55 protein-coding genes (1 of these 55 only partly in view) are annotated in these 54,945 nt (G+C 72.5%); 27 read left to right on the forward strand and 28 right to left on the reverse strand.

Going from position 1 to position 54,945, the window contains the following annotated elements; genetic code table 11:
• A partial coding sequence (locus tag IE99_RS31135; RefSeq protein WP_157610244.1) for an acyl-CoA dehydrogenase family protein occupies positions 1-99 on the forward strand: 99 nt, incomplete at its 5' end.
• A gap of 15 nt (positions 100-114) precedes the next feature.
• Here the strand turns inward: IE99_RS31135 and IE99_RS0112655 are convergent.
• Positions 115-906, reverse strand: coding sequence for a thioesterase family protein (locus IE99_RS0112655; protein ID WP_030168734.1), 792 nt, complete (start codon positions 904-906; stop codon positions 115-117).
• Between the two features lie 47 nt (positions 907-953).
• Complete coding sequence (locus tag IE99_RS0112660; RefSeq protein ID WP_245623179.1) at positions 954-2,693, reverse strand: LCP family protein; 1,740 nt, start codon at positions 2,691-2,693, stop codon at positions 954-956.
• A gap of 266 nt (positions 2,694-2,959) precedes the next feature.
• On the opposite strand from IE99_RS0112660, the gene IE99_RS0112665 reads away from it, so the two are divergent.
• Positions 2,960-4,018, forward strand: coding sequence for a glycosyltransferase family 2 protein (locus tag IE99_RS0112665; RefSeq protein WP_030168741.1), 1,059 nt, complete (start codon positions 2,960-2,962; stop codon positions 4,016-4,018).
• A 94-nt stretch (positions 4,019-4,112) separates the two neighbouring features.
• The gene (locus IE99_RS0112670; RefSeq protein ID WP_030168744.1) at positions 4,113-4,727 is read left to right on the forward strand and encodes a hypothetical protein; all 615 of its coding nucleotides are present in this window, start codon (positions 4,113-4,115) and stop codon (positions 4,725-4,727) included.
• Here the strand turns inward: IE99_RS0112670 and IE99_RS0112675 are convergent.
• Positions 4,724-5,479 (reverse strand): glycerophosphodiester phosphodiesterase, encoded by a 756-nt coding sequence (locus IE99_RS0112675; RefSeq protein ID WP_030168747.1) that lies wholly within the window; start codon positions 5,477-5,479, stop codon positions 4,724-4,726. The two genes, IE99_RS0112670 and IE99_RS0112675, sit on opposite strands and share 4 nt — an antisense overlap.
• Positions 5,476-6,177, reverse strand: coding sequence for a 2-C-methyl-D-erythritol 4-phosphate cytidylyltransferase (ispD, locus tag IE99_RS0112680; protein ID WP_030168750.1), 702 nt, complete (start codon positions 6,175-6,177; stop codon positions 5,476-5,478). The genes IE99_RS0112675 and ispD overlap by 4 nt, the downstream gene beginning before the upstream one ends.
• A gap of 306 nt (positions 6,178-6,483) precedes the next feature.
• On the opposite strand from ispD, the gene IE99_RS0112685 reads away from it, so the two are divergent.
• From IE99_RS0112685 to IE99_RS0112700, 4 genes are read left to right on the forward strand one after another with little or no spacing between them, the layout of a single operon-like run.
• Positions 6,484-7,215 (forward strand): phosphocholine cytidylyltransferase family protein, encoded by a 732-nt coding sequence (locus IE99_RS0112685; RefSeq protein WP_030168753.1) that lies wholly within the window; start codon positions 6,484-6,486, stop codon positions 7,213-7,215.
• 59 nt (positions 7,216-7,274) lie between these two features.
• Positions 7,275-8,345 (forward strand): iron-containing alcohol dehydrogenase family protein, encoded by a 1,071-nt coding sequence (locus IE99_RS0112690; RefSeq protein ID WP_030168755.1) that lies wholly within the window; start codon positions 7,275-7,277, stop codon positions 8,343-8,345.
• Positions 8,323-9,183, forward strand: a complete 861-nt coding sequence (locus IE99_RS0112695; protein WP_084219466.1) for a CDP-alcohol phosphatidyltransferase family protein — start codon at positions 8,323-8,325, stop codon at positions 9,181-9,183. The genes IE99_RS0112690 and IE99_RS0112695 overlap by 23 nt, the downstream gene beginning before the upstream one ends.
• Positions 9,184-9,206: 23 nt before the next feature.
• On the forward strand, positions 9,207-10,061 hold the full coding sequence (locus tag IE99_RS0112700; protein WP_051712480.1) for a glycosyltransferase family 2 protein: 855 nt from the start codon (positions 9,207-9,209) through the stop codon (positions 10,059-10,061).
• 59 nt (positions 10,062-10,120) lie between these two features.
• Here the strand turns inward: IE99_RS0112700 and IE99_RS0112705 are convergent, their stop codons facing one another.
• The 9 genes from IE99_RS0112705 to IE99_RS0112745 form a co-directional block, all read right to left on the reverse strand.
• The gene (locus IE99_RS0112705) at positions 10,121-10,759 is read right to left on the reverse strand and encodes a TetR/AcrR family transcriptional regulator (RefSeq protein WP_030168761.1); all 639 of its coding nucleotides are present in this window, start codon (positions 10,757-10,759) and stop codon (positions 10,121-10,123) included.
• A 372-nt stretch (positions 10,760-11,131) separates the two neighbouring features.
• Complete coding sequence (locus IE99_RS0112710; RefSeq protein ID WP_030168763.1) at positions 11,132-13,621, reverse strand: HelD family protein; 2,490 nt, start codon at positions 13,619-13,621, stop codon at positions 11,132-11,134.
• An 81-nt stretch (positions 13,622-13,702) separates the two neighbouring features.
• Positions 13,703-14,380: an SDR family NAD(P)-dependent oxidoreductase gene (locus IE99_RS0112715; RefSeq protein ID WP_051712444.1), complete on the reverse strand. Its 678-nt coding sequence runs from the start codon at positions 14,378-14,380 to the stop codon at positions 13,703-13,705.
• Entirely contained in the window at positions 14,377-15,114 is a 738-nt protein-coding gene (locus IE99_RS0112720) for an acetoacetate decarboxylase family protein (protein WP_245623180.1), read from the reverse strand. The genes IE99_RS0112715 and IE99_RS0112720 overlap by 4 nt, the downstream gene beginning before the upstream one ends.
• A gap of 21 nt (positions 15,115-15,135) precedes the next feature.
• Positions 15,136-15,618 (reverse strand): SRPBCC family protein, encoded by a 483-nt coding sequence (locus IE99_RS0112725; protein WP_030168769.1) that lies wholly within the window; start codon positions 15,616-15,618, stop codon positions 15,136-15,138.
• 7 nt (positions 15,619-15,625) lie between these two features.
• Positions 15,626-16,216: an HD domain-containing protein gene (locus IE99_RS0112730; protein WP_030168772.1), complete on the reverse strand. Its 591-nt coding sequence runs from the start codon at positions 16,214-16,216 to the stop codon at positions 15,626-15,628.
• 5 nt (positions 16,217-16,221) lie between these two features.
• Positions 16,222-17,355: a glycosyltransferase family 4 protein gene (locus tag IE99_RS0112735; protein ID WP_030168774.1), complete on the reverse strand. Its 1,134-nt coding sequence runs from the start codon at positions 17,353-17,355 to the stop codon at positions 16,222-16,224.
• Positions 17,356-17,458: 103 nt separating this feature from the next.
• Positions 17,459-18,721 carry a nucleotide sugar dehydrogenase gene (locus IE99_RS0112740; protein ID WP_030168777.1) on the reverse strand — a complete coding sequence of 421 codons (1,263 nt, stop codon included), beginning with the start codon at positions 18,719-18,721 and terminating at the stop codon, positions 17,459-17,461.
• Between the two features lie 36 nt (positions 18,722-18,757).
• Entirely contained in the window at positions 18,758-20,191 is a 1,434-nt protein-coding gene (locus IE99_RS0112745) for a glycosyltransferase family 4 protein (RefSeq protein WP_157610246.1), read from the reverse strand.
• Positions 20,192-20,214: 23 nt separating this feature from the next.
• Here IE99_RS0112745 and wecB point away from each other — a divergent pair, with 23 nt between their 5' ends.
• The 10 genes from wecB to IE99_RS0112790 all read left to right on the forward strand — a co-directional run bounded on the left by wecB (position 20,215) and on the right by IE99_RS0112790 (position 29,279).
• Entirely contained in the window at positions 20,215-21,330 is a 1,116-nt protein-coding gene (gene wecB / locus IE99_RS0112750; protein WP_030168783.1) for a non-hydrolyzing UDP-N-acetylglucosamine 2-epimerase, read from the forward strand.
• A complete protein-coding gene (locus IE99_RS0112755; protein ID WP_051712445.1) occupies positions 21,327-22,010 on the forward strand; it encodes a hypothetical protein in 684 nt (227 codons plus the stop codon). Before wecB ends, IE99_RS0112755 begins: the two co-directional genes overlap by 4 nt.
• Before the next feature lie 86 nt (positions 22,011-22,096).
• On the forward strand, positions 22,097-24,214 hold the full coding sequence (locus IE99_RS0112760) for a glycosyltransferase family protein (RefSeq protein ID WP_245623191.1): 2,118 nt from the start codon (positions 22,097-22,099) through the stop codon (positions 24,212-24,214).
• A 116-nt stretch (positions 24,215-24,330) separates the two neighbouring features.
• Positions 24,331-24,417 carry a putative leader peptide gene (locus IE99_RS33640; protein ID WP_425423825.1) on the forward strand — a complete coding sequence of 29 codons (87 nt, stop codon included), beginning with the start codon at positions 24,331-24,333 and terminating at the stop codon, positions 24,415-24,417.
• 101 nt (positions 24,418-24,518) lie between these two features.
• Positions 24,519-25,349, forward strand: a complete 831-nt coding sequence (locus IE99_RS0112765) for an ABC transporter permease (protein ID WP_030168794.1) — start codon at positions 24,519-24,521, stop codon at positions 25,347-25,349.
• On the forward strand, positions 25,322-26,059 hold the full coding sequence (locus IE99_RS0112770; RefSeq protein WP_030168798.1) for an ABC transporter ATP-binding protein: 738 nt from the start codon (positions 25,322-25,324) through the stop codon (positions 26,057-26,059). The genes IE99_RS0112765 and IE99_RS0112770 overlap by 28 nt, the downstream gene beginning before the upstream one ends.
• Entirely contained in the window at positions 26,056-27,054 is a 999-nt protein-coding gene (locus tag IE99_RS0112775) for an ABC transporter substrate-binding protein (protein WP_030168801.1), read from the forward strand. Before IE99_RS0112770 ends, IE99_RS0112775 begins: the two co-directional genes overlap by 4 nt.
• Before the next feature lie 10 nt (positions 27,055-27,064).
• Positions 27,065-28,210 carry an LLM class flavin-dependent oxidoreductase gene (locus IE99_RS0112780; RefSeq protein WP_030168803.1) on the forward strand — a complete coding sequence of 382 codons (1,146 nt, stop codon included), beginning with the start codon at positions 27,065-27,067 and terminating at the stop codon, positions 28,208-28,210.
• Positions 28,207-28,752: an NADPH-dependent FMN reductase gene (locus IE99_RS0112785; RefSeq protein ID WP_030168806.1), complete on the forward strand. Its 546-nt coding sequence runs from the start codon at positions 28,207-28,209 to the stop codon at positions 28,750-28,752. The genes IE99_RS0112780 and IE99_RS0112785 overlap by 4 nt, the downstream gene beginning before the upstream one ends.
• Complete coding sequence (locus IE99_RS0112790; RefSeq protein WP_030168809.1) at positions 28,749-29,279, forward strand: flavin reductase family protein; 531 nt, start codon at positions 28,749-28,751, stop codon at positions 29,277-29,279. Before IE99_RS0112785 ends, IE99_RS0112790 begins: the two co-directional genes overlap by 4 nt.
• 22 nt (positions 29,280-29,301) lie before the next feature.
• On the opposite strand, the gene IE99_RS0112795 is transcribed toward IE99_RS0112790, so the two are convergent.
• Both IE99_RS0112795 and IE99_RS0112800 read right to left on the reverse strand, forming a co-directional pair.
• Positions 29,302-29,787, reverse strand: coding sequence for a type II toxin-antitoxin system VapC family toxin (locus IE99_RS0112795; RefSeq protein WP_030168812.1), 486 nt, complete (start codon positions 29,785-29,787; stop codon positions 29,302-29,304).
• A complete protein-coding gene (locus tag IE99_RS0112800) occupies positions 29,777-30,046 on the reverse strand; it encodes a type II toxin-antitoxin system prevent-host-death family antitoxin (RefSeq protein ID WP_030168815.1) in 270 nt (89 codons plus the stop codon). The genes IE99_RS0112795 and IE99_RS0112800 overlap by 11 nt, the downstream gene beginning before the upstream one ends.
• A 179-nt stretch (positions 30,047-30,225) precedes the next feature.
• Here IE99_RS0112800 and IE99_RS0112805 point away from each other — a divergent pair, with 179 nt between their 5' ends.
• The 5 genes from IE99_RS0112805 (at position 30,226) to IE99_RS0112825 (ending at position 34,630) form a co-directional block, all read left to right on the forward strand.
• Positions 30,226-30,834, forward strand: a complete 609-nt coding sequence (locus tag IE99_RS0112805; RefSeq protein WP_245623181.1) for a cysteine dioxygenase — start codon at positions 30,226-30,228, stop codon at positions 30,832-30,834.
• Positions 30,834-31,253, forward strand: coding sequence for a rhodanese-like domain-containing protein (locus IE99_RS0112810; RefSeq protein ID WP_030168820.1), 420 nt, complete (start codon positions 30,834-30,836; stop codon positions 31,251-31,253). The genes IE99_RS0112805 and IE99_RS0112810 overlap by 1 nt, the downstream gene beginning before the upstream one ends.
• Positions 31,254-31,289: 36 nt before the next feature.
• The gene (locus tag IE99_RS0112815; protein ID WP_030168824.1) at positions 31,290-32,501 is read left to right on the forward strand and encodes a sulfite oxidase; all 1,212 of its coding nucleotides are present in this window, start codon (positions 31,290-31,292) and stop codon (positions 32,499-32,501) included.
• A 75-nt stretch (positions 32,502-32,576) separates the two neighbouring features.
• Positions 32,577-33,977 carry an FG-GAP and VCBS repeat-containing protein gene (locus IE99_RS0112820; RefSeq protein WP_169744417.1) on the forward strand — a complete coding sequence of 467 codons (1,401 nt, stop codon included), beginning with the start codon at positions 32,577-32,579 and terminating at the stop codon, positions 33,975-33,977.
• Positions 33,978-34,141: 164 nt separating this feature from the next.
• Positions 34,142-34,630, forward strand: a complete 489-nt coding sequence (locus tag IE99_RS0112825; RefSeq protein ID WP_030168829.1) for an SRPBCC family protein — start codon at positions 34,142-34,144, stop codon at positions 34,628-34,630.
• Positions 34,631-34,721: 91 nt separating this feature from the next.
• Here the strand turns inward: IE99_RS0112825 and IE99_RS0112830 are convergent, their stop codons facing one another.
• The 5 genes from IE99_RS0112830 to IE99_RS0112850 form a co-directional block, all read right to left on the reverse strand.
• Positions 34,722-35,042, reverse strand: coding sequence for a helix-turn-helix transcriptional regulator (locus IE99_RS0112830; protein WP_030168832.1), 321 nt, complete (start codon positions 35,040-35,042; stop codon positions 34,722-34,724).
• On the reverse strand, positions 35,039-35,407 hold the full coding sequence (locus IE99_RS0112835; RefSeq protein ID WP_030168835.1) for a type II toxin-antitoxin system RelE/ParE family toxin: 369 nt from the start codon (positions 35,405-35,407) through the stop codon (positions 35,039-35,041). The genes IE99_RS0112830 and IE99_RS0112835 overlap by 4 nt, the downstream gene beginning before the upstream one ends.
• Positions 35,408-35,497: 90 nt before the next feature.
• Positions 35,498-36,643, reverse strand: a complete 1,146-nt coding sequence (locus IE99_RS0112840) for an RNA polymerase sigma factor (protein ID WP_030168838.1) — start codon at positions 36,641-36,643, stop codon at positions 35,498-35,500.
• Between the two features lie 8 nt (positions 36,644-36,651).
• Positions 36,652-37,059: a YciI family protein gene (locus IE99_RS0112845; RefSeq protein ID WP_030168841.1), complete on the reverse strand. Its 408-nt coding sequence runs from the start codon at positions 37,057-37,059 to the stop codon at positions 36,652-36,654.
• Positions 37,060-37,204: 145 nt separating this feature from the next.
• Positions 37,205-37,999 carry an ArsR/SmtB family transcription factor gene (locus tag IE99_RS0112850; protein WP_030168843.1) on the reverse strand — a complete coding sequence of 265 codons (795 nt, stop codon included), beginning with the start codon at positions 37,997-37,999 and terminating at the stop codon, positions 37,205-37,207.
• A 104-nt stretch (positions 38,000-38,103) separates the two neighbouring features.
• On the opposite strand from IE99_RS0112850, the gene IE99_RS0112855 reads away from it, so the two are divergent.
• A complete protein-coding gene (locus tag IE99_RS0112855) occupies positions 38,104-38,457 on the forward strand; it encodes a VOC family protein (protein ID WP_030168846.1) in 354 nt (117 codons plus the stop codon).
• Between the two features lie 96 nt (positions 38,458-38,553).
• Here IE99_RS0112855 and IE99_RS0112860 read toward each other — a convergent pair whose 3' ends face one another.
• Positions 38,554-38,745 carry a DUF397 domain-containing protein gene (locus IE99_RS0112860; protein WP_030168847.1) on the reverse strand — a complete coding sequence of 64 codons (192 nt, stop codon included), beginning with the start codon at positions 38,743-38,745 and terminating at the stop codon, positions 38,554-38,556.
• Positions 38,742-39,623, reverse strand: a complete 882-nt coding sequence (locus tag IE99_RS0112865; RefSeq protein WP_157610249.1) for a Scr1 family TA system antitoxin-like transcriptional regulator — start codon at positions 39,621-39,623, stop codon at positions 38,742-38,744. The genes IE99_RS0112860 and IE99_RS0112865 overlap by 4 nt, the downstream gene beginning before the upstream one ends.
• 120 nt (positions 39,624-39,743) lie before the next feature.
• Between IE99_RS0112865 and IE99_RS0112870 the strand changes: the two genes are divergently transcribed.
• Both IE99_RS0112870 and IE99_RS0112875 read left to right on the forward strand, forming a co-directional pair.
• Positions 39,744-40,115, forward strand: a complete 372-nt coding sequence (locus IE99_RS0112870) for an ATP-binding protein (protein WP_169744419.1) — start codon at positions 39,744-39,746, stop codon at positions 40,113-40,115.
• A gap of 162 nt (positions 40,116-40,277) precedes the next feature.
• A complete protein-coding gene (locus tag IE99_RS0112875) occupies positions 40,278-41,912 on the forward strand; it encodes an eL24 family ribosomal protein (RefSeq protein ID WP_051712448.1) in 1,635 nt (544 codons plus the stop codon).
• Here the strand turns inward: IE99_RS0112875 and IE99_RS30240 are convergent.
• A complete protein-coding gene (locus tag IE99_RS30240) occupies positions 41,909-43,828 on the reverse strand; it encodes a glycosyltransferase family A protein (RefSeq protein ID WP_051712449.1) in 1,920 nt (639 codons plus the stop codon). The genes IE99_RS0112875 and IE99_RS30240 overlap by 4 nt on opposite strands.
• A 270-nt stretch (positions 43,829-44,098) precedes the next feature.
• Between IE99_RS30240 and IE99_RS30245 the strand changes: the two genes are divergently transcribed.
• Positions 44,099-46,006, forward strand: a complete 1,908-nt coding sequence (locus IE99_RS30245) for a glycosyltransferase family 2 protein (protein ID WP_051712450.1) — start codon at positions 44,099-44,101, stop codon at positions 46,004-46,006.
• 54 nt (positions 46,007-46,060) lie between these two features.
• Here the strand turns inward: IE99_RS30245 and IE99_RS0112890 are convergent, their stop codons facing one another.
• The 5 genes from IE99_RS0112890 to IE99_RS0112910 form a co-directional block, all read right to left on the reverse strand.
• Complete coding sequence (locus IE99_RS0112890) at positions 46,061-47,071, reverse strand: CDP-alcohol phosphatidyltransferase family protein (protein ID WP_030168859.1); 1,011 nt, start codon at positions 47,069-47,071, stop codon at positions 46,061-46,063.
• Between the two features lie 255 nt (positions 47,072-47,326).
• Positions 47,327-50,881, reverse strand: a complete 3,555-nt coding sequence (locus IE99_RS33405) for a bifunctional glycosyltransferase/CDP-glycerol:glycerophosphate glycerophosphotransferase (RefSeq protein ID WP_030168864.1) — start codon at positions 50,879-50,881, stop codon at positions 47,327-47,329.
• 60 nt (positions 50,882-50,941) lie between these two features.
• A complete protein-coding gene (locus IE99_RS0112900; RefSeq protein ID WP_051712451.1) occupies positions 50,942-52,162 on the reverse strand; it encodes an acyltransferase family protein in 1,221 nt (406 codons plus the stop codon).
• On the reverse strand, positions 52,159-53,577 hold the full coding sequence (locus tag IE99_RS0112905) for an LCP family protein (RefSeq protein ID WP_030168870.1): 1,419 nt from the start codon (positions 53,575-53,577) through the stop codon (positions 52,159-52,161). Before IE99_RS0112905 ends, IE99_RS0112900 begins: the two co-directional genes overlap by 4 nt.
• A 79-nt stretch (positions 53,578-53,656) precedes the next feature.
• The gene (locus IE99_RS0112910; RefSeq protein WP_030168873.1) at positions 53,657-54,463 is read right to left on the reverse strand and encodes a TIGR03089 family protein; all 807 of its coding nucleotides are present in this window, start codon (positions 54,461-54,463) and stop codon (positions 53,657-53,659) included.
• A gap of 88 nt (positions 54,464-54,551) precedes the next feature.
• Between IE99_RS0112910 and IE99_RS0112915 the strand changes: the two genes are divergently transcribed.
• Positions 54,552-54,945, forward strand: partial view of a hypothetical protein gene (locus IE99_RS0112915; protein WP_030168876.1) — the beginning only. Its footprint extends 1,661 nt past the window's final position; only the first 394 of its 2,055 coding nucleotides appear in the window; its start codon is at positions 54,552-54,554; the stop codon falls past the right edge of the window.

The following is a 54,945-nucleotide window of genomic DNA, read 5'->3' on the forward strand; positions in this document are numbered from 1 at the left end:
CCGGTGGAGCGGATGATGCGCGACGCCAAGATCACCCAGATCTACGAGGGCACCAACCAGATCCAGCGGATGGTCATCGCCCGCCAGCTCCTCAAGTAGATCCCGCCGGCCGGGTCACGCGGACGGCTGCTCGTCCACGAACATCGTCTGCGTGACCAGGCCGAACGGGCCGGACGCGTCCGCGAGCCGGCCCTCGCACAGGCCGCTGCCGCCCCCGCTGACGTGCACCGCGCCGCTCAGGCACAGCCACCCGCCGGCCGGGTCGCGGTGCAGCGACACCGTCAGGTCGGTGTTCACGATCTGCCATTTCGCCAGGTCGAGCTGGCTGCCGATCCCGGACGCGCTGTCGGACAGGACGAGCGCCCGCACGAGCGGCGAGTCCTCCTCCCCGGCGACGAGCGGGACGCGGGAGCGCGCCCAGACCGTGCCCGGCCCCGGACCGAGGAACGTGCCCTCCGCCAGGCGCCACTCCATCGCCGACAGGTAGCCGTCCATGTGCGCGCCGTCCCACGCGCCGAAGTCGGTCGGCGACTCGGGGAACGCCGGCGGGGCCGGGGCGTGGACGACCGTCGGGACGTGCCCGGGGGCACGGAGCGTCCGCCACGCGGTGGCCCGGACGACCGGCCTGCCCTCGTGGGACAGCTCCGCCTCCAGCAGCGCGACCCGCTTGCCGGGCCGGACGGTCCGGACGTCGACGCGCAGCTCGGCCACCGGGACCGGGCCGAGGATCTCCAGCGTGACCCGCGCGACCCGCGTCCCGAGGACCGGGTCGTGCCGCTCAAAGGCACGCCCGATCAGGCCCGCGACGGGGCCGGCGTGCTGGAACGCGGGCGACCACGGGCCGCCGGTCGCGGGCGTGGCGGCGAACGCGCCGCCGCCCAGGGACTCGTAGAACGCTCCGGCCATCACGCGACCCCTCCCTCGCTTTCTAGAATTGTATTCTAGAGCGGAGGTCAGCCGCACAATTTCTGCGTGGCGGTGCCGGTCTCCAGTCCGGGGCTCGCGGACGGGCTCGCCGCGGGCTCCGCGACCTTCACCTTCTTCGTCCCGTCCCAGTTGGCGCCCACCATCACCTGCACCCGGGACCCGAGGGAGGAGACCTTCTTCAGCTTCGCGCCCGGGATCGCGGCGGCCAGCGTCTTCGCCGAGTCCTCCCGACCGGGACCGTACTGGATCTGGGTCGTGCGCAGCCCCGTGCGCGCCACGCCCGGCACGACGGTCGCCTTGAACCCGACGTCCTCCAGCTCCTTGCCCGCGCGCGTCGCGAGGCCCGGCGTGCCGATCGCGTTCAGCACCCGGACCTCGATGTCGTCCGGCGCGACGACCAGCTCGTTCGCGGGCTTCTGGGTCGTCGGGGACGCGGACGGCTTCGGCGGCTCCTTCGCGAGCGGCTCGTCCTTGCGGATCCGGGAGAACAGCTCGCGCGCGGGCGCCCCGTCCCACAGCACGGTGGACTGCGCGGTCGGGGCGTTCCACAGCATCGCGTGGTGGTCGGGGTTCGCCAGCGGCACCTTCGCGAACGTCAGGTCGTCCGTCGACAGGTCCTTCATCTGCTCGGTCAGCTTCGGCAGGTTCTTGGCGAGCTCCGGGTCGACGCGCAGCGACTTCAGCGCCGCGCTCAGGAACTTCGTCGACTTCACCGGGTCGCTGAGCGTCCTGCTCGACAGCGCCTGCTTCATCATCGACGCCATGAACTGCTGCTGCCGGTCGATGCGGCCGAGGTCGCTGCCGCCCGTCAGCGAGTAGCGGGCGCGCGCGAAGCCGAGCGCCTTCAGGCCGTCCACGTGGGACTTGCCGGCGGGCAGCTTCAGCCCGCTCTTCTCGTCGTCGATGGGCTGCTCGGTGCACACGTCCACGCCGCCGAGCGCGTCCACCATGTTGACGAAGCCGTAGAAGTTGACCTCGATGTAGTGGTCGATCGACACCCCGGTCGCCCGCTTGACGGTGTCGACGGTGAGGGTCGGGCCTCCGAACTGGTACGCCCACGTCAGCTTGCCCGGACGCGACGGCACCCGCTGCCCCTTCGGCCCCTCCGACCCGTTCGACTCGTGCGACGGGATCGTCACGTACGAGTCGCGCGGCAGGTTCACGATCGACACGCGGTCGTGGTCCCGCGAGACGTGCATCAGCAGCATCGTGTCCGACCGCTCGCCCGGCTCGTGCCCGAGCTTCGCCGCCTTCTGCTGCGCCTTCGTCAGCCCCTCCCGGCGGTCGACGCCCGCCACCAGGATCGTCATCGCGCCCTTCGGGCCGTCGTTGCCGCCGAGCCCGCCGACCTCCACCCGGTCGAGCGCGTCCATCACGTAGTTCTGGAACGCCCACGCGCCGCCCGACGTCAGCAGCGTGACCACCGACATCGCGCCCGTCAGCATCAGGAACCGGCGCTGCCGCCGCGCGCTCATCGCCGCCCGCGGGCTCAGCTCGCCCCGGCCCGGACGGCGCGGCCCGCGCGGCGTCTCCACCGACACCCGGGGCGCCGGCATGCCGTCCACCGTGACGCCCTCGATGTCGCCCCCGGGGTCGGCGCCGTCGGCGTGCCGGCCGCGTCCGCGCCCCGGCGGGACGCCGCCCGCCGGACGCGGCCGGAAGTAGCGTTCGAGCGGGTCGGCGTCGCCGCGATCCGAGTCGTGCCCGTCTGCCATGCCGCCCGCCGCCTCCCCGATGACCTCAGCGCGTTCTGAAGCGAGTGCCACCCACTCTAAAGTGGAGGGGGCCCGTCCGTTCGCTACCTGGACCCGTGTCCCGGCAGTAACCGAGTCCCTGCTGGAATCCCGTGTTCCCGCAGAAGACCGCGTACTTGCAGCGGACGGGTGTTCTTGCAGTAACGTGGCGCCGGTCTCGACCACACCCCGACAGCCCCGACGTCGAAACTGGGTGGCGTGGGCTGCGTCCGGACATGAAAGAGGAGGAAGGTGGGCCTTCCTCCGGCCGCCCGGCCGGAGAGCGCCCGCGAGCCCACATGAATCCGTCTCCCCACACCCACCACGGGTCCCGTCAGGCACCGAGCGGCACCGAGCGCACCTGGCCGTGCGTGTCGGTGGTGATGCCCGTCCTCAACGAGGAGCGGCACCTGGCCGACGCGGTCCGCCGCATCCTGAGCCAGGACTACCCCGGTGAGCTGGAACTCGTCCTCGCCATCGGGCCGTCCCGCGACCGCACCGAGGAGATCGCGCGCGGCCTGGCCGCCGAGGACCCCCGCGTCGTCGTCGTCGCGAACCCCACCGGACGGACCCCGCAGGGCCTCAACATCGCGATCAAGGCCTCGCAGTACTCGATCATCGTGCGGGTCGACGGGCACTCCCTGCTGCCCGCCGACTACGTCCGCGCCGCGGTCGAGACGATGGAGGAGACCGGGGCCGACAACGTCGGCGGCATCATGGCCGCGGAGGGCGTCACCGCGTTCGAGCAGGCCGTGGCGCGCGCCATGACGTCCAAGCTCGGCGTCGGCAACGCGCGCTTCCACACCGGCGGCGAGGCCGGCGAGGTCGAGACCGTCTACCTGGGCACGTTCCGGCGCAGCGCCCTCGACCGGGTCGGCGGCTACGACGAGACGTTCACCCGCGCCCAGGACTGGGAGATGAACCACCGGATCCGGCAGACCGGCGGCCGGGTGTTCTTCACCCCCCGGATGCGGGTCACCTACCGGCCCCGCCCGAACCTGCGGGCGCTCGCCAAGCAGTACTTCCACACCGGGCGCTGGCGCCGCGTCGTCGGCCGCGAGCACCAGGGCACCCTCAACCTGCGCTACCTCGCCCCGCCGATCGCGGTGGTCGCGATGACCGCCGGGGCCGTCGCGGGCGCGTTCGGGTTCTGGCCCGGCTGGCTGCTGCCCGGCGGCTACGCCGCGGCGATGGTCGCGGGCGCCGCCGTCGAGGGCCGGGGCCTGCCGCTGGGCGCGTGGGTGCGGCTCCCGCTCGTCTTCGCGACGATGCACATCACCTGGGGCGTCGGCTTCCTGACGAGCCCGCCCGGCCTCGGCCAGCCCACCCCGCCGAAGCCCGGTGACGCCGTCACCTGACCGGCCGCGGGCCGGATCGGCGAACCTTTCGCCGATCCGGTGCGTCTGAGGGTGGTCGGCGGGATCTCCTCCGCTTCCCGCCCTGGAGGTCGTCATGCCCAATTCGATACGGCACGTCATCGGCCTCGTCGCCGGTGTCGTGCTGACACCGGTGATCGCCGCCTGCCTCATGTACGGGTCGTCCGAGATCGGCCGGTCGCTCCGGACGTTCGGGGGAGAGGGGGCCGGAACGCCGGCCCTCGTCCTCATCGCCGGGGCGGTCCTGATCGGCCTGGTGGCGGGCACCCGCGTCTCCCCGCTGGCGTCCCTCGTCCCCGGAGCCGTGTTCGGCGGGATCGGCCTCGTGTGGGCGTTCGCGCCGCGCTGGGCGTACGAGCACCTCGACCACGACCTGCACTCGCGGCTGGACACCGGATACCTGAACCTGGTCGCCACAGGGGCGTTCCTCGCGCTGGGCGTGGTGCTGGTCGCCGCTTCGATCGCGCCGTCCCGGTGGCGGGCGCGGCCGCGGGCGGCCGCTGCGCCGGCGTTCGGCGGTCCGCCGCCGGCCCCCATGGGCCCGCCCCCCGGCCAGAACCCGGGGTGGCATCCTCCCGCCCCGCCGCCCTCCGCCCCGCCGCAGCCGTCCGCGCCGCAGCCCGTCCGGCACGACGCCGATGACGACGAGCCGGGCGAGTGGACGCGCAGGTACGGCGGCGGGAACTCCTAGCCGCGGACGGCCGCCAGCACGCCGGGGACGTCGTTGACCACCATCGCGTCGGCCCCGGCCGCCTTGCAGATCGGCGCGGTCTCGGTGTCCGGGCACCAGACCATGAACTCCAGGCCCGCCTTGTGCGCCGTGTCGACGCACCGCTCCAGGGGCCGCAGGCGGGTGTCGGGCTGCTCGAACCCGCACGACGCGGTGTGCACGCCGATCGCCTGGAATCCGAGGCCCGCCGCCGCCGGGACGCCGTGCCACAGCGGGAAACGCAGCCAGGTCAGCAGGCCGAGCGGCACGTCCGGCAGTTCCTCCTGAAGGAACACCAGCAGCGACGGGTCGAACGAGGTGACCAGCAGCGGGCGGCGCCGCGCCTCCCGCTTCAGCAGGGGCAGCAGCAGCGCGCCCGTGCGGCGGGACGGGGCGTCCGTCGCGTCCTCCAGGATCGTCTTGACGTCCACGTCGACCGCGACGTCCGCGGGCAGCTCCGCGAAGACCTCGGCCAGCCGGGGCAGGCCGCTCGCCTCGGCGGTCCGGTCGATGAGGAACGCGCCGTCCGGGGTGGTGGGGTCGTGCCGCAGGACGAGCTCGTCGTCGGCGGTGCGGGTCACGTCGATCTCGACCCAGCCCAGGCCCGCCTCGACGGCCGCGAGGAGGGAGGGGAGGGTGTTCTCGGCGACCGTGTCGCCGGTGCCGGGAACGGGGAGGTCGCCCGCGCCGAGACCGCGGTGACCGATGATCGCGGGGGTGTCGTCGAAGATCACTGGGGGTCCCGTCCGGCGAGGTGCTCGGCGATCGCGATGTCGAGGGGCCGGGTCACCTTGAGGTTGCGCTCGTCGCCCGCCACCACGCGGACCGGGACGTCCGGCAGGTAGCGGTGGACGATGCCGCAGTCGTCGGTGGCGCTCAGGGCGGGGTCCGCCAGGGCCAGCTCGTACGCCTTGCGGAGCGTGCCGAGCCGGAAGCCCTGCGGGGTCTGGAAGCGGACCATCGTCTCGCGCGGCGGCATCGACACGACGACGCCGTCCTCGACCGCGACCATCGTGTCGGACGCGGGGACGCCGACCGCGACCGCCTCCCCGGCGGCCAGCGCGCCGAGCACCCGGTCGATGATCGCGGCGTCCACGAACGGGCGGGCCGCGTCGTGGAACAGGACGCGGACGTCGTCCGGCTCGCCCTCCAGCCGGCGGAGCGCGGCGACCGTCGACATGGTGCGGGTGTCGCCGCCCTCGATGACCCCGGCGACCTTCCGGAAGGGCGCCGTGATCGCCGCGGCCTCGCGCAGATGCCCGGCCGCCATCACGACCACGACCTCCGCGATCCCGGGGTGGGCGTCGAACGCGGCGATCGCGTGCGCGAGGATCGGCCGCCCGGCCACCTCGATCAGCTGCTTCGGCCGCCCGGCGCCGATCCTGGCGCCGACACCGCCCGCCAGCACCACCGCGATCGTCCGCGTCGCCATCTCCGCCCCTTTCCCGCCGCATCGCCCTCGCACCCGGCCACCGGGTCACTAGGCTGCTCAACGTACCGGACGTCTCGGGCGCCGGATCGAGTATGGTTACCTCGCCGTACCGGGGCTCGCGAGGAGCGGCGGCACCGTCCGCCAAGCCCCCCGCTGCGACACCGTGTACCGCACCGGCCAGGGGCAACTGGCCGTGGGAACGGGTCCTCGCCGCACGCCTGCGGCGTCTCGTCCGTCCCCGGCGACGGCGTTCGCGCGGGCGGACGCGGAGCGGCGTGATGGTCGACCTGGAGAGAAGAGCGAAACATGATCGGCATGGTGCTGGCCGCGGGCGCGGGCCGGAGGCTGCGGCCCTACACCGACACCCTCCCCAAGGCCCTCGTCCCCGTGGACGGTGACACCACCATCCTCGACATCGCCCTCGGCAACCTCGCCGAGGTCGGGCTGACGGACGTGGTCATCGTCGTCGGCTACCGGGCGTCCGCCGTCGAGGAGCGCAAGGCGGCGCTGGAGGAGCGGTACGGCGTGTCCATCACGCTCGTCCACAACGACAAGGCCGAGGAGTGGAACAACTGCTACTCCATGTGGCTGGCGCGTGAGCACTTCTCCAAGGGCGTCCTCATGGTCAACGGCGACACCGTCCACCCGGTGAGCGTCGAGAAGACCCTATTGGCGAACCGCGGACCGGACATCCTCCTGGCCGTGGACGATGTGAAAACACTGGCCGACGAGGAGATGAAGGTCATCCTCGACGGCGAGGGCCACCTGAAGACCATCACCAAGCTGATGGACCCGGCCACCGCGAACGGCGAGTACATCGGCGCGACGCTGATCGAGCCCGCCGCCGCCGACGCGCTCGCCGACGCGCTCAAGGCCGTCTGGGAGCGCGACCCCGACCTGTACTACGAGGACGGCTACCAGGAGCTCGTCGCCCGGGGCGGCCGCATCGCGGTCGCGCCGATCGGCGATGTCCAGTGGGTCGAGGTCGACAACCACGACGACCTCGAGAAGGCCCGCCGGATCGCCAAGGGCTACTGACCGGGCGCTCGACCCCCACCGACGACCCGACCGAGGAGACCATGCCCCTGCTCACGCGGATGCTGAACGCGCCGCTGTCCATCGACGTGCGGCGCGGCGCGGTCGCCGCGCTGGGAGAGCTCCTGGCGGACCGCCGGATCGTCACCGAGGGCCGGGTGGCCATCGCGGTCGGCCGCGGCCAGGGCGACCAGATAGCCGAGCAGGTCCGGCCGTCCCTCCAGGCATGCGAGGTGTTCCAGGTCGAGGGCGGCACGGTCGACGCGGCGGTCGCGCTCGGCGCGCGGCTGCGCGGCGGCTCGTTCGAGGCCGTCGTCGGGATCGGCGGCGGCCGGACGATCGACGCCACCAAGTACGCGGCGACCCTGTCGGGCATCCCGATGGTGTCGGTCGCGACGAACCTGTCCCACGACGGGATCTGCTCGCCGGTCGCGTCCCTCGTCCATGACAAGGGCAAGGGCTCGTTCGGCGTCGTGATGCCGCTCGCGATGGTCGTCGACCTCGACTACGTGCACGCCGCGCCGCCCGAGCTCGTCCGCGCCGGGATCGGCGACGTGGTGAGCAACTTCTCCGCCGTGGACGACTGGCTCCTGGCGTCGGAGGAGTGCGGCGAGCGGATCGACCGGATGGCGCTGACCGTCGCCCGCACCGCCGCCGAGGCGCTGCTGCACCAGCCCGCCTCGATCGAGTCGGACCGGTTCCTCACCGTCCTCGCCGAAGGGCTCGTCCTGTCCGGGATGGCGATGGCGTTCGCCGGCGACTCTCGCCCGGCGAGCGGCGGCGACCACGAGATCCTGCACGCGATCGACCAGCTGTTCCCCGGCACCGCGAACCACGGCGAGCTCGCCGGGCTCGGCGCCGCGTTCTGCTACCACCTGCGCGCCACCCGGCTCCGCGGCGCCGAGATGGAGGCGGCGCAGGAGCGGCTCGGAGAGATCCTCGGCTGCCTCGGCCGGCACGGTCTGCCGCGGATGCCCGGAGATGTCGGCCTGAGCGTCGAGCAGTTCGCGGAGGCCGTCCAGTACGCCCCGCGGACCCGGCCCGGCCGCTATACGATCCTTGAACACCTGGGCCTCGACAAGGGTGAGACGCTCAAGGCGGTGGAAGAGTATGTCCAGGCCCACGGAGACTGACCCGATCGGGCAGCGCGCCGCGGCCGACGACCGGCCGTCGCGCAAGCACGCGAGGATCGCCGACATCCGGCGGCACGGCCAGCCGCCCGGCCTGAAGGACCGGCGCAACGAGGAGCACTGGGCGGGCCGCCTCTACATGCGGTCGCTGTCCCCGTACGCCGCGTGGGTCTCCCTCCGGCTCGGGTTCAGCCCGAACCAGCTGACGTACCTGATGATGCTGTCGGGCATCGCCGCCGGCGTCGCGGTGTCGCTGCCGTTCGGCGGCACCGGCCACCTGTGGACGGCCCTCGGCGGCGCCGTCCTCATCCAGATCTACCTCCTGCTCGACTGCGTGGACGGCGAGGTCGCCCGCTACCTGCGGCAGACGTCCGTCGCGGGCGTGTTCCTCGACCGGATCGGCCACTACCTCTCCGAGGTGTCGCTGCTCATCGGCCTCGGCTTCGCCGCCCAGGGCGGCTGGACGACCGGCGGCTACGTCGAACTCGGCATGATCGCCGCGCTCGGCGCCGCGCTCATCAAGGCGGAGACCGACAACGTCGTGGTGGCCCGCGCCAAGTCCGGGCTGCCCGCCGACCCGTCCGGCGGCGACCGGGCGCTGCGCCCTCGCTCCACCCGGATCGCGCTCGCCCGGCAGGCCGCGTCCATGCTGCGGTTCCACCGGATCATCGGCGCGGTCGAGCTGTCCCTGCTGATCGTCGTGGCCGCCGCGATCGACGTGGTGGCCGGCGCCGAGACCCCGGTCGCGACCCGGGTGCTCGCCGTCGCCGTCGCCGCCGTCGCCCTCCTGCAGACCCTGCTGCACCTGGTCAGCATCCTGGCCTCCCGGAGACTCAAGTGAAGCTTTCCGTCGTCGTCCTCACGATGGGCAACCGGCCGGAGGAGCTGGCCCGCGCGATCCGCAGCGCCCTCGAACAGGAGCACGTGGACGTCGAGGTCGTCCTCGTCGGCAACGGCGCCGACCCCGTCGGCGACCGGGCCGGGCTCCCCCCGTTCGACGACGAGCGGGTGAAGACGATCCGCCTGCCGTCGAACGTCGGCATCCCCGCCGGGCGGAACCGGGGCGTCGAGGCGTCCTGCGGCGACGTCGTCCTGTTCCTCGACGACGACGGCTGGTACCGCTCCAACCGGCTCGGCACCTACCTGCGCGACCGGTTCGCGGCGGACCCGACCCTCGGCGTCGTGTCCTTCCGCGTCCGCGACCCCGAGGGCGGGCCCGGCGAGCGCCGCCACGTCCCCCGGCTGCGGGCCGGCGACCCGGAGCGGTCGTCCGAGGTCACCACGTTCCTCGGCGGCGCCTGCGCGATCCGCCGCGCCGCGTTCGACGCGGGCGGCGGCCTCCCGGAGGACTTCTTCTACGCCCACGAGGAGACCGACCTCGCCTGGCAGATCCTCAACGCCGGCTACCGGATCGTGTACGACGCGTCCGCGGTGATGTTCCACCCCGCCGTCCTGCCGACCCGGCACGCCATGTTCTACCGCTACAACGCCCGCAACCGCGTGTGGCTCGCGCGCCGCAACCTGCCCTGGCCCCTGGCCTGGACGTACCTCGCGGTCTGGGTCGGCATGACCCTCCTGCGCGAGCGCAGGCCGAGCGCCCTGAAGCCCTGGTTCAAGGGCTTCCTGGAAGGCTGGCGCAAGCCCGCCGGTCCGCGCCGCCCGATCTCCTGGCGCACGGCCTGGCGCATGACCCGCACGGGCCGCCCCCCCATCATCTGACGCCGGGTCGCGGCGTGCGGCGCTCGCTCAGGGCCGGATCGCACGCCGCGCGCCGCACGTCAGCGGGTGGTGACGATGGCGAGGATCAGGGTCGTCAGTTCGGCGGTGATCGCCTCCTGCGGGATGTCCTTGCCGCGGGCCGACCAGTGGTGGACGAGGTTGTTCACCGCGCCGATGATGGCGATCACGCTGAGCCGGTAGTCGCGGTCGACGGCCTCGCCGTGCTCGACCGCCTCCCGGATCATTCCGAGGATGGTGTCGGCCCACCGCTCCCGCCAGCGGAAACGGTGCCGCTCCAGATCCGGGTTGACGCCGATGACCTCGACGAACGCGATCCGCGCCCAGCGCGGGTCGCTCGCGGTGACGGTGACGAACGCGCGGACGGCCCGCTCCACCCGGGTCGCGAGGTCCTCGCCCGCCGCGGCGGCGTACGCGGCGGCGAGCGCCTCGCCGGCGCGCGCGTTGATGTCGCCGTGCAGCGCGGTGAGCAGCTCCTCGCGTCCGGTGAACTCCTCGTAGAAGTTGCGGGTGGAGACGCTCGCCGCCGCGCACAGCCGCTCGATGGACGTCGCCGCGTAGCCGCGCGTCCCGAACAGCTCCAGGCCCGCGGCGAGCAGGCGCTCGCGCCGTTCCGCCCGCCGCTCCGCGGCCGACCGGCCGCCATAGCCGCGCCGGGGTGCGGGGTTTCGGCCGCTCATCGATCTCCGTTCCAGCCGTGCCGGGGGTCGTGCGCCAGCCTAACCGCGGCGCGCGTGCGGCATGCCTCTCCGGCGTGACGGCGGCGCGCGTCTCCTTCTCCACGACGTCGATGCGGCGGTAGGCGGCGGGGTCGACCTCCCCGGGGGCGTGCCTGACCACGCTGTCGTACACGTGCTCGGATACGGCGACGCCGAGTTCGGCGCGGGTGGCGGCCATCCGCCAAGTCCTCATCCATTCGGACCTGAGCTGGCAGGAACCCAGCGGCCGAGCCGACCCCGAGGTCGTCAGAGAGCCCGCGGGACGCCTGAGCGAGCCGGGCACCGGCGCGCACGACACGTCCTCCGAGCCCGAGGGGGACGATGAACGGGGGGTCAGTCGGCGTGGCCGCCCATGAGTTCGCGCCGCCAGCCGGGGTCCGCGGTGAGGACGGTCAGGCGCTGCGTGGCGCGGGACACCGCGACGTACAGGACGCGCAGGCCGCGCGGGGACTGCGCCGCCACCGTCTCGGGCGCGACCAGCACCGCCGCGTCGAATTCGAGGCCCTTCGCCTCCAGGACGTCCAGCACCTGCGCCCGTTCGGGCAGCCCGGCGGCGAGCCGTTCCCTGACGTCCGCGTCCCAGACCGGTGACCCGCCCTCGAACGGCAGGGCCGCCTGGCCCTCCTCGGGCGCGTCGGTCCCGGCGAGGGGGACGATGACGCCGATCGTGCCCTCCACCAGGCCGAGCAGCTCCTCGGTGGCCTCGCGCGCGGCCGCGGCCAGATCGGGCTCGGGGACGACGCGCACGACCGGGTCGATGCCGGACGCGCGGACCGCGCGGGCCGGACGCGCCTCCGGCAGCGCCTTCCGCAGCACCCGCGCGGACACCGCCGCGATCTCCGTCGAGTTCCGGTAGTTCGTCGTCAGCTCGAACTCGTAGCGGGCGCGGCGCGGGACCGGCTTCGGGCGCGCGGGCCCGCGGCCCCGCCGCCCCCGGCCGCGGGACGTCGCCGGGTCCTTGCCGCCGAGGGCCTCCTCCATCGCGGCGCGCGCGGCCTCCAGGTCCTCCCAGGCGCTCTGCGCCGGGTCCTCGACGACGGTCCAGCTGGCCTGGCGGCCGCGGCGGCCGAGCATCCGCCACTGCATGGGGGAGAGGTCCTGCGCCTCGTCCACGACGATGTGCGCGTACTCCGGGCGCTCCTCTGCCACGCCGTCGTCGACGCGCCGGTGCCGTTCGAGGCGCTCCATGGACGTCGTGAGCTCCTGCATCTCGGGCTCCCACGACTCGTCCGCGACCTCCTCGCCGGTCAGGATGTCGACGCCGTCTACAACGAAGGGGTCGCCCTCCTCGGGCCGCCGGCGGCGCCGGGACGGGCGGGGCGGCGCGCCGAGCTGCGCGTCGAGCTCGTCGAGGAGCGCGATGTCCTGGTAGCTGAGCGGCGCGCCCGCCGTCCAGGACGCGGCGAGCGCGCGGAGGTCGGCGCGGTCGATGTCGCGGCCCGCCGCGCGCCGCAGCCGATCGGGGTCCGACAGGGAGCGCAGCACCTCCAGCGGCGTCCGGACCGGCCACCACGCGACGAGGAAGTCGGTGAACGCGCGCTGCTCGCTCACCCGCGCGTCGAACCGGGCGCGTTCCGGATCGCCGTTCGCGGGGCGCCCGGACGCGCGGCGGGGCTCCTCGTCGAGCGGGGACAGGCCCTCCGCCGCGAGCATCGCGTTCCACAGGCCGGACTCGGGGCCTTCCGCCGCCTCGGCGGCCTCCGGGCCGCCGACCGCGTGGAACCGTTCCCAGAGGGCGTCCAGCAGCAGTTCGGCGGCGCGGGCGCGCGCCGCGTTCACCGACCCCCTGGCGCGCCGGTGCACCTCGCCGCGGATCCGGTCGAGCCGCTGCCGGTCGAGCGCCACGACCACGCCCCTGAACACCGCGCGCAGCTCGCCGGGGGAGCCCGGCGGATGGTCGGTGACGGCGCGGCGCAGCACGCCCGCCATCGTCGCCGAGCCCTTCACGCGGGCGAGCCGGGGAGTGTCGTGGACGGTCGCGGACGCTCCGTCGACCAGGTCGCCGAGCGAGCGGAGCGTCGCCGACCCCTCGCCGAGCGACGGCAGCACCCGCTCGATGTAGGCGGTGAACCGGCGGTTCGGCCCGACGACGAGGACGCCCCGCGACCCGAACCGGCGGCGGTGCCGGAACAGCAGGTAGGCGACGCGGTGCAGCGCCACGGCGGTCTTGCCGGTGCCGGGGGCGCCGCGCACCAGGACGGTCCCCTCGGCGGGGGCGCGGATGACCTCGTCCTGCTCCCGCTGGATCGTCGCGACGATGTCGCGCATCGCGCCCTCGCGGGCGCGCGCGAGGGACGCCAGGAACGCTCCGTCGCCGACGACCGTCATGCCCTCGGCGGCGCCCGGATCGAGGAGGTCGTCCTCCAGGTCGATGACCGTGTGGCCGCGCGAGTGCAGGACGCGGCGCCGGATCACGCCGCGCGGGTCCTCGGGGGTGGCGCGGTAGAAGTCCTCGGCGGCGGGGGCCCGCCAGTCGATCACCAGGGAGTCGTGCTCGCTGGTGCGGACGCCGATCCGGCCGACGTAGCGGACCTCGCCACGCGCCGCGAGGTCGAGCCGGCCGAAGACGAGGCCGTCGTCGGCGATGTCGAGGGCCTGCGCGCGCAGGGCCGCCTGGTGCACCATCGCGTCCCGGTCGACGAGCGAGCTCTTGGTGCCCGCGAGGGACTGGCGGAATCCCTCGCGGAGCAGTTCCCGGGCGTCCGCGCGCATCTCCTCGAGCCGCGCGTAGGCCCGGTCGACGTAGCGCTGCTCGGCGGCGATCTCCCGGTCCTTGACCGTGCCGCCGGGGCCGGACGGCCGCCCGGGGGCCTCAGACGACATGCAGGCTGCTCCTCGCGCTCCGCGGTGGTTCTCGGTCGACCCCCGGAGGGGCGAGGGGACAGCCTATTCGGTCCCCCGCGTTCAGCGCGGCGCGGACGTCCCGGGCAGGCGCCACCGTCCCCCGGGGGTTCTGCCCGGGAACACGTGGAGATCACCTTCCGGACGGGCGAGGGAGCGGTCCACCGCGTCCAGGATCAGCCGGTGGTCGTCGGCGTCGCCGCCGAACGGCGGGCACGCGCACCGGAACCGGACGCCCTGCCCGGCGTACTCCGCGGCCAGCGCCGCTGCGTACGCGCCGACCGCGGCGGCGGCCGCCGCGAACGCGGACCCGCGCGGCTCGGGGGCGAACGCGGCGAGGGACGAGAACAGGACGATCTCCCCGGAGCCGCGCTCCAGCATCCCGGGCAGCGTGCCCTGGACGAGGTGGACGGCGCCGACGAACGTCGTCCGCAGGACCGCCTCGACCTCCTCGACCGGCTGGTCGAGGGCGCGGGCCGCGGGCGCGAGGGACGCGGCGTGCACGACGCGGTGCACGGGCCCCACGTCCGCGAGGACGCCCTGGATCGCCTCGGCGTCGCCGGGGTCGCAGGCGCGGACGTGGCTGTTGGGGGAGCGGAGCGTGGTCGCCGCCAGCCCGTCGGCGTCGACGTCCACGGCGACGACGTCCCACGCGGCGGCGGCGAGCCGCCGGGCCGCGAGCGCGCCGACGCCGCTCGCGGCGCCCGTGACCAGCGCCGTCCGCTTCAGCGCCGGGCTCACCGCGGCACCTCCTCGGCCGCCTCGAACGTCATCTCCAGGTGCCGCACCGTCGAGCAGCTCAACGCGCGCGCCCGGTCGAGCCCGAGGCTGCGCAGCTCCTCCGCGACCGGATGGTCGCCGAGGACGAGCTTCGCGCCCCCGGCCCGCATCCGCACGCCGGACGGGGTGAGCGTCCACGGGGTCCGCCGGGTGACGCCGTCCAGGCAGGAGTAGGCGTCCACCTTCGGCGCCCCGGCCCCGCCGGGCACCGGTGCCCCGGACCGGACGTGCAGCTCGATCGCGGTGCGCCCGCCGAACCGGACCGCGCACCGCTTGGTGCGGCCCGACAGGTCCATCGGCATGTCGGCGAGCTCCTTGGGGAAGCCCCAGATCGTCCGGCCGCACTCCAGGGTGAACTCCTGGTTGACGGGCAGCCAGTGGATGAACGCGCCGGCGCCGGCCATGCCGCGCAGCCGCCCGAGCGCGCCGGCGGGTGGGGCGGTGCCCGGCGGGCGGACGAGAAACGCGACGGCGAACTCGTGGTACGGGCCGAGGTCGCCGTCGGCGTAGCGGATGAAGGCCAGCGAGCAGATCGCCCGGCCCGGCAGGGGCTCGGCCACGTCCAGCCCGGAGTAGGCGATGACGGCCTGCGCGGTGGCGGCCGGGACGGCGTACATCGCCGACGCCACGGCGGCGTCCCGGATCCGGACCGGAAGCTCGACGCGCTCGCCCTGGATCACGTGTGCGGTTGTCACACGCCTAAGTAGAACAGGTTCTTATTTTCCTGTCACGTGCCGATCCACCCGGGCGAGCGTGGCGCGCATCCCCTCCCGGTTGACGGCCGCGCGCCGCTCCGCCGGGACGCCGGTGAACACGCGGCCGAGCAGCGACACCAGGCCCGCGCCGCGGGCGTCCCTGCGCAGGTCCTCCCAGTACTCGGTGAGCCGCGTCCGGCCGCCGCCGACGTCCTCGACGCGGAACCCCCACAGGGCGACCGGCATGCCGAAGCTCGACACGCGGAAAGCGAACGCCTGGCCGGGAACGGCCACCGTCACCTGGCAGTTCGTGAACCAGACCCGCGGGCCGATCCGGTTGAACCCGACGAACCTCGTTCCGGGCCCGATGTCGCCGCGCACCCAGGTCGCGAACACCTCGGGACTCCACTCGCGCATCCGCCGGAGGTCGGCCACCGCCGCGTAGACCTCCGCCGCGTCCGCGTCGATGGCCACGCTCTCCTCGACCACCCACTCGCGTTCCATGCCGTGATCATCGCAGGTGGGCGAAGCGCTCGCGCCACGAGGCGTACCAGGCCGCGAACCACGGCTCCGCCTCCGCGAGCGGGAGGATGTAGGCCACCGTCTCGGCGTGGTAGCGGCGCTGGAAATCTGTCGGCATCCGGTCGAGCTCCTGGACGTTGCTTACCCGGTCGGCCAGCTTCACCAGGACCGCCTCGCGCGGCGCGTCCCGGAGCCGGCGCAGGTAGGCGGCCTTCGCGGCCCGCTTCGCCTGCCGTCCCCGCCCTCCGGTGGGCGGCTTGGTGACCCAGTCGACGAGTTCCGCGACCTCCGGGCCGAACGCGTCCTCCACGTCGGCGAGCGTCGCGGCGGTGTCCTCGACGACGTCGTGCAGGAGCACCGCGTCCAGGACCACCGGGTCCTTCACCCCGGCGCCCCGCACGAGGACCTCCAGTGCCTCCAGCAGGTGCTCGACGTACGGGACGCCCGTCGGCCGCTTCTGGTCACCGTGCCATCGCCGGGCGGCGTCCACGGCCTTCTCCAGCCGCACGGCGTCGACTCCGGCCGCCTCGAGTCCGGGCCGTGCGGCGTCCCAGGAACGCCAGCGAGTGAAGACCTCCACCCGCCCTACAGTACGGGGGCGTCCGACGGGGCGGGCCGGAGCGCGGGCACCGGGGTGCGGCCCGCCCAGTGCTCCAGCTGCGCGACGAAGCGCTCGGCCTGGACCGGCCAGTGGAACCGCGCGCGGGCCGTCTCGTAGCCCCGCTTGCCCATGTCGTGGCGCAGGGCCGGGTCGTCGCGGAGGCGGCGCAGGACGGCCGCGACCGCGTCCGGGTCGCCGAACGGCACGACCACGCCGCTGCCCGCGGGTTCCACGATGCCCACCGCGGGCGGGTTCGGCGTCGTGACCACCGGGACGCCGCGCGCCATGTACTCGATGACCTTCGTGGGCATCGAGTGCCGGTAGTTCGGCTCGTCGTGCAGCAGCGCGAGCCCGGCCATGGCGCCCTCCGCGATCCGCAGCGCCCGGTCGTTCGGGACGAACCCGTACCAGCGCAGCAGTCCCTCGCGCTGCGCGTCCCGGAGCGCGGGGCGGATCTCGATGTCGGCGGCGCCGATCAGCTCGATCATGATCCCCTCGGCGGCGACCCGCCGGGCCGTCTCGATCATGTCGAGGGCGCCGCGCGCCACCGACAGATGCCCGACGTAGACGGCGCGGACGCCGTCCGGCGGGCCGGGAGGCGCGTCCGCGACATAGGTCGTGTTCGGGACGACCGGGTGGTCCTCGCGGAACCGGTCGCGGTAGCCCTCCTCGGCCAGCAGCAGCCGGTGCCGCCGCTCGGCGCGGGCCTCCAGCCGCCGGACGGCCGGACGCAGGAAGGGGCGGGCGGGGGCCGGCACCCATCCCTTCGCCGACAGCGCGGCGGCGGTGTCCTCGTGCACGTCCCACACCACCGTCCGGGACCGGACGCTCCGGGGCAGCGAGACCAGCAGCTCGGGGTCGTGCAGGAGGATCACGTCGGCGTAGGGGGCGTGCTCGGCGAGCACCCGGTGCGCCGCCCGCAGCGCCTTCAGCCGGTTCCGTCCCGTGGCGCGGGGCACGTCCACCGGCGTGATCTCGCGCCACGGGGTCACATTGCACGCGCGGAACGGCGCGATATAGGTGATCTCGTGGCCGGCGTCGAGGAGGGCGCGGATCTGCCGGTGCAGAATCCGCGCGTCCTCCGGGTGATGCACGACCGTGCAAACGCAGACCCGCATTCCACTCACTCCGTATGGTTCCGAATATTCGCCCGGTACCTCAGAGTCTCGGACGAGAATGGAAATCGGGGATGAATTCCGGCGGTCCGAACGGTGGACCCTGTCAAAGGAGTTCGACGGTCTCGCGGGCGAGTGCCCGCGTCCGGCCGCGGGTGTCGAACAGCAGCCGGGCGTGGGCGGCGAGGACGTCCGCGTCGTACTCGGCGTGGTCGGCGAGGACGATCGCGAGGTCGGCGTCCGCCAGGGCCGCCCGCAGATCCGGACCCGCGTTCCGGACCCCGGCCCCCTCCACCGTCCAGTCGGAGACGAACGGGTCGTGGAAGCTCAGGTCGGCGCCGAGCCGCGCCAGCCGCCGCGCCACCGGACGCGCCGGCGACTCCCGCTCGTCCGCGATGTCGGCCTTGTACGTGACGCCGAGGAGCAGGACCTTCGCGCCCTTCAGCGCCCGCCCCTCCCGGTTGAGGAGCTGCTGCGCGCGCTCCGCCACGTACCGGGGCATCCGGTCGTTGATCTCCTGCGCCAGCTCGACGAACCGGAACGGGTAGCCCAGCGACCTGACCTTGTACGACAGGTAGTTCGGGTCGATCGGGATGCAGTGCCCGCCCACGCCCGGCCCCGGCCGGAAGGCCTGGAAGCCGAACGGCTTGGTGGCCGCGCAGTCGATGGCGTCCCAGAGGTCGATGCCGAGCTCGTGGCAGAACACCGCCATCTCGTTGACCAGCGCGATGTTCACGTGCCGGTAGGTGTTCTCCAGCAGCTTCGCCATCTCGGCCTCCCGCGTCCCCTTGGCCTGGACGACCCGCTCCACGAACTTCCCGTAGAACGCGGCGGCGGCCGACGCGCACGCCGGGGTCAGCCCCCCGACGATCTTCGGAGTGTTCCGGACGCCGTAGACGGGGTTGCCCGGGTCGATCCGCTCCGGCGAGAACGCGAGGTGGAAGTCGGTGCCCGCGACCAGCCCGAACGTCTCCAGGATCGGCCGGACGACCTCCTCCGTCGTGCCCGGGTACGTCGTCGACTCCAGCACCACCAGGGTGCCCGCCCCGAGGTGCCGCGCCACCGTGTCGGACGCGCCCCGCACGGCCGCGAGGTCGGGACCGCCCTCGCTGGAGAGCGGCGTCGGCACGCAGATGACGACGGTGCGGGCGCCGCTCAGGACGGACTCGTCCGCGGTGGGGACGAAGCCCGCCGCCAGCATCTCCGCCACCTCGGCGTCCGACACGTCGTCGATGTGCGACCGGCCCGCCTCCAGCCCGGCGACGACGCGCGCGTCGCGATCGAGGCCGCCGACCCGCAGGCCGGCCCGGCAGGCCTCCCGCACCAGCGGAAGCCCGACATAGCCGAGTCCGATGACAACGAGGTCCATGTGCCCGGCTCCTTTCGTCTATTCACAGTCCGGTGATCAGGCCAGGGCGTAGGCCGTCCGATATGCGGCCGTCACGGAGCGCCAGGTGCGCTCGGCCCTGACCCATTCCCGGGCGGATTGCCCGATTTTTTGGCGTCGTTCCGGACTGTAAATCAGGTCTTCCAGGTGAATCGCCCATGCTTCCGGGTCTTCCGGAACTGTTAACGCCCCCGTCACACCGGGTTCCACGATTTCGCGCAGAGCCTTGACATCACTGGCTAGGACGGGGATTCCCCCGGCCATCGCCTCGATCGGCTTCAGGGGCGTCACCATCTGGCAGACCCGGTCCGCCCTGCGCGGGACCGCGAACACATCGAGGAGCGCGTGATAGCGGCGAACGTCCCCCATCGGCACCCGGCCGGTGAACACGGCGCGCACGCCGAGCCCGGCCGCGCGCCGCTCCAGCGCCGCCCTCTCGGGGCCGTCCCCGACGAGCAGCAGCGTCACCGGCGTGCCCCGCTCGCCCAGCAGCGCCGCCGCGTCGATCAGCGTGTCGATGCCCTCGTAGCCGTAGAACGACGAGGTCAGGCCCACGATCGCGGTGTCGGTGCCGAGGCCAAGCTCGACGCGGAGCCCGGCGGCGTCCGGCAGCGGGGCGAGGAACGCCTCGTCCACCCCGTTCGGCACCGTGACGATCTTGTAGGACGGGACGCCGCGCGCCGCGATCTCCTCCTTCATCGCCTCGCCGAGCGTGACGACCGCGTCCGCCTCCAGCATCCGGCGGGTCTCCAGCTCGCGGGTCAGCCGGTAGAAGTCGTCGGACGCGCGGTGGGACGGGTCGCGCGACAGCCACGAGTCCTCCAGGAAGCCCCGGACCTCGTACACGACGCGGAGCCCGTGCCGGCGCCGCAGCTCGAGGGCGACCGCCGCGTTCAGATGGTTGCTGACGGCGTGCAGGACGTCCGGGCGCAGCTCCTCGATGAGGCGTCCGGCCAGGTCGGCGGCCTTCTCGACGGCCTGGACGGGGCCGGCGGGCGGCAGCCACGGCAACAGCCGGTGGTACGGGACGCCGTCGACCTCCACGGTCCGCCGGGCGTCGCCGAGCCCCTGGCTCAGCGGGTAGCCGAGCCGGGTCACGACATGCGTGTCGAGGCCCATGCCGCGCTGCGCCAGGGCGATCCGGTGCGTGCGGACGGTGTATCCGGCGTTGGTGAGCGGCAGCGCGTTCGTGACGAACTGCAGGACGGCGCGTCCCGTCGCGGTGGTCTCCACGGGTTCCGCGGCGGGCCGGGCGAGAAGCGCGCGGAGCTCGGCGGTCTCCCGCTCGGCGGCCCGGGGGCGCGGCACCGCGAGCCGGGTGCCGCGCAGCCGCCGGCCGAGCGGGCCGGGGAGGCGGGCCAGCAGCCGGACGGCCAGCCGGGGCGCGCGCCCCGGATCGTCCAGGAGCTGGCGCCAGATGAGTCCCAGCAGGTAGACGGGTTTCTTCAGCACGACGGGGAGCGTAGGCAGCCCCGATGAACAGAAGGGAAAATGTGGTGGCACCCATCGTGCACGTCCTCGGGGCGCGTCCGAACTTCGTGAAGGCGGCCCCCGTGATCGGCGCCCTGCGCGCCGCCGGGGCCGACCAGGCCGTCGTCCACACCGGCCAGCACTACGACGCGAAGATGTCCGAGGTCTTCTTCGACGAGCTGGGGCTTCCGGAACCCGACGTCAACCTCGGCGTCGGCTCCGGCGGCCACGCGGAGCAGACGGCCGCGCTCATGGTCGGTCTCGAACGGGAGTTCATCGGCCGTTCACCGGCGCTCGTCATCGTGTACGGCGACGTGAACTCGACCATCGCCGCCGCCCTCGTCGCGGCCAAGCTGCACATCCCCGTCGCCCATGTGGAGGCGGGGCTGCGCAGCTTCGACATGACGATGCCGGAGGAGGTCAACCGGCGCCTCACCGACCAGCTGTCGGACCTGTGCCTCGTCACGAGCCCGGAGGGCATCGGGCACCTGGCGAACGAGGGCGTCCCGGTCTCCCGGGCGCACCTCGTCGGGAACCCGATGATCGACACGCTGCTGGCCAACCTGCCGAAGTTCGACACCGGGAGGGTGCGCGCCGCGCACGGCCTGCCGGAGCGGTACGTCCTCGCGACCATGCACCGCCCCGCGAACGTGGACGCCCCCGGCACCGCCGCCGCGCTCGTCCGGCACCTGCACGGCGTCGCCGACCTGGCCGACCTGGTCATCCCCGTCCACCCGCGGGGCCGCGCCAACCTCCTCGCCGCCGGACTGGACGACCACCCGCGCGTCCACGTCCTGGAGCCCCTGGGGTACATCGACTTCATCGCCGCCGTCCGCGGCGCGGCCGCCGTCGTCACCGACTCCGGCGGGCTGCAGGAGGAGACGACGATCCTCGGTGTCCCGTGCCTGACCGTCCGGCCCAACACGGAGCGGCCGATCACCATCACCCACGGTACGAACCGCCTCGTCACGTTCGACGAGCTGGTCCCCGAGGCGCGCAAGGCCCTGGACGGCGGCGCGGCCTCCGGCGACCGCAGGCCCCCGCTGTGGGACGGCGCCGCCGGTCCCCGTATCGCCAACGTGATCCTGGAGTACCTCGGTGAGCATGGAGCATCCCGGTGAGTGACGCCGAAGCCGTCCGTTCCGACGTCCACAAGGCGAACAGGCAGGCCGCCCGGCTCCGCGCCGCGCTCCGCGAACGCGAGACCCGCGTCCAGGAACTGGAACGGCGGCTGGAGGCCCTGGAGGCGTCGACCACCGTCCAGTTCGGCCGCCTCGTCGCCGGTGCCGCGCGCAACCCGCGCCGCCGCGGCACCCGGCTGCCGAAGGAGCTGTACCGGCTGTGGCGCAAGCGCAACGCGCCCACCGCGGCCCCAACGTCGGCCGACGGCGAGCGCATCGTCATCGACCAGGTCGAACGCCCCGAGGACCGCCTGCTGGTGGCCAACCCCTGCGACGGCCCGGTGATCGCGGGGATCCTCGGCGCGCGCGCCGCCGCGACCCTCGGCCGCCACGCGAAGGTGATCCCGCTGTACCCGCACGACGCCACGGTGGCGCTCTCCACCGCCGACGTGGACATGCTCGTCGTGGACGCCGCCGCCGGCGAACCCGGCGGCCCCTGGGCCTACCTGGGCTTCCCCGGCATGTACGACCGCGACCGCGCCCTGGACGACGTCCGGCGGCTCGCCGCCGCGCGCGGGCTCCCGCTCGTCCTGTGGGGCGAGGAGCCCCCCGCCACCCTCGCGAACCTCCACTGGGACGCCACCGCCACCACCCCCGGCGCGCTCGCGCCCGCCCGTTGAAAGGACATCCTGTGCGACCTCGCGCCCTCGTCTACGGCGACGTCGATCTCAACCTGATCGACGGCTCGGCGATCTGGGCCCAGGGCATGGTGCAGGCGCTGGCCCGCGCGGGCTGCGCGGTCACCCTCGTCCTGAAGGCCCCGGTCCGCACCGGCCGCCTGGTCGACCCCCTGCGCGCCCTGCCCGGCGTCACCGTCCGCAGCCCGCACGCGGAGCAGCTGGTCGCCGGTGAGGCCGGCATGCCGCCGAAGCAGGCCGCCGCGGTCCTGGCCAGCATCGACGCGGAGGAGCCGTTCGACCTGGTCGTCGTGCGGGGCCGCCGCCTGGCGGGCAAGCTCACCGGCAGCCCGCTGGCGGGCCGCCTCTGGACCTACCTGACGGACGTCCCGCAGTCGGCGGCCGAGTTCACGGGCTCGGCCAAGGGCGAGCTGCGCCGCATCGCGGACGCCTCCCGCGTCCTGCTCTGCCAGACGGAGGAGCTCCGGGGCTTCCTGGAGACGGCGGTGCCCGCCACCGCGGGCAAGAGCGTCCTCTTCCCCCCGGTCGTCGTTTTGCCGGAGAACCTGGAGAGCCGTCCTGAGGGCGCTCCGCGGGACCGCCTCAAGCTCGTCTACACGGGCAAGTTCGCGCCCCGCTGGAACACCTACGAGATGACCTCCCTCCCGCGCCTCCTCGCGATGCGCGGCGTGGACGCCGAACTCCACATGGTCGGCGACAAGATCCACGAGGACCCGGCCGACCCCGGCTTCGCGCCCCGCATGCGGACCGCGCTGGAGACCGCGCAGGGTGTCGTCTGGCACGGCGGGCATCCCCGCGCGGAGGCGATGCGCCTGACCGCCGCCGGTGACGTGGCCCTGTCCTGGCGCCATCCGGACATGGACGCGAGCCTGGAGCTGTCCACGAAGGTCCTGGAGAGCGGAGCCCTCGGCGTCCCCGTCGTCCTCAACCGGACCCCCATGCACGAGCGCCTCCTGGGGCACGACTATCCCCTCTTCGCAGCGACGGAGGACGACGTCCTGGACGCGCTCACCCTCATCGGCAAGAACCCGGACATCTACACCCTCGCGGCGGACCGCTGCCGCGACGCGTCCTCCGCCTTCAGCCTGGAGGCGGCGGCGGACCGCCTGGGCGCGTGCATCGCCCAGATCTTCCCGGACCCGTCCGAGAAGGTCCTGGCGACGGCCCGGCTGCACGGCCGAGAGCGCCTCCGGGTCGGCATCGCGGGCCACGACCTCAAGTTCTTCACCCGCCTCCTCGACTACCTGAAGTCGCGCCCGGACATGGAGGTCCGCGTCGACCACTGGGCGGCGCTGAAGGTCCACGATCCGGAGCGCAGCCGGGAGCTCGTCGAGTGGGCCGACGTCGTCGTATGCGAATGGTGCGGCCCCAACGCCCTCTGGTACGCCCGCCACAAGCGCCCCGGCCAGCGGCTGGTGGTCCGGCTGCACCGCTTCGAGCTGTACGCGAACTGGCCGAAGCACCTGGACATCGATGCCGTGGACGACGTCGTCTGCGTCAGCCCCCACTACACGGACCTGACGCGCGAGATCACCGGCTGGCCGGCCGAGAAGCTCGTCACCGTCCCGAACTGGGTGGACGACGCCCAGCTCGACCGCCCCAAGCTCCCGGGCGTGGAGCACCACCTGGGGATGATCGGCATCGCCCCGTCCCGCAAGCGTCTCGACCTGGTGCTGGACGTCCTGGAGGAACTCCGCCGCGACGACCCGCGCTTCACCCTCTTCATCAAGTCCAAGCTGCCGTGGGACTACTGGTGGATCTGGCAGAAGGAGGAGGAGCGGGCCCACTACGAGCAGGTCTTCAAGCGGATCCGCCGCTCGAAGCACCTCTCCGGCGGTGTCGTGTTCGACTCCTACGGCCGGGACGTGGCGACGTGGCTGCGCCGCATCGGCTGGGTCCTGTCCACCAGCGACGACGAGAGCTTCCACCTGGCTCCCGCCGAGGGCATGGCGTCCGGTGCGATTCCGGCCCTGCTGCCCTGGCCGGGCGCGGAGACCATCTACGACCGCCGCTGGATCCACCCGGACCCGTCGGCGATGGCCGCGTCGATCGCCGCGACCGTGGCGCTGGACCGCTGGCGGTCCGACGGCCGTCTGGCCAAGAGCCAGGTCAGGCGTGCCTACGGCCTCGAAGAGGTCTGCGACCAGTGGACGGACCTGCTGGCGGCGCCGCCGGCCGCTCCCTGACCGGGGCCGAGAGCCCGCACGGACGCCTCCCGCCGACCCGCGCGGGGGGCGTCCGTCTCGCGTGACGTAGATCCCCATAAAACCTATGGACTTAGTGGGGAATCTGCGTCATGCTCATGCCCGTGAGTCGAACCGCGTTGCTCGTCTCTCGCCTGCACGTCGACCTCGTCCGGCAGGCGAGCGCCCTCTGTCGCTGTCGCTAGAGCCCGTCCGCGCTCTGCCGGCCCCGCGCTCTTCCAGCCCGCGCTGTTCCCCCTTCCCCTGAGACGTCCCGTCCCGGCGTGCTCTCTGTGAGGTCTCACGCATGTCGCTGCTGTCCCTTGAATCGGCGCGCCCGCGTTCGCGCCCGGCCGACCGGCCGGCGGCGCGGCCCGGCCGCCTCCGCGTTCCCTGGCGGGCCGCCAGCCCGCTCGCCCTCCTCGTGCTCTGGCAGCTCGCGAGCAGCACCGGCGTGCTGGCCGAGCGGCTGCTCCCCGCGCCCGCCGCCATCGCGTCCACCGCCGCCGAGCTCTTCGAGAGCGGAGTGCTGACCGACGCCATCGGCGTCTCGCTGCAGCGCGCCGTCATCGGCTTCGCGGTCGGCGCGGCGGCGGGCATCGGCCTGGCGGTCCTCGCGGCGCTCAGCCGGTTCGGCGAGCACGCCGTCGACCCGCCCATGCAGATGCTGCGCGCCCTGCCGCTCTTCGGGCTGATCCCGCTGTTCATCCTCTGGTTCGGGATCGGTGAGACGCCGAAGATCGCGCTGGTCGCGTTCGGCGTCGCCTTCCCGCTCTACCTCAACACGTTCGCGGGCATCCGCGGGGTCGACCGCAAGCTCGCCGAGGTCGGGCAGGTGCTGCGGCTCGGCCGGGCCGGGCTGATCCGGCACATCGTGCTGCCCGGAGCGCTGCCGCAGGTCCTCGTCGGGCTGCGGCAGAGTCTCGGCGTCGCGTGGCTCGCCCTCATCGTCGCCGAGCAGATCAACGCGAGCCAGGGCCTCGGCTTCATGATCAACGACGCCCGCGAGTTCCTGCGCACCGACGTGGTGGTGCTCGGCCTGCTCGTCTACGCGGCCCTCGGCCTGATCACCGACGGGATCGTCCGGCTCGTGGAAAGGAGGGCCCTGACATGGCGCGGCGGACTGCTGGGAGCGTGACGGAGGCGCCCGCGGTAAGGGTCGGTTCGCTGACCAAGCGGTTCGGCGAGCGCACCGTGCTCGACGGCCTCGACCTGCGGATCGAGCGCGGCGAGTTCGTCGCCCTGCTCGGCCGCAGCGGCTCGGGGAAGTCGACGCTGCTGCGCGCCCTCGCCGGCCTCGACCGCGACGTGGACGGCACCCTCGACATCGACGGCACCGTGGCCGTCGCCTTCCAGGAGCCGCGGCTCGTCCCGTGGCGCCGGGTACGGGCGAACGTCGCCCTCGGCCTGGACGTCCCCGACCCGCGCGCCGCGGCGCGGGACGCGCTCGCGGAGGTCGGGCTCACCGAGCGCGGCGACGCGTGGCCGCTGAGCCTGTCCGGCGGTGAGGCGCAGCGCGCGTCGCTGGCCCGCGCGCTGGTCCGCGAGCCCGGCCTCCTGCTGCTCGACGAACCGTTCAGCGCCCTCGACGCGCTGACCCGCATCACCATGCACCGGCTCGTCCTGGACCTGTGGGAGCGGCACCGCCCCGCCGTGCTGCTCGTCACGCACGACGTGGACGAGGCGCTGCTGCTCGCCGACCGCGTCCTCGTCCTCGACGAGGGGCGCATCGTGCACGAGACGCGGGTGACCGAGCCCCGGCCCCGGCACCGCGACCACCGCGAACTCTCCCGCCTCCGCTCCGTCCTGCTCGCCGAGCTGGGCGTCACCCCCGAAGGAACGACATGACCGGACGCCTCATCTCCCTGCTCGCCGCCCTGGCGCTCACCGTCGCCGGCGCCGCCGGCTGCGGGGGCGACGGCGCCGAGGCCGCCGGGCCCGCGAAGGTCTCCGAGGTCACCCTGAAGATCGGCGATCAGAAGGGCGCCAGCATCCAGACGCTGCTGAAGGCGGCCGGCGAGCTGGACGGGACCGAGTACGAACTCGAGTGGGCCCAGTTCACGTCCGGCCCGCCGATCCTCGAGGCGATCAACGCGGGGGCGGTCGACTTCGGCTCCGTCGGCAACACGCCGCCGGTGTTCGCGGCGGCGGCCCGCTCCGACATCGCCATCGTCGGCGGCACCGCCGTCGCGCTCGACGGCCAGGCCATCCTCGTCCCGAAGGACTCGGCGATCCGCTCGCCGGCCGAGCTGAAGGGCAAGAAGGTCGCCGTGGCCAAGGGCAGCTCGGCGCACGCGCAGCTGCTCGGCGTCCTGAAGAAGGAGGGCCTGAGGTTCTCCGACGTGCAGGCGCAGTACCTGCAGCCGGCCGACGCGCTGGCCGCGCTCAGCTCCGGCCGCGTGGACGCGTGGGCGGCGTGGGAGCCGTACACCGCGCAGGCCGAGCAGCAGGTCGGCGCGCGCATCCTGGTGGACGGCGACGGCGTGACCAACGGGTACGGATTCCAGGTCACCTCGCGCAAGACGCTCCGGAACGCGGCCAAGACCGCCGCCCTGAAGGACTTCCTCGCCCGCTACCAGCGCGCCGTCCTGTGGACCAACACGCACCAGGCCGAGTGGGCGCGGATCTGGGGCCAGGCCATCGGCCTGCCCGAGCCCGTCGCCCGCAAGGCCGTCGAGCGCCGCCTCGCGAAGATCGTCCCGCTGGACGCCACGGTCATCGCGTCCGAGCAGGAGCTGGCCGACTCGTTCACCGACGCCGGGCTGCTGCCCGGGAAGGTGAAGTTCGCCGACTACTTCGACCCCCGCTTCAACGACCTCGCCGCCCGCACGGCGCGGCAGTAGGGAAGACACCATGACGCTGAAGTTCCACTGGTTCCTGCCGACAACCGGCGACGGCCGGTCGCTGGTCGGCGGCGGGCACAGCGTGCCCAAGGGCGTCGGCCTGCCCGTCGAGGGGACCGGCACCGCCGACCGGTTCCGCGCCCCGGACATCGACTACCTCGCGCAGATCGCCCGGTCCGCCGAGCAGCTCGGCTTCGAGGCCGTGCTGACCCCGACCGGCACCTGGTGCGAGGACGCCTGGCTCGTCACCGCCGCGCTGCTGCGCGAGACGAGCCGGCTGAAGTTCCTCGTCGCGTTCCGTCCGGGCGCGATCAGCCCGACCCTGGCCGCCCAGATGGCCGCCACCTACCAGCGCGTCTCACGTGGACGGCTGCTGCTCAACGTGGTGACCGGTGGCGAGCCGGCCGAGCAGGCGCGGTTCGGGGACCACCTCGCGCACGCCGAGCGGTACGCCCGCACCGACGAGTTCCTGTCGATCGTGCGGGGCGCCTGGAGCGGCGAGCCGTACGACTTCGAGGGCAAGCACTACCAGGTGGACGGCGCGCTCGTCTCCACGCCGCCCGACCCGCTGCCCGAGCTGTACTTTGGCGGCTCGTCCGAGGCCGCCGGACCGGTCGCGGCCCGGCACGTCGACGTCTACCTCACCTGGGGCGAGCCCCCCGAGCAGGTCGCGGAGAAGATCGCCTGGATCCGGCGGCTCGCCGAGGAGCAGGGCCGGACGCTGCGGTTCGGCATCCGGCTGCACACCATCAGCCGCGACACCTCCGCCGACGCCTGGGCGGAGGCCGACCGGCTGCTGGCCCGCATCGACCCGTCGGCCGTCCGCCAGGCCCAGGAGGCCCTCGCCGCCAGCGAGTCGGTGGGGCAGCGCCGGATGCGCGAGCTGCACGCCGGATTCCGCTCCGGCGGGAACGCCGCCGACCTGGAGGTCTACCCGAACCTGTGGGCGGGCGTCGGCCTGGTGCGCGGCGGCGCGGGCACCGCGCTGGTCGGCAGCCACGCGCAGGTCGCCGACCGCATCGAGGAGTACGCGGAACTCGGCATCGAGGAGTTCGTCCTCTCCGGCTACCCGCACCTGGAAGAGGCCTACTGGTTCGGCGAGGGCGTCCTGCCCGAGCTGCGGCGCCGGGGCACCGCCCCGTCCCTCGCGGCATGACGGGCGCGCCCGAGCTGGTGGCGGTCGTCGGCAATCCCCGGCCGCACTCCCGCACGCACCGGGCGGCGGACCGGGTACGGGACGAGATCGCGCGGCGGCTCGGCCCGTTCACGGGGGAGGGGACCGTCGACCTGGCCCCGCTGGCGGGATCACTGCTCGCGCCCCGGCCGGGTCCGGGCGTTCTGGCGGCGCGCGAGGCGGTTGCGGGGGCGTCCGTGCTGGTCGTCGCCAGTCCCACCTACAAGGCGACCTACACGGGGCTGCTCAAGGTGTTCCTGGACGGACTGCCGTCCGGAGCGCTCGCGAACACCGTCGCGGTACCGGTGCTCGTGATGGGGGACGCCCGGCACGCGCTCGCGGTGGACGTCCACCTGCGGCCGCTCCTGATCGAGCTGGGCGCGACGGTGGCCCCCGGCCTCGCTCTGGTCGAGGCCGATCTCCCGCGCCTGGACCACATCGTCACCGCATGGGCCGACCGGGCGGCGCCGCTCCTGTGGCGCGTCACCGCGCCGCCCGAACGAGAGAGGAGCGCGACCCCATGACCCTGAGCGCCACGACCCTCACGACCGGCGGTGTGGACGCCGCCACCTTCCGGCGCGCGCTCGCGGTGCACGCGGCGGGCGTCGTCGTGATCACCGCGTGGGCCGAGGGCGTGCCGGTCGGCCTCACCGCCACGTCGTTCACGTCGGTGAGCCTGGACCCGCCGCTGGTCTCGTTCTGCGTCGACCGGTCGTCCACGACCTGGCCGCGGCTGCGCGCGGCGGACCGGTTCGCGGTGAACGTGCTGGCCGGCCATCAGGACGAGGTGGCGTCGCTGTTCGCCCGCCGCGGAGCCGACCGGTTCGGCCCGCGGACCGCGTGGCGCACGGGACCGGACGGGCCGCCGCTGCTGGACGACGTGGCGGCGCACCTGATCGCGGACCGGTACCGGACGGTCGACCTCGGCGACCACGTCCTCGTCCTCGGCCTGGTAGTGGCCGCGGTCCCCGGCTCGGGCGGCCCGCTGCTCTACCACCACGGCCGCTTCGGCCGTTTCGTCCCCCATCCGCCGGCCGCGCCGCGCCACTGACCGCGCGCCGCTCTTCGGGTGGTCAGGGTGTCCGGGATGCCCGCCCTGGTTCGTATGGAGTATCCGGCCTGGTGACGGGGACGATGGTCAGCTGGTCTTCCAGGCCGTGGAAGTCCTGGGGGTTGGTGGTGTAGAGAGGCAGCCCCTCGGCGATGGCGATGGAGGCGATCATCAGGTCGGCGATCCGGCGCCGGGGCTTGCGGCCCGCCGAGATCACCGCCGCGCAAACCCGCCCGTAGATCCGGGCGGCCTCGACATCGAACGGGATCGGATCGAACTCGTTCTCCGCCCGCTGCAGCACATCCAGGCGCCGTGCCCGTTCGAGGTGCTCGTCGTAGGCGGCCTGTTCCTCGTTGCGCCGGACCTCGTGCGGGCCGGCCGACAGTTCGGCGAGCGTGATCGTGCTGATGGCCATCTCGTCCGGCAGTTCGGCGGGGTCGATCCAGCTGCGCAGGATCATGATGTTGGTGTCGAGCAGCCCCTGCACGAGGTGTTGTTCAGCGCTCATATGGGTCGCTCAGGTCCTGGTCGGCGACCGCGTCCTGGTCGGCCCGGAACGCCTCCAGGGCGATGGCGGGCGCGTTGGCGGACATGGCCGCGAACTCCGCACGCGGGACGAACCGGCGGCGTCGCCGCAACGGGACGAGCTCCCCGATCTTGTGGCCGTCCCGGGTCACGGTGAACGCCTGACCGCGCTCGACCGCATCCATGATCTCCTTGGACCGGCTGCGCAGGTCGCGTTGGGTGACCTCAGGTTGGGCGCTCATGCCAACCAGCATAGACCGGTAGTGCCATGCCGTGCTACACGGTGCCACGTACTCGTGCAGGAATGGCATCACCCGCGAGTCGCAGGGTCGTGCCCCCGGGTTAGGGCGGGCGGACGGCTGCGACACGCCAACAAACTATTCCTATTGACTTAGTTGGAAACTCTGGCGATGATCTGACCATGCCCACCGCCGCCACCCGGCCTCGCCTGCGCGTCGACCGGCGCCGCCTGCACGTCGACCTGCGCCGGCAGGCCAGCGCGCTCTGTCGCCGGCCCCGTCCCGTCCAGACGTCCGGCATGAGCAAGGAGCGGCACATGAGCCTCGGCAGCACCACCATCACGACCGACCCCGCCGTCCCCCGGCACGGCACCCTCACCGACACCGCGCGGCTGCTCGCCGCGAACTCCCGCGACTGGCTGGCGCGGGTGCGCCTCAGCGCCGAGGGCCGCTGGTACGAACGGCTGCACCGCGACGAGGACCGGGAGATCTGGCTGATCAGCTGGCTTCCCGGCCAGGGCACCGGCCTGCACGACCACGGCGGCTCCCGGGGCGCCTTCGCCGTCGCCCTCGGCGAGCTCGAGGAGCGCGACCTGGACGCCACCCGCACGCTCGTCACCGGCGAGTCCCGCTCGTTCGGCGCCGACTACATCCACGAGGTGCGCAACGCGTCCGCCGCGCCGGCGATCAGCGTCCACGTCTACTCGCCGCCGCTCGCCGCGATGAACCGCTACGACCTGACCCCGTCCGGCCTCGTGAAGGTCGACGCGGAGGAGGCAGGTCAGTGGTGATGACGCGCCCCACGGGCGCCCGCACCATCGACGACATCCTCGCCGAGGCCCGGCGGCGGCTCGTCCGGCTCGTCCCGTGGGCGGCGGCCGCCGAACTCGACGCGGGCGACGCGGTGCTCGTCGACATCAGGCCCGCCGCCCAGCGCCGCGCCGAGGGCGAGGTCCCGGACGCGCTCATCGTCGAGCGCAACGTGCTGGAGTGGCGGTTCGACCCGGCGTCCGAGTACCGGCTGCCGGTCGCCGGACGCTACGACCTGCGCGTCATCGTCCTGTGCTCGGAGGGATACACCTCCAGCCTCGCCGCCGCCGCGCTGCACGACCTCGGCCTGACCAGGTCCACCGACGTGATCGGCGGCTTCCGCGCCTGGCGCGCGGCGGGCCTCCCGACGCGCGGGGTACCGGACGAGACGGCCCGCTGACCCGACGTTCAAAGCCGAACCGAGAGGAAGCCCGGGATGAGCGAAGCGCACATGGACCGGCGGCGGCTGATGCGGTCGGTCGCCGTGGCCGGCGGCGCGGCCGCCACCGCCCACCTGATCGCCCGGACGCCCGCCGAGGCGAGGGCGCGCGTCGCCGCCGCCGGCCCGATCCTCAAGCCGCTGCCGCCCGAGTGGTTCATCGACCACGGCACCAACGCCGAGATGCGGTGGGAGGCGATGCGCGGCCAGGGGACGTACGTGCCCAACGACCGGTTCTTCGTCCGCAACCACACCCGGACACCCGTCATCGACGCCCGTACCTGGCGGCTCGAACTGTTCGGGACGGGCCTGCGCGGCACCCCCACCGCCGAGAACCCTTTGCGGTTCACCTACGGGGAACTCCTCGCTCTTCCCTCGGTCTCGGTCGGCGCGATCGTCGAGTGCGCGGGCAACGGGCGCTCCTTCTTCGGCACGCAGCAGGGCACCCCGGCGTCCGGCACGCCGTGGAGGCTCGGCGGCGCGGGCCTCGCCCGCTGGCGCGGTGTGCGGCTGTCGACCGTCCTCCGCCGGGCGGGCCTGCTCGGCTCGGCGGTGGACGTCCAGCCCGAGGGCCTGGACCCCGACTTCGTGTCGGGCGGCGTCAACCTGGGCCGCGTCCGGCGCCCGCTCCCGATCGCCAAGGCGCTGGACGACGTGCTGCTCGCCTACGAGATGAACGGCGAGCCGCTCCCGCCCGACCACGGCTTCCCCGTCCGCGTCATCGTGCCCGGCTGGGTCGGCATCTCCTCGATCAAATGGGTGGGCCGCATCGAGGTCTCGTCCGAGCCGCTGCACTCCCCGTGGAACACGCGGTTCTACCGCCTCTTCGGCCCCGCCTACCCGCCGGAGGGCAGCGACCCGATCAGCGAGCAGGTCACCAAGAGCGCCTTCGAACTCCCCTGGAACGCGACCCTCCCCGTGGGCCGCACCACCCGCCTCACCGGCCGCTCCTGGTCGCCTCACCACCCGATCCGCCGGGTGGAGGTCAGCGTGGACGGCGGCGCCACCTGGCGCGGGGCGCACCTCTCCGGCCCCGACCGGGGCTGGCGCCGCTGGTCGTTCCCCTGGCGGCCCGAGAACACCGGCCCGGCGACCCTCGTGGCCAGGGCCGTGGACGCCACGGGCGCCGTCCAGCCCGCCCGCACCACCCCCAACACCTTCGGCTACCTGTTCGGCGCCGCCGTCCACCATCCCGTCCTGGTCGCCTAGCGAATATGCATCATCCGGGTAAACCGGCACTGATCGCGGGGCGTCTTCTGGGAAACGTGGATCATGGGAGTGCGCATGAGGACCAGACCCATCGCCATCGCCGCCGCGGCCGTCACCGCCCTCGGGACGGTCACCGCCGTCGCGGCGGCCAACGCGCGGCCGGACACCGTCCTGGCCGGCGCGGTCGCCGCCAAGACCGCCGCGCCGGGCGACTTCGACGGGGACGGCAAGCGCGACATCGCGTCCGCGAGCCCCAACGGCATCGTCTCCGGGCAGGACGAGGCCGGGTTCGTCACGGTCGTGTACGGCACGTCCGGCAACCCGGCCAAGCCCCGGCGGCAGGTCATCACCCAGGCGAGCCCCGGTGTCCCGGGGAACCCGAGCGCCCAGCGCTACTTCGGCCGGGCGATCGCGTCGGCGGACTTCGACCGGGACGGCCGCGCCGACCTCGCCGTCAGCGACCACGGCACGTCCATCACGATCGTCTACGGCGGCGCCGCCGGCCTGACCTCCCGCACGGTGACCTTCCCCTCCCCGAGGAACCTCGACGGTCTGGCGGCCGGCGACTTCAACGGCAACGGCGCGCCCGACCTCGCCGTGGTGTCGGAGGACGCCGTCCACCTGTACCGGGACCTCGGCGCCAAGGCGGTCACGCCGACCCGCCACGCCCTGCCGCCGTCCACCGCCGAGTTCCGGGAGATCACCACCGTCGCGGCCGACTTCAACGGCGACCGCCGCAAGGACCTGGTCGTGCTGACGACCGAGGTGACAGACGGCGAGCCGATGGGCTCGTGGGCCCAGCTGTGGCACGGCACCACCGCCGGGTTCGGCACGGGCAAGGTGTTCGCGAAGGGCGCCCTGGGCGGCGCGGCCGCCGCCGGGGACCTCAACGGCGACGGCAAGGCCGACCTCGTCCTCGAGCGCTACCTGAACGACGACCCGGTCAAGGGCTCCATCGCGATCCGGCTCGGCACCGCGACCGGCTTCGGCGCCGCCCGCAACATCACGCAGGACACGTCCGGGGTCCCCGGCGCCGCCGCCAAGGGCGACCGCTTCGGCGCCGCCCTCGCGATCGGCGACCTGAACCGCGACGGCAAGGCCGACCTCGCGGTGGGCGCCCCCGGCCAGACCGTCGGCAAGGCCGTCGAAGCGGGCCGCGTCACCGTCCTGCGCGGCGCCAAGGGCGGCATCACCACCACGGCCGCCCAGCTGTTCACCCAGGCCACCGCGGGCATCCCCGGCGCCGCCGAGAAGTACGACAACTTCGGCGCCGAACTCGCCTTCAACGACTTCACCGGCGACGGCAGGACCGACCTCGTCATCGGCACCCCGAACGAGAACGGCCGCGAGGGCCGCGTCTACGTCCTGCGCGCCACCGCCACCGGCGTGACGGTCAAGAACCTCACCGAACTGGCCCCGGCCACCCTCGGCATAGCCGGCCGCAACGCCCAGCTCGGCGAGCACCTGCTCCCCTGACCGCCCGCGAACCCTTCGACCGCGCAGGCCCCGACCCGGGGCCTGCGCGGTCCTGCTGAGAACCGGACGGAACGGCAAGCGGTCGTGATCTTCGTCCGCGGCGATGAATTCCCGTGCGGGCCCTGGTCTCCCTGTGCGCATCCGCCCATAGCGAGGGAGCCGTCATGTCCACAGACCATACGTACGACGTCGTCGCCGTCCGCGAGTTCACCGCGCCCGTCGAGGAGGTGTGGCGGGCCTGGAGCGACCCCGGCCACGTCCGGCAGTGGTGGGGGCCGACGGGGTTCACCTGCGTCCGCGCCGACATGGACTTCCGGGTCGGCGGCACGTCGTCGGTCGGCATGCGCGCGCCCGCCGAGTTCGGCGGCCAGGAGATGTACAACACCTGGACGTACCGCAGGATCGAGCGGCCGGAGCTGATCGAGTTCGACCTGCGGTTCACCGACGGCGACGGAGCCCAGGTCGACTCGCCGCCCGGCGTGCCGTCCGCCGTCCGGCACGTCATCTCCCTGGCCGCCGTCGACGCGGGCCGGACGTCGATGACGATCACCGAGTACGGCTACGCGGACGAGCAGGCCCGCGACCTGTCCAAGACGGGCCTCGACCAGTGCCTGGACAAGATGGCGGAGCTGCTGAACGGCACCGGCGGCTGATCTCGAGTACCTCAGAGGAGGCGGGCGACCGGCACCCGACTCCAGGAGGCAGGCCGCTCGCGACTCGTACAGGCGGCTCCTCTCGGCATGCTCACGCCGCGGGGTTGGCGGGCAGTTTCAGCTGGTGGCCGCCGAAGTCGGCAAGGAGTTCCAGGGTGCCGCCGAGGGCGACGACATAGGTGGCGATCGCCTCGACGGTCGCGACCTCGCCACGTTCGATCTGCGAGACCCGTCCAGGTGTGACGCCCATGAGCTCGGCGAGCCCGGCCTGGGTGAAGCCGAGCCGCTTGCGTTCCTCGGCCAGAGCGTGCCCCCACTGCTCTGCCATGATCGCCCCACGTCGCCGGGCGGCCTCCTCCTCGCCCACCCTTCGCCGGTAGGCGTCACGGTCCCATTTGGTGAAGGACTTCATTCCGCTTCCTCTTCCGCTCGTTCTTTCAGGTACTTCTCGTACAACTCCTCAGCCCTGAGGATCGCCCGGTCGTACCACCGGTTCCACTCTCCGGTCTTGTCTCCGGCTACCAGCAGGATCGCTGATCTCCACGGGTCGAAGACGAACAGGATCCGGATGTTGGTCCTTCGGGGGCGTAGTTCCTTCATGTTGGCGATGTCCGAGCTGGCGAGGGTGTCCACGAGAGGGCGGCCCAGTGTGGGTCCCCGTTCAGACAGGACGTCGACGGCCGCTTCGATCTGATCTACGGCGGCGGGGTCGGTTCGGCGGAGGTCGTCCACCCACTCGGATACCTCGTCCGTCTGAAAGATGTCCCAATCGCTCACCGGGTGACTATAGCAAATCCTATAGAGAATCCGTGAGCACTTCGCCATCTGGGCTGCGCTGAGCTCGGTATGGGAAAGGAACGGAGACGGTCAGCCCTTTCGGCGGGTGTTGAGGCGGGCGGCCTGGCGGGTGAGGTGGTCGCGTTCGGCGATGTTGGGGGCCTTGTGAGCGGCCTCGGCGTAGAGGCGGGCCGCCGTCGCGAGGTCGCCGTCGCGTTCGTGGAGGTAGGCGGCGACGGCGGTGTGGCGGGGGAGCGAGTCGTCCAGGGGCGCGAGCGCGGCCAGGCCGGCGCGCGGGCCGTCGGCCTCGCCCACCGCCACCGCGCGGTTGAGGCGGACGACCGGGTTGTCGGTCAGCCGCACCAGTTCGTCGTACCACTCGACGATCTGGACCCAGTCGGTCTCCTCGGCGGCGGGCGCGTCGGCGTGGAGCGCCGCGATGGCGGCCTGGGCCTGGTACTCGCCCAGCCGGTCGCGGGCGAGGGCGGTCTGCAGGATTTCGACGCCCTCGGCGATCAACGTGGTGTCCCACCGGCCGCGGTCCTGCTCGGCGAGCGGGATCAGGCCGCCGTCGGCCGAGGTGCGCGCGGCGCGCCGGGCGTGGTGGAGCAGCATGAGGGCGAGCAGCCCCGCCACCTCGGGGTGGTCGATCGCCGCGGCGAGCCGGCGGGTGAGCCGGATCGCCTCGGCGGCCACGTCGATGTCGCCGGAGTAGCCCTCGTTGAAGACCAGGTAGAGGACGCGCAGGACGGTGGCGACGTCGCCGGGCCGGTCGAACCGCACGCCGGAGACGGTGCGTTTGGCGCGGCTGATGCGCTGCGCCATGGTCGCCTCGGGCACCAGGTACGCCTGGGCGATCTGGCGGGTGGTGAGGCCGCCGACGGCGCGCAGGGTGAGCGCGACCGCCGACGACGGCGTCAGCGACTGGTGGGCGCACAGGAAGTAGAGCTGGAGTGTGTCGTCCACCTCGGACGCGGGTCCGGGTGCGGGTTCCTCGTCCGCGCGGTCTTCGCGGTGGCGGCGGGCGGTGTCCGCGCGGGTGGCGTCGAGGAACCGGCGCCAGGCGACGGTGATCAGCCAGGCTTTCGGGTCGCGCGGCGGGTCGTCGGGCCAGACGCGGAGGGCCTCGACCAGTGCGTCCTGGACGGCGTCCTCGGCCGCCGCGAAGTCGGCTCCGCGGCGGACGAGGATCGCCAGGACGTCCGGGGTGAGGCTGCGCAGCAGGACCCCGTCCATGGAAGTGGTCACTCGGTGATGGTGGGCGGCTCGGTCAGGAACGGGCGCAGCTCGAGCCACTCGTGGATGGGCTTGCCGCCCGCGCCCGGGGCGGCCGACAGCTCTCCGGCGAGTTCGAGGGCGCGGTCGTAGGTGTCGACGTCGATCATCATCCAGCCGGCGATGAGGTCCTTGGTCTCGGCGAACGGGCCGTCGGTGACGGGCGGGCGGCCCTCGCCGTCGTACCGGACGAACGTCCCCTCGGGCGCGAGCGCCTGACCGTCGACGAACTCGCCGGTCTCCCGCAGCCGGTCGGCGAAGTCGTTCATGTACTGGATGTGGGCCGAGATCTCCTCGGGCGTCCACTTGTCCATCGGCACGTCGTTCACCGCGGCCGGTGCGCCACGGTAGTGCTTGAGCAGCAGGTACTTGGCCATCGTGGTTCTCCTCGATGCTGTGCGACCCCATTGTCGGTCGCGCTCACACCAGGGACGAAGCCCGCCACGGATTCTCGACACCGCCGCCCCAACTATTTTTCAAGCAGTTGTGGACGACTCCGGGAGAGAGCGCTGATCGGGAAGGTCACGCGTCTTCCGGGAGTGGTTCGCCGGTCTCCAGCATGGTCTTCAGGCTCGCCACGACGTTCGGCCAGCCGTGGCTGACCATTTCGGCCAGCGCCGAGCCGGGCTCGAAGCCGTCGTGGACGACGGTGAGCTTGACGACCTGCTGGGCGGCCTCCTCGATCGTGAAGGTGACCTTGGAGCGGGCCTCGCCGGACAGCCTTGCGAGCGTCTCATCGTCCCAGCCGAAGCGCTTGGCGAGCTCGGGCGTGATGGCGTGCCAGGTGTAGGAGAGGAGGGTGTAGGGGTCGGCCTTCAGCACGACCTGCTCCGGGTCGCTGATCAGGACGCCGTGGTTGTCCCAGGTCATCGGCGAGCCGGCGGTCCAGTCCGTGATGAACTCCGTGGCCCAGTAGCGGCGGGTGAACTCCGGTTCGGTGAGCGCCTGCCAGAGCTTCTGCGGGGTGGTGCGGATGTAGGTGGTGTAGACGAAGGTCGGCGCGTCCATGGGGGTCTCCTCCAGGGCGAGTTTCAGGTCGGCTAGGGCTTGGACCCTGGCCCGGTCGTAGCGGCTGATCCACCGGTGGGCGATCTCGTGGACGGGCGCGGCGTTGAGGAAGTGCAGCTTCTCCCGGCCGCGCCGGACGGTGGTGATGAGCCCGGCGTCCTCCAGCACCGCCAGGTGCTTGCTGACCGACTGCCTGGCCATGTCGAGACCGGCGCACAGCTCCCGCAGCGTCTGCCCGTTGCGGGCGTTGAGCGAGTCGAGCAGCGCACGCCGGCTCGGGTCGGCCAGCGCCTTGAACACCTCGTCCATGTCCGCCTTTGTACCGGTTTCGTTGGCCGCAACATGCAGCCTTCTGGTTGCATAATTTAGGCAGCCAGAAGGCTGCATGTCAAGACTGCTGGGAGGATGGGGGGATGGAACGTGTGCTTGGTATCGGCGGGTACTTCCTGCGGGCCTCCGACCCGGCGGCGCTGGGGGCGTGGTACCGCGACTGCCTGGGGTTGGCCGCCGATGAGAACGGTGTGTGGCACCCGGACGCCGGGGTGACGGTGTTCGCGGCGTTCGATTCCGGGACGGAGTACTTCGGCCGCCGTGACCAGCAGACGATGCTCAACTTCCGGGTCCGCGACCTGGACGCGATGCTCGCGCAGTTGCGCGCCAAGGGCGCGGACGTCGCCGAGGAGACCCAGGACATGGAGGGCGTCGGCCGGTTCGGCTGGGTCACGGACCCCGAAGGCAACCGCGTCGAACTGTGGCAGCCGAGCTGACGCTCCACTCATGAAGCCGGTGACGCCCTGAGGCAGGCTCCTCCCCCGATCGGTGAGGAGGGTGATCTCTCAGGCGTGCTGAATGACGCGTTGGAGCTATGGGTGGAGTTCGTCGCGTTTCACAGCGTCGACAAGCGCCGCGAAGGCGTCCAGGGGGAGGGCGAGGTGGCCGGTGTGGGGTGCCTTGCTGTCACGGATGCCGATCGCGTCGGCGAAGCGTGCCAGTTCGATGCACTCACCAGTGCCGCCCGCTCCGCTATGGCTGCTCTTCTTCCACGCCACCATCATGTGCGCATCCCCGCTATCCATTCGCGTGACTGATCCTCACTCAATGCGCGTGCTGCGATCTGCTCGAAGCGTACAGCCACCGAGGCCGCTTCAGCCTGATCATCGATGACTCTGCCCACGTCCAGGTTCGTTCCTGCGAAAGCGGCTCGTAGCCCGTTCCGCAGTTCGAAGCACGTGAAGGAACCGTCGATGCCGATGTGGGGGGCTGCCTCCGCGGAGACGATGCGGATCGAGACCGGGATCTGCTGCGCGAATTCGAGCAGTAGGTCCCGCTGTTCCGCCATGACCGCAGGGCTGCCCATAGAGCGCAATGCGACCACGTCGAGCACCGCCCATATCCGCGGGTCGCCGGCGAGCATCTCCGCCTGGTGCTTCATTCTCCTCTCGACTGCGCCGTCCAAGTCCGTGACAAGCCCTGCATTGAACCCGGCCTGCAGCAGCGTTCGAGCGTACCCCTCGCTCTGGAAGGGCAGCGGAATGATGTTGTTGCTGAAGAGTCGCAGGGTGTTCGCCTGCACCTGGTACTTGCGAAGACTCTCTCGCCAGTTCGGGTCGATACCCATTTTGGCGAATTCGAGCAGTGTCGAGAAGATGCCGCCGGTGTCCCACAGTTCGTCGAGGGTACGGCACTGAGCCTTGTCGAGTTGGCGCAGGCCGACCTCGTACTTGGAAACCTGGCCCTTCGTGCAGCCGATGATCTGGCCGATCTCGGTCTGGGTCATCTTGTGCTTCAGCCGCTGGAAGCGGAGCTGGTGGGCGATGAGAGCGTAGAGCGAGCTCGTCGGTTCGGGGGAGGGCCGTACCATGATCGATTCTCCTGGCGGTGAGATCGAGTCGCCAATGTTGTCGGCAACGGCGACACGATAACTCCGCGGCATCACTCTTGTCTCGGGAGCCGACGAAACAAATGGGTGATGAAAATGGGGATCGAAACGACTCCTTCGGGTCAATTGGACATATCATGTCTTGCGGCCGGGACGGCGTCCGGGCAGGTGCGCATGATGCTGGAACTGAGGCTCGGCGAGTGGGGGCTCGCTCGCATCGCAGGCGACGTCCATCTCGTGGCGGGGGAATTGGTGGCCAACGCGGTGCGGGCCGCGCCGGACGGGGAGATCCGGGTGCGGTTCGTGCGCGAGGTGCGGAGCGTCTTCCTCGCCGTGTGGGACTCGTCCGACGGCCGGCCCGTCGTCAGGCCGGTAGCGGAGTTGAGCCTTGACGACATCGTGCCGGACGCTCGGGCGCTGGACCCTGGGCACGACGACGGGACGGGCGGCTGGGGTCTCCCGATCGTCCAGGCCCTGTCGCTCCGGTGCGGCGTGGAGCGGACGGCCCCGCACGGGAAGTGGGTGTGGTCGCGTATCGCCCTCTGACGGTGAAACGGGAGGTCACCGTCATAGCGGGTGGTGTGGCTGGAAGTGGTCTTGATGCGATGATCAGCTCGATAGGCTGTGATCGTGAGCACAAGCCCCATAGTGGTTCTGGTCGGTGTGAGGTCGGCAGGGGCTCGGGGGCTTCGTTGGGTCTTGCGAAGCGTGGTCGCGCACCTTCTGTTCGCGGGTGTGCTCGCCGGGGCCGTCGCCGTGCGGGTCGTCTCCCTGCGCGGATACCCGTCGATGCTGTGGGGCGGCGACTCCCACGGATACCTGGACGCGGCCGTGAAGTTCCGGCCGCATGTCGGACGGCCCAGCGGATACTCCGTCTTCCTCTGGGGGCTCGGGCCGTTCGAGAGCCTGGCCGTCGTGGCCGTCGTCCAGGCCGCGTTGGGGGTTGCCGCCGGGGTGCTCGTCTACGCGGTCGTCTGGCGGGCCGCGCGCGCCGCCTGGCCTCGGTGGGTGTGGGTGCCCGGGTTGATCGCCGCGCCCGCCTCCGTGCCGGTGCTGTATGACGGGAATCTGATCCAGGCCGAGCGCATGCTGCTCGCCGACAGCCTTTTCACGTTCTTGCTCGTCGCCGCCGTTGCCGTGGTGCTGTGGAGCCCGCAACTGCGATGGTGGACGGCGGCGCTTGCGGGGTTGCTGACGTCTTTCGCCGCTCTCACTCGGCTTGCCGGGTTGCCGTTCATCGGGCTCATCCTCGTCGTCCTGTTACTGCGGTGGTCGGGGTGGCGGCGGACGACCGCGTCGGTCGTGCTGGCCGGAGTCGCGTTCGCCGGGCCGTTCTTCGCCTACATGGCGTGGTTCCAGGAGCATTACGGGACGTTCGCCGTCAGCAAGGCGGGGAGCGTCTGGCTCTACGGGCGGACGGCCGCCTTCGCCGATTGCGCCAAGATCCAGCCGCCGCCCGAACTGCGGGTCATGTGCCCCGAACCGCCGGCCGACCGCCGGGTGGCGCCCGCGTTCGACACCCTGTGGGGGCCCGACTCGCCGTTCCAGGACGTCCCGGGCGGCATTTACGGCGAAGAGGGCAACGCCAAGGCGGGCGAGTTCGCCAACCTCGCCATCAAGAAGCAGTTCGGCGACTACCTCGACGTCGTCCTGAAAGACACCCTGCGGGCCTTCGACACGGGACGGGAGCCCTACCCGACGCCGTGGACGGCGGAGAACCTCCGCTTCCCGGAGGGAGAGACCTGGTCGGACGACCAGGAGCTGCTCACGGCCAGGTACGGCGGGGGACGGATGCGGGTCGTCGAGCCCCAAGCCGAATGGACGCGGAAATACCAGGAGCGCTGGTACACGCCCGGCCCCGCACTCGCGGTACTGCTGGGCACCGGACTCGTCGGTGTGCTGATCCGGGTACGCCGGTGGGGCGGAGCCGGGCTTCTGCCGTGGTGCGTGGGAACGGCGCTCATCGTCATTCCCGCCGCCTCCGCCGATTTCGACTACCGCTACGTGCCGCCCGCCATTCCGTTCGCCTGCCTCGCCGCCGCCCTCGCCCTCGTGCCGGGACGGCGCGAAGTCCAGGCCGCCGAATCCGCCTCGGTGCCGGACGAGGAGTCGGCCGCGCCGGCGGAGGGCGCGACCGAGGCGACGGACGGAGCGGACGAGGAGTTTGCCGCGCCGGCGGACGGAACGCCCGAGGCGACGGAAGGCGCGGACGAGGCAACGGAAGGCGCGTCCGAGGCCCGTGCGGACGAGGCCGAGGAACCGGACGTGACCGACGGCCCGCAGGAACCGGATGCCGAGACCGATGAGGCGCCCGCCTTGGACGGGACGTCAAAGGACTCCTAACGGGGCGGCAGCAGTTCCCGCACCCTCCGCCCCCACGTCACATGGGTCAGCGTGAGGCTCAGATTCCCGTGCACCGTGCGGTACGGGGCGATCCGCACATTCCCCCACACGCGTGACTGCGGAAGCCGGGCGGGGGCCGGGGCGCGAACGGTCACGACACCGTGGCCTGCGCCGATCTCGAAGGCCACGTCCCAGCGTCCGGCGTCGAGAGAGCGCAGGTCGAGTTCGCCTGAGACCCGCAGGTCATCGCCCCCGTGCGACACCGCGAGCGGGAAGGTGTGCGTGCTGCCCGAACCCCTCCGGGTCAGGACGGCGCACGCCGTCCACGTGCCGCCGGACGGATCGGCGCTCGGGAAGGACGCATGGAGGGAGAGAGTCCGCCGCCCGATCCAGTCGGCCTCCGTGACGGTCACAGCAGGGCGTCCGCCGCCGACCTCGATGGCGAGGCCGTCCCCTCGGGGTGCCCGGTACGGGGTGACGACGGGCCGCCCGCCGGCGATGCGGGCGAGACGGCAGGCGGGCAGGTCGATCGTGCGGTCGGAGGTGAGGCGCCGACGCACCGTCAGGGCGCCGGCGCGGACGGCCACGTTCGCGTCCCAGTGCCCGGACGCGAACGACGAGAAGTCGATCGACGCGGGCAGCGGCACCCGGTGCTCGTCGTCGCCGTCGCGGCGGCTCAGGACGAGCTCGGCCGTCTGCGCGTCGGCGGCGAGGCCGGGAATGGCGGCCTCCGCGTCGATCCGCAGGCGTCCCCCGTGCCAGGAAACGGCCGTGAGGTCGCTGCGGAGGTCGGGTAACCGGGGGAGCCGGTAGCGGTCGTCCGGTATGCGGCCCTCGCGGAAGCCGGGGTAGAGCGCGTGGACCCGGTCGCCCTCGACGGTGATCGGGATCTGCGAGCCGTCCAGCCCGAACGGGACGATCCGCTCCAGCTCGTCGTCCAGCCCGTGCAGGACGCAGTGCGCCAGCAGCCTGCCGCGCGCCCCGAAGTGCGCCTCGACCCCCGGCGTGAACCACGTCTTGAGCAGCGTGTGCGCCCCGGCGCGCGTGGCGGCCTTCTCGGCGGGCGACATCTCCGGATACGGGTGCCCGAGGCGCGAGAACACCTCGTACCGGAAGTGCCGGGCCAGCAGCCGGTCGCGCGCGGCGCCCGGCTCGGTGTGGTCGGCCACGAACCGCATCACGCGCTCGATGGCCGGGAAGTACGTCTCGGCGCGGGCGCCGCCGGTCTGCAGGACGCTCGTGCCGTCCTCGCGGTCCACCCAGTGGTAGCAGTCCTCGTCGGCGTACACCGAGATGCCGTCGGCGCCGAAGTAGGCGCGGGCGGTGAACAGCTGGTCCTCGTGGGAGGCGAGCCCGGCCTCGAAGCGCAGCGAGAGCCGCTCGATCAGGGAGCGGCGGAACAGCTTCAGCGGCGACAGCGTGCCGTACACGAACGGGTCGGCCGCGAGGACGTCGGTGCGGGCAACCGTCCGCGGGAAGTGCGGGACGCGGCGGCCGACGCCGGCGTACCTGCCGATCACCACGTCGGTGCCGTGCTCGTCGGCCATCGCGCACATCCGCTCCAGGGCGCGGGGCGCGAGGTGGTCGTCGGCGTCGAGGAAGAACACGTACTCGCCGCGCGCCCGGTCCAGTCCCACGTTGCGGGGCCCGCCGGGGCCGCCGGAGTTCGGCTGGTGGACGACCGTCAGGTTCGGGTGCGCGGCGGCCAGCCGGTCGAGTTCGGCGGCGCTGCCGTCGGTCGATCCGTCGTCCACCGCGATGACCTCGATGGACGCCGCCGGCAGCGACTGGCCGAAGACCGAGCCCAGGGCGCGTCCGATCCAGTTCCGGCAGTCGAACACGGGAACGATGACGGTGACGAGCGGACCCTCGGACGAAGGAGGTGTCTCGTCCGTCCGCCCGGGGAGAGGGGGCATGTGCGGGGATTCCTGTGTGTTCAACGGTGTCCGGTCACGGTTCGCGGCGCCGCGGACACGGAACGGGGCCGACCTGATAATTTACGGCATCCCAGGTCACCCGGGTCGCGCCATCGACTTGATCACTTATTTGCGTTCGCGGTGAACTTTTGGCGCGGGCCGGGCGTCCTTCCGTGAGAAACGCTCAGGGTCCCGCGGGTGTGGGACGACGTGTCGGGCGGCCATCGGGGGCTTCGCGCTCGGCCGTCCATCGGTGGGATTTGGAGACGCATGGCGACCCCTAAGGTCAGCGTCATCGTGCCCGTGCACAACTCGAAGGACACGCTCCGGCGGACGTTCGAGTCGGTGTTCGCGCAGACCCTGCCGCCCGAGCAGGTGGAGATCATCGCGGTGGACGACGGGTCCACCGACGGTGCGGGAGAGGAGCTCGACCGCCTCGCGGAGGGGCGGCCCGGGTTCCGGGTCGTGCACCAGGACGCGTCGGGCGGTCCCGGGCGTCCCCGCAACGTCGGCCTCGACCTCGCGAGCGGCGAGTACGTCTTCTTCCTCGACGCCGACGACCATCTCGCCCCCGAGGCGCTCGAGCGCTGCTGCGCGATGGCCGACGAGAACGGGACGGACGTCGTCGTCCCCAAGTACGTCGGCGTGGGCCGCGGGGTCAACCGGAAGCTCTTCGAGCGGACGGTCCCCTTCACCACGATCTTCGACGCGGTCCCGAACCTGTACGGCAGCATCACGGTCCTGAAGCTCTACCGGCGCTCCCTGCTGGAGCGGCACGGCATCCGGTTCCCGGAGGGCGTCCTGTCGGGGGAGGACCAGATCTTCGCGGTCCGGGCCTACTTCGAGGCCAAGGGCGTCTCGGTGCTCGCCGACTACGACTGCTACTACTGGGTCGCCCGCGAGGACGGGACGAGCGCCCTCCAGCAGGGCGGGGCGCCCGCGGCGGCCTACTTCCCGAAGATCAAGGAGCTGATGGCGTTCGTGGCGGAGCGCACGGCTCCGGGGCCGGTGCGGGACCGGCTGCTGCGGCGGCACTTCATGATCGAGGTGTTCTCCCGGTTCGACCCGCGCTACAAGGACTTCTCCGAGGAGGAGCGGCGCCTGACCCGGGAGGCGGCGCGGGAACTGCTGGACGAGTACGGGAATCCGGAGATCCTCGCGGTCCTGTCGCCGTACTCGCGGCTGATCGATTACGCGCTCCGGCACGGGATGGACGACCTGGCCGACAGGGCCGCGCTGGCCCACGCGGAAGGGCCGCCGGAGATCGTGGTGGACGGCGACGACGCGTACGCCGCCTACCCCGGTTTCCGTGAGGGCACCGTCCCGGACGAGGTCTTCCTGGTACGCGGGCCGCTGGACATGCGGCACGGCGTCACCGGCGTCGAATGGCGGGACGGCCTTCTCGTCGTCCACGGCTACGCGTTCGTCAACCGCCTCGCGGGCGACCGGCAGCAGGGGGAACTGGTCCTGCGGCGCCGGGAGGGGGGCGAGGAGGTCCGCGTCCCGTTCGAGAGCGGCGGGGAGAAGACCCTCACCGCCCGGATCGACTTCACCGGCCGCGCGCTCCCACCCGGCCGCTATGACGCCTATGCCGTGGTCACCGTCGACGGTCGCGCGCATGAGGGACGGCTCGTCCCCGACAGGAACGCCGGTCCCCTGCCCGGCGGGCGCGTCGCCCCCGTCGCCGAGGGCCTGCCGGTCATCACCCCCTACCTGACGAAGGGCAGCCGCGCGCTCGCGCTCCATGTCGGCGGGCTCGGCGGGCGCCACGGCCCCGCCTCGCCCGCGAAGATCGCCCTGGCGCGTCCCGGCCTGCTCAGGATCGATGCCGAGATCGGCGCCGTCCCGGTGGCGGCGACCGCGCGGGTGCTCCTGCGGCGGCGCGGGTCCGACGACGTCCGCGCCGCGGAGCTCGAGGTCGGCGCCGAGCCCGGACGCCTCGTGCTGGGCGGTGAGATCCCTGTGTCCGGCCTCAGGCGCGGCAAGTGGGACGTCCTCTACGAGATCACCGTGAACGGCGCGACGGGGGCGTTCAGGGCCGCGGTGGGCGAAGCGCCCGAAGAGGGCTTCGGGCGGCGAGGGCCGCGCCCCTTCCGGACGGTCGCCGGCAACCTCTCGTTCGAGATCGGGAGCGGCTCGGTCCGGCTCGTCCGCCGCTTCATGGGCCGCGGCGCCTGACCCCGGAAAACGAGAAGCCCCCGGGAGGTCCCGGGGGCTTCTGACGCGGAGGGGTCAGCCGGCGCTGCCGATCGTCGCCTCGGTCGGGGCGGGGTACTCGGCGGGGAGCCGGGACCGGTAGCCCTCGATCTTGGCGTCGAGCTTGGCGAGGTTGCGGCTGTAGTCGCGCGTGGACAGCCAGAACTTGTAGATGATGATGAACTCGAACGCCAGCATGCCGAGGGCGCTGAGCACCACCACCGGGATGATCGCGCCGGAGATGACCGCGGCGGCGACGGGGGCGACGATGAAGACGCCCATCTGGAACTCGATGCCGCTGATCAGGTGCGGGCGGATCCGGCCGGCCTTCAGGACGTTCCGGATGCGCGCGTACCAGGGGAACTTCTGGTTGAAGCCCTGCTGGAGCTCGACGTTCGGGTTGTCGCCGAGGACGCGGTCCTCCATGTCGGCCTCGGGGTCCTCGGCGAGCGCGCCCTCGACGGAGCGGATCTCGTCGAGCGCGGACGGCTCGCCCGTGAACGCGCGGGTCCGGTTCTCCAGGTCCTGCGCCTCGGCGCGGGCGGCGGCCAGCCTGGTGCGCATCTGCCCGCGGACCTTGTAGATCTCCAGCGCGTCCATGTAGCGGAGCATGTCCAGGAACACGACCGCGACGGCCGTCCAGACGTACGCGACGTTGTCGGTCGCGATGTACTGGCCGCCCATCAGGGCGATGGAGCAGGCCAGGACGCGGACGCGGTCGAAGATGTAGTCGAGCCACGCGCCGAACACCGAGCCGGTGCCCTTGAGACGGGCGATCTTGCCGTCCATGCAGTCGAGCGTGAACGACAGGTGGTACAGCAGGGCGCCGAGGAGCAGCCAGGGCCAGGACGCGACGGCGAAGCAGGCGCCGGCGGCGAGGCCGAGGATGAGGGCGCCCACGGTGAGCTGGTTCGGCGTGATCCTCGTCCGGTTCGCGGTGAACCGCACGAGCCGGGAGGCGAGCGGATCGACGAGCAGTACCGTCCACCATGCGTCACGCGCCTTGTACGTCCGTTGCCGAACGTCCTCGAGCGTGAAGTTCGCCATGGAGAGGGGTCCTTTCCACTGTGAAGCGAGGTCTCCCCCGTCGCGTCCCCGCGCGCACCTCAAGATCAGATTTTGGCGTCGTGACCCGGTCGTTCGGGGGGTGCCCCGGTATCCGCGCCGTTGGCCGAACACGGCCGTCCTAGATGGTATCGGCTGACAAGACCAGGAATTGCGGCTTCTTGTCGAGTCGTAGCCCCTACGTCCGGTTTAGACCCCGAAGGGGGGCGCCGGGTTCGGCCCGGCGCCCGGCCGGGTTCAGCCCAGCATGCGGTCGACGACCCGCGCCGCGGCGCCGCCGTCGTCCCACGCGCAGAACTTCCGCCGGAACGCCTCGTAGCGGGCCGCGTAGATCGGCACGGTGGCCTGCGCGACGCGGATCGCCTCGATCAGCTCGTCGGAGGTGTGGCACAGCGGCCCCGGCGCCTCGGCCTCCAGATCGAAGTAGAAGCCGCGGAGCTGGTCGCGGTAGCGCTCCAGGTCGTAGGTGAAGAACAGCTGGGGCCGCCCGGTCACCGCGAAGTCGAACATCACCGACGAGTAGTCGGTGATCATCACGTCGGCGATCAGGTACAGGTCGGCGATGTCGGGGTAGCGGGTGACGTCGATCGCGAACCCGCCGTCCGCGCCCTCCACGCCGCCGCCCAGGTTGAAGTGGCCCCGGACGAGCAGGACGTGGTCGTCGCCGAGGGCCTCGCGGGCCGCGGCGAGGTCGAGCTTCAGTTCCATCCGGTAGCCGCCCGCGCGGGCCTGGTCGTCCCGCCACGTCGGCGCGTACAGGACGACCTTCGCGCCCTCGGGGATGCCGAGCAGCCGCCGGACGCGGGTCGCGCGGCCGGCGTCGCCGCGGGCGAGCAGGTCGTTGCGCGGGTAGCCGGACTCCAGCAGCTCCCCGTCGTACCGGAACGCCCGCTGCATGATCGGTGAGCTGAACGGGTTGGGGGACACCAGGACGTCCCACTGGGCGACGTCGTCGCTGAACCGGCGGAGGTAGTCCTGCGCGTTCTTGAACTGGGGGCGCTCGATGTCGTAGCCGATGCGCTTCAGCGGCGTCCCGTGCCAGGTCTGGCAGTAGAACTGGCCCTCGCGCTTGGCGAACCACTCCGGCATCGGGTCGTTGCCGACGAGGTACTTCGCGCGGCCGAGCACCTCGAAGTGGTCGCGTCCGCCGTACAGGACGGTCCGGACGCCGTCGGGAGCCTGGAACTGGCCGTCCTTGGTGACCCAGACGTACTCCAGGTCGGGCCGGCGGCGCGCCATCTCCTCGTAGATCGCGCGGGGGCTGTCGGAGTACTGGCGTCCCCGGAAGCTCTCGAACAGCGCCATGTCCCGGAGGGGCCGCGACCGGAAGCCGGGGTAGTCGCGCAGCGCGAGCCGCTTCAGCCCGTAGACGCCGCGCTCCTCGTCGGCCTGGGCCGGACGCGACTCCAGGCGCAGCGCGTCCGCCTGGTAGGTGGCGAGCTTGAACTCGTGCAGGCCGACGACGCGGGGCGCGGGCAGCCCGGCGACGGACGAGCGGGCGATCGCGACGGCGATCTCGCCGTCGGCGGTGGGCGCGAAGAACCCCCAGTGGCCGGTGCCGAGCGGGAGCTCCTCGCCGAAGCGGGGGATCGCGGCGGGCGCGAGCTCGGCGGTGAAGCTCCCGTCGGTCCAGGTCGCGGGGAAGGGGTAGGTGTCGCCGCCGTTGCGGAGCCGGACGAGCAGGTGGTCGGGACGGTCGGCGCCCGCCATCTCGCCGGTGAGGACGAGCCGCCCGTCCGGCGTCCACTCCGCCTTCGTCACGGCGGGCCGGACGGGGCGCTCGACGATCCGCAGGTTGCCGAACTTCGTCCGGGTCACCACGAGTTCGTCGGTGCCGAGGCAGTGCCGCAGCTCGACGTCGTCGTGGATGGTGAGCCGGGTCGGCTTGCCATGCCCGGCGAGCTTCAGCGACACGTCCCAGTCGAGGCCCTCGGTGACCCAGGTGTGCAGGGTCGCGGCGGTCTCGCTGGCGTGCGAGACGAGCACGTCGACCGGCACGGCGGCCTCGAACGCGCCGTCGGAGCCGAGGGTGACGGGCAGCCGCGCCTCGGCCATGCCCTGCCGGCGGGCCAGCACCAGCTCGCCGGACGCGGCGGACGGGTCGGCGACGCGGCCGGACAGCACGAGGGTGGCCTGCCCGTCGGCGGTGTCGACACGGGCGCCGGTGACATGCGCGACGAGCTGCTTCACCTGGACGATGAACCGGTCGCCGGCCGTGGTGACCGGGCGGATCCAGACGTCCGGGGCGGCGCTGTGGGCGTTGGCCCAGCGGACGTCGCTGCGGCGGGGGCCGCGCAGCGGGCCGCTCAGCCGCAGGCCGCCCGGCGCGACGACCTCGGCGTGCAGCTCCCAGTTCGCCGACCGCAGCGCCTTGAGCAGCCGGTACTTGCTGGCCCGCATGAACCGGTAGCGGCTGACCCGCAGGTCGGCGGGGTCGATCTCGACGGTGAACCCGGACCAGTCGTAGTCGGCGGCGGCGCGGCGGGCGTCGGCGGACACGTCCGGGCGCCGGACGCGCTCGACGGGCAGCTCGATCGTGCCGTGGCGGGCGTGCTTGAGCCACACCCGGATCTGCGACGACTCGGCGTCGGTGCCCGCTTCGGTAATCTCGGGCATCGGGATCCGCGTGATGTAGGCGTGCCCCGAGACCGTGAGTCTTTCGCCGTGCCAGGACGCCTCGTCGGCGCGGCACTGGAGGGTCAGCTCGTCGGTGACGTCGTAGAGGTGGTCGGGGACGGCGCGCGACGCGTCCTGGAAGTAGGGGTAGTCGGCGTACCAGCGGTCGCCCTTGCGGACGACGTCGGCGGTGAAGATCCGCGCCTGCTGGTAGTTGATCATCTCCAGCAGCTCGTCGATCATGCCGTCGGCCAGGAAGTGGTACTTGAGCCGCTTCAGCGAGGTCAGCCCGCGCATGATCGACTCGTCGGCCTCGGCGACGACCTCGCCGGCCAGCGCGCGGAGCCGCTCCTGGTACTCGGGGCCGCCCTCGCCCGCCACGTCGATGTAGAGGGGCAGCTCGCCCGACAGCACCGAGGTCAGCTGCGCCCGCCACAGCTCGGGGGAGCGGTCGCGCAGGAACGCGGTGACGGCCTGCGTCGTCCGGACCCGGTCCTCCAGGTTGCCGGGCTCGGTGCGCCGCTGCGTGATCGACTGGGACTCGCCCTCGCGCTCGCGCCAGTAGTAGACGATGTCGGACAGGACGTCCACGGACTTCGCCAGGAAGTGCGCGGGGATCGTCACCGGCGCGTCCTCGTACAGGCCGGGCGGGAACGCGAACGCGTTGGCGTCGAAGAAGTCCTTGCGGAACACCTTGTTCCACGCGGTGCGGTCGCCGAGCAGGTCGTGCCGCCGCGTGATGTGCGTCTTCTTCTCGGTGACGAGGAACATCTCGGTGTGCATCGGGGAGTTGCGCGGCCCCGCCGAGGTCAGCCGCCGGACGCCCCCGCAGCACAGGTCGGAGCCCGTCTCCTCGAGCGTCCCCACCATCAGCTCGTAGGTGTAGCGGGGGACGATGTCGTCGGAGTCCAGGAACGCGATGTACCGGCCGGTGGCGTGGCGGGTGCCGGTGTTGCGGGCCGGGCCGAGGCCCTGGTTCTCCTGGGTGACGAGGCGGAAGCGCCCGTCGCGCTGGGCGAACTCCTTGGCGATCGCCGCGCTGCCGTCCGGCGAGCCGTCGTCGACCATGATCACTTCGATGTCGCGCAGCGTCTGCTGCTGCACCGACTCGAGGCAATCCGCGAGGTACTCCTCGACGTTGTAGAACGGTACGACGACGCTCAGCAGCGGTGACACATCTCTCCCACGGGCAGGGGTTCCCAGATTATCCGACCGGTCGAACCCGGCCGGGGCGAATCATGACGGTCTGTGAGCCCCGATCGGCGCCTCCGCGCGCGGCTCGCCGCCGGGGCCCGCCGGGGGCGCCGCCGCGCCGACGGCGCGGCCGGTGCCGCGGGGCCGGCGAAGGCCGGTGAACGCCCAGGTCATCTTGGGTTCGAGGGCCCAGCTCATGCACTTGACGACCGGTTTGGAGCACAGGAACGTCCCGACGACGGCCGCTCCCGCGATCACGACGAAGACGCCGGGGATCGTGTGCATCCAGCCGGCGCCCCACCAGTCGGTGAACTGGAGCAGCCGGGTGACGAAGCCGTGCAGCAGGTACGCGTACAGGGTCGTGGCGCCGAGCGCGGTGAACCACATCCTGCGGCGCGGGACGATCGCGAGGAACGCGGCGACCAGGACGATCGCCGCCGCGAACATCCCGAGCCGCATCAGCGTGCCGGTCACGTTGTCGACGGCGAACTCGCTGTGCGGGTGCTTCCAGTAGATCCAGCCGCGCGACATGCGGTCCCGGACGAGCCAGCCGCCCGCGAACCCGACGAGCAGCACGCCGATGCCGATGATCCGCGCGATCGGCTTCTTCAGCAGCTCGAAGTGGTCGGGCCGCAGGAGCAGGCCGAAGACGTAGAAGGGGAGCAGCCCGATGACCCGGTGGATGTTGAACGTGTTGCCGAGGTCGCTCATGTACGACAGCAGCGAGAACCCGAGGGCGACCGCGAGGGGCCAGCGGATCTGCTGCCAGACGGGCGTGGACAGCCGCCACATGAACAGCGCGCACAGGAACCACGTGAGGAAGTACGGCTTGAGGAGGCTGATCTCCAGGTCGTTGCGCCCGGCGAGCCAGTCGTAGAGCGAGTACGCGATCTCGAAGACGACGTACGGGACGCCCACGTTCGTGATCAGCTTGCGGGCCTTGCCGCCGGAGAACGTCCAGTTCCGCGAGAAGTAGCCGGTGACCACGATGAACAGCGGCATGTGGAACATGTAGATCGTCAGGTACAGGGCCCTGGCGATCGGGACGTCCAGCAGGTTCGCGATCGAGTGCCCGATGACGACGAGCAGGATCGCGAGGAACTTCGCGTTGTCGAAGAACGGGTCGCGCTCCCGGCGCGGCGCGGGCCCGGCCTCGGCGGGCGGGGCGGTCTCGGCCGCCCCGGCCTGACGCGGAATCTGTGCGGTGCCCCCCGGGGCCGGTCCGAGCGGGGGGTGCGATGCCTGGGGGGTGAGGTAGGTCAAGGCTGCTTGCAGATGTCGTCGTCCGCGCGGATCTCGCCCTGCTGCCTGGGGATGCCGCTCTTGATGCTCTTGAGCACGGTCCAGTCGCGGCCGACGACGAGGTCGACGACGCCGGGCGAGCCGCCGCTGGTGCGGGCGGCCGGCTGCGGCCGGCTCGGGATCATCCCGGCGAGCAGCTGCGCGCCCTGGTCGGCGCCCGTCGCGTACAGGACGCGGGTGGCGGCGGTCGCGGAGGCGTTCCCGCCGACGGTGACGTGGAAGCCCTGGGCCTCGAGGTCCTCGGCGACGCGGCGGGCCTGGCCGTCGATGCCGCTGGCGTTGAACACCCGGACCCGCACCTGGCTCGGGTCGATCTTGACGGCCGTGCGCTTGGGCGCCTCGGGGACCTTCGTGTCGTTGCGGACGGCGCGGAAGAACGGCTGCGCGGCGGAGGTCAGCGCGACCCGGTTCGGGTCGAGGGGGTCGGGCCCGGACGGGACGGTGATGAACCGCAGCTTGCCCGCCGACATGCCCTGCATGCCCTTGGCGATCTTCAGCATCGTCTGGGCGTCGAGGTCCTTGTCGGTGGTCAGCGACTTGGTGACCGCGTTCATCAGCGCCAGCATCTTGGACGGGTTGCTGAGCACGCCCGCGCTCATCGCCTTGTTGGCGAGGGCGCCCATGAACTTCTGCTGCCGCTTGATCCGGTCGGTGTCGGAGCCGTCGCCGAGGCCATAACGGTTGCGGACGTACGCGAGCGCCGTCTCGCCCTTGATCTCGTGCTTGCCCGCGCTGAGCCGGAGTTTCGACTTGGGGTCGTTGACGGCCTTCGGCAGGCACACCGGGACGCCGCCGACCGCGTTCGTGATCGACTTGAAGCCGTTGAAGTCGACCTGCATGAAGTGGTCGATGCGGATGTTCGAGATGGCCTCGATCGTCTTCATCACGCAGGCCGCGCCGCCGTCGGTGAACGTGGCGTTGATCTGCTTGCGGGACGAGGGCGGAACGGTCCCGCCGTTGCGGCTCTTGCAGGACGGCGTCGGGACCATCAGGTCGCGGGGCCAGCTGATGCCCATGGCCTGCCCGCCGCCGGGGGACAGGTGCAGCAGGATCATGGTGTCCGAGCGCGGCGGCTCGTCCTTCATGCTGCGGCCGTACTTGGCGTTGCCGCCGGCGCGGGTGTCGGAGCCGAGCAGCAGGATGTTCATCGCGCTGTTGAGCTTCTCGGGCCGGTTCGGGCCGAGCGCGGCGGTGATGTCCTCGTGGCCCATGTTCCCGAACGCCTTGCGGTACAGGCCGTAGGCGGTGAGGGATCCGGCGACCATGACCGCGGACAGCCCGATGCAGATCCAGCCGAGAATGCGCCAGCCACGCCGACGCGGCGCCGGCGGATCGGCGTCGTCGACGTACTCCATGTACATCGGGTTGCTGTTCATCGGCTCCGTTGTCCGGGGGCTGTCCCGCTTTCGAGGGTTCGGATGGTGTCGGCGGCGGACGGCAAGGGTAGAGCGTAGGTCAGCCGAGGCGCCGCAGGGACCCGGATGGGTCATTCCATCCGTTCAACCCCGCCACCGCCGTCACATGTTCCACGCTCACCCGCCGCTCTAGGGCGGTTTCGTTGGAGTTTCGTTGAATTATGACGGAAGCTCCCGAGGCTAGTGGTGCCATCAGGCCCGCCAGAACCCCGTCGAGTGTGGCGAACGACATGTCAACCAGGACACGGCTGTTCGCGTCCAGCTCCCATCTGCCTGCGGTGTCGCGCGCCTCCGCGACCAGCGCCGCCGCCGTCAATGTGGTCTTTGTCACATTCAATGCGGGCAGGTCCGGGGTGACCGCGGGGTCCGGGACGAACCGGTCCCCGTGCGCGCGCACCTCCACCGCGTAGTCGGAGACCCCCGGCGGGCAGTCGGCCAGCGGCCCGCCGAGCGCGTGCAGGGACAGGCCGACGACCTCCTCCGCGTCCGGGTCGCCGAGCGCGCCGCCGATCGCCTCCTCGGCCACCGCCAGGATGTACGGGCCCTCGGCCTCGAACGGTCCGCCCGGCTCGACCGGCCGCGCGACGAGGCCCGCCGACCAGCACGCCATCAGCCAGACGGCGGTCTGCCAGTGCTGCGGCAGCGCCAGGACGACCCGGGTGCCCGGCTCGGCGGCGAAGTCGTCCACGAGCAGGTTCGCGGTCTTCGCGACCCAGTTGTCGAACGTCTTGGCGGACAGCTCGACGCGCTCCCCCTTCGCGTCGTCGTAGAAGGTGACGAACGGCCTGGACGGGTCCTCGGCCACCCGCCTCCGCAGCAGATCCGCAGGTCCCACGCTTCCGGTCATGAGCCGAGGGTAGGGCCGCCCGGCTCGGCGGCGTCACCCCGGGGCGGAACACCGATACGCTCCCCTGCCGACGACCAGGGAGGGTTGCATGGGTGCGGGGGGGCTGCTCGCCCGGATCAGCGTCGCGCCGGCGCTGCTCGTGGTGGCGTGGCTGACGGTGTCCCTGCCCCTCCTGCTGGCCGGAGCGTTCCGGCCCGGCCCTGCGATCGTGCTCTTCCTGCCCGTCGCGGCGCTCTTCCTCTGGCTCGGCCTGCGGGGCCGCGCACCGGAGGACGTCCCGGCGGAGGGCGCGGCCGACCGCGCTCCCCGCTGGGCCACCGGCGGGGTGCTCCTCGTGACCCTCGCCTTCCTCGCGCTCCAGGTGGCCATGTGCTCGGAGCAGATCATCGTCCGCCGCGACCCGGCGTCCTACGTCCAGTTCGCGATCCGGCTCGCCGACCACGGCTCGTTGCCGATCCCGCAGGGGCGGTGGGCGTTCGGCG

The sequence above is a fragment of the Spirillospora albida genome (assembly GCF_000718255.1).
GTDB classification, from domain to species: domain Bacteria; phylum Actinomycetota; class Actinomycetes; order Streptosporangiales; family Streptosporangiaceae; genus Spirillospora; species Spirillospora albida.

What these genes read in the sequence shown, in the direction of transcription:
- IE99_RS0112655 (WP_030168734.1), bottom strand. Translation starts at nt 906, where the DNA reads ATGGCCGGAGCGTTCTACGAGTCCCTGGGCGGCGGCGCGTTCGCCGCC.
- IE99_RS0112665 (WP_030168741.1), top strand. Translation starts at nt 2,960, where the DNA reads ATGAATCCGTCTCCCCACACCCACCACGGGTCCCGTCAGGCACCGAGC.
- IE99_RS0112670 (WP_030168744.1), top strand. Translation starts at nt 4,113, where the DNA reads ATGCCCAATTCGATACGGCACGTCATCGGCCTCGTCGCCGGTGTCGTG.
- ispD (WP_030168750.1), bottom strand. Translation starts at nt 6,177, where the DNA reads ATGGCGACGCGGACGATCGCGGTGGTGCTGGCGGGCGGTGTCGGCGCC.
- IE99_RS0112685 (WP_030168753.1), top strand. Translation starts at nt 6,484, where the DNA reads ATGATCGGCATGGTGCTGGCCGCGGGCGCGGGCCGGAGGCTGCGGCCC.
- IE99_RS0112690 (WP_030168755.1), top strand. Translation starts at nt 7,275, where the DNA reads ATGCTGAACGCGCCGCTGTCCATCGACGTGCGGCGCGGCGCGGTCGCC.
- IE99_RS0112695 (WP_084219466.1), top strand. Translation starts at nt 8,323, where the DNA reads ATGTCCAGGCCCACGGAGACTGACCCGATCGGGCAGCGCGCCGCGGCC.
- IE99_RS0112700 (WP_051712480.1), top strand. Translation starts at nt 9,207, where the DNA reads ATGGGCAACCGGCCGGAGGAGCTGGCCCGCGCGATCCGCAGCGCCCTC.
- IE99_RS0112705 (WP_030168761.1), bottom strand. Translation starts at nt 10,759, where the DNA reads ATGAGCGGCCGAAACCCCGCACCCCGGCGCGGCTATGGCGGCCGGTCG.
- IE99_RS0112710 (WP_030168763.1), bottom strand. Translation starts at nt 13,621, where the DNA reads ATGTCGTCTGAGGCCCCCGGGCGGCCGTCCGGCCCCGGCGGCACGGTC.
- IE99_RS0112725 (WP_030168769.1), bottom strand. Translation starts at nt 15,618, where the DNA reads ATGGAACGCGAGTGGGTGGTCGAGGAGAGCGTGGCCATCGACGCGGAC.
- IE99_RS0112735 (WP_030168774.1), bottom strand. Translation starts at nt 17,355, where the DNA reads ATGCGGGTCTGCGTTTGCACGGTCGTGCATCACCCGGAGGACGCGCGG.
- IE99_RS0112740 (WP_030168777.1), bottom strand. Translation starts at nt 18,721, where the DNA reads ATGGACCTCGTTGTCATCGGACTCGGCTATGTCGGGCTTCCGCTGGTG.
- wecB (WP_030168783.1), top strand. Translation starts at nt 20,215, where the DNA reads ATGAACAGAAGGGAAAATGTGGTGGCACCCATCGTGCACGTCCTCGGG.
- IE99_RS0112760 (WP_245623191.1), top strand. Translation starts at nt 22,097, where the DNA reads ATGGTGCAGGCGCTGGCCCGCGCGGGCTGCGCGGTCACCCTCGTCCTG.
- IE99_RS33640 (WP_425423825.1), top strand. Translation starts at nt 24,331, where the DNA reads ATGCCCGTGAGTCGAACCGCGTTGCTCGTCTCTCGCCTGCACGTCGAC.
- IE99_RS0112765 (WP_030168794.1), top strand. Translation starts at nt 24,519, where the DNA reads ATGTCGCTGCTGTCCCTTGAATCGGCGCGCCCGCGTTCGCGCCCGGCC.
- IE99_RS0112770 (WP_030168798.1), top strand. Translation starts at nt 25,322, where the DNA reads ATGGCGCGGCGGACTGCTGGGAGCGTGACGGAGGCGCCCGCGGTAAGG.
- IE99_RS0112775 (WP_030168801.1), top strand. Translation starts at nt 26,056, where the DNA reads ATGACCGGACGCCTCATCTCCCTGCTCGCCGCCCTGGCGCTCACCGTC.
- IE99_RS0112780 (WP_030168803.1), top strand. Translation starts at nt 27,065, where the DNA reads ATGACGCTGAAGTTCCACTGGTTCCTGCCGACAACCGGCGACGGCCGG.
- IE99_RS0112785 (WP_030168806.1), top strand. Translation starts at nt 28,207, where the DNA reads ATGACGGGCGCGCCCGAGCTGGTGGCGGTCGTCGGCAATCCCCGGCCG.
- IE99_RS0112790 (WP_030168809.1), top strand. Translation starts at nt 28,749, where the DNA reads ATGACCCTGAGCGCCACGACCCTCACGACCGGCGGTGTGGACGCCGCC.
- IE99_RS0112795 (WP_030168812.1), bottom strand. Translation starts at nt 29,787, where the DNA reads ATGAGCGCTGAACAACACCTCGTGCAGGGGCTGCTCGACACCAACATC.
- IE99_RS0112800 (WP_030168815.1), bottom strand. Translation starts at nt 30,046, where the DNA reads ATGAGCGCCCAACCTGAGGTCACCCAACGCGACCTGCGCAGCCGGTCC.
- IE99_RS0112805 (WP_245623181.1), top strand. Translation starts at nt 30,226, where the DNA reads ATGCCCACCGCCGCCACCCGGCCTCGCCTGCGCGTCGACCGGCGCCGC.
- IE99_RS0112810 (WP_030168820.1), top strand. Translation starts at nt 30,834, where the DNA reads ATGACGCGCCCCACGGGCGCCCGCACCATCGACGACATCCTCGCCGAG.
- IE99_RS0112815 (WP_030168824.1), top strand. Translation starts at nt 31,290, where the DNA reads ATGAGCGAAGCGCACATGGACCGGCGGCGGCTGATGCGGTCGGTCGCC.
- IE99_RS0112820 (WP_169744417.1), top strand. Translation starts at nt 32,577, where the DNA reads ATGAGGACCAGACCCATCGCCATCGCCGCCGCGGCCGTCACCGCCCTC.
- IE99_RS0112825 (WP_030168829.1), top strand. Translation starts at nt 34,142, where the DNA reads ATGTCCACAGACCATACGTACGACGTCGTCGCCGTCCGCGAGTTCACC.
- IE99_RS0112830 (WP_030168832.1), bottom strand. Translation starts at nt 35,042, where the DNA reads ATGAAGTCCTTCACCAAATGGGACCGTGACGCCTACCGGCGAAGGGTG.
- IE99_RS0112840 (WP_030168838.1), bottom strand. Translation starts at nt 36,643, where the DNA reads ATGGACGGGGTCCTGCTGCGCAGCCTCACCCCGGACGTCCTGGCGATC.
- IE99_RS0112845 (WP_030168841.1), bottom strand. Translation starts at nt 37,059, where the DNA reads ATGGCCAAGTACCTGCTGCTCAAGCACTACCGTGGCGCACCGGCCGCG.
- IE99_RS0112850 (WP_030168843.1), bottom strand. Translation starts at nt 37,999, where the DNA reads ATGGACGAGGTGTTCAAGGCGCTGGCCGACCCGAGCCGGCGTGCGCTG.
- IE99_RS0112855 (WP_030168846.1), top strand. Translation starts at nt 38,104, where the DNA reads ATGGAACGTGTGCTTGGTATCGGCGGGTACTTCCTGCGGGCCTCCGAC.
- IE99_RS0112860 (WP_030168847.1), bottom strand. Translation starts at nt 38,745, where the DNA reads ATGATGGTGGCGTGGAAGAAGAGCAGCCATAGCGGAGCGGGCGGCACT.
- IE99_RS0112865 (WP_157610249.1), bottom strand. Translation starts at nt 39,623, where the DNA reads ATGCCGCGGAGTTATCGTGTCGCCGTTGCCGACAACATTGGCGACTCG.
- IE99_RS0112870 (WP_169744419.1), top strand. Translation starts at nt 39,744, where the DNA reads ATGATGCTGGAACTGAGGCTCGGCGAGTGGGGGCTCGCTCGCATCGCA.
- IE99_RS30240 (WP_051712449.1), bottom strand. Translation starts at nt 43,828, where the DNA reads ATGCCCCCTCTCCCCGGGCGGACGGACGAGACACCTCCTTCGTCCGAG.
- IE99_RS30245 (WP_051712450.1), top strand. Translation starts at nt 44,099, where the DNA reads ATGGCGACCCCTAAGGTCAGCGTCATCGTGCCCGTGCACAACTCGAAG.
- IE99_RS0112890 (WP_030168859.1), bottom strand. Translation starts at nt 47,071, where the DNA reads ATGGCGAACTTCACGCTCGAGGACGTTCGGCAACGGACGTACAAGGCG.
- IE99_RS0112905 (WP_030168870.1), bottom strand. Translation starts at nt 53,577, where the DNA reads ATGAACAGCAACCCGATGTACATGGAGTACGTCGACGACGCCGATCCG.
- IE99_RS0112910 (WP_030168873.1), bottom strand. Translation starts at nt 54,463, where the DNA reads ATGACCGGAAGCGTGGGACCTGCGGATCTGCTGCGGAGGCGGGTGGCC.